Here is a 57,671-nt window from a genome sequence, read left to right as displayed (position 1 = left end):
CGCGGTCGAGGCGCACGGCACCGGCACCACCCTCGGCGACCCCATCGAGGCCCAGGCGCTGCTCGCCACCTACGGCCAGGACCGGCCGGCGGGCCGGCCACTGCTGCTCGGCTCGCTCAAGTCCAACCTCGGCCACAGCCAGGCCGCGGCCGGGGTGGGCGGCGTGATCAAGATGGTGATGGCGATGCGGCACGGGGTCGTGCCCGCCACCCTGCACGTCGACCGGCCCACCCCGCACGTCGACTGGTCGGCCGGCGACGTCGAACTGGTCACCGAGGCGCGGCCGTGGCCGGCCGTGGACCGGCCCCGCCGGGCGGGCGTCTCCTCGTTCGGCATGAGCGGCACCAACGCCCACCTGATCCTGGAGCAGGGCGGGACCGGCACGCCGGACGGGCCGGCCGCCGCGGCGCCCGCCACGGGTGCCGGCCTCCTGCCCACGGGCCCGCTGCTGTGGCCCGTCTCGGCGAAGTCCAGGGGCGCACTCGCCGGCCAGGCGGCCCGGCTGGCCGCGTTCCTGCGCGACCGCGCCGCCGACGCGGCCGTCGACCCGGCACAGGTGGCCTGGTCCCTCGCCACGACTCGATCGGTGCTCGACCACCGGGCGGCCGTGGTCGGCCGGGACGCCGAGGAACTGCTGTCCGGTCTGGACGCCCTCGCCGACGGATCTCCGGCGGTGAACACGGTCTCCGGGTTCACCGCCGACGGTGGTGCGGGTCCGGTGTTCGTGTTCCCGGGTCAGGGTGCGCAGTCGGCGCGGATGGCGGCGGGTCTGGTCGGCGCGTGCCCGGTGTTCGACGCGGCTCTCGCCGAGTGTCAGGTGGCGTTGGCGCCGTGGTTGGACGTGGACCTGGTGTCCGTGTTGACGGGTGGCGACGAGTCGTGGCTTGAGCGGGTGGAGGTCGTGCAGCCGGTGCTGTTCGCGGTCGGGATCGCGCTCGCGGCGGTGTGGAGGCACGTGGGTGTCATGCCGTCGGCGGTGGTCGGTCACAGCCAGGGTGAGATCGGTGCCGCGTGCGTGGCGGGCATCCTGAGCCTGGAGGACGCCGCGAAGACCGTCGCGTTGCGTTCCCGCGCGTTGGCGGTCCTCGCGGGCACGGGTGCGATGGCGTCGGTGGATCTGTCGGCCGAGCAGGTCACCGCCCGCCTGGATGCGTTCCCCGGTGTGGGTGTGGCGGCCGTCAACGGTCCGGCGACGGTGGTGGTGTCTGGTCCGCCGCAGCCGGTGGCGGATCTGGTGGCGGCGTGTCAGGCCGACGGTGTGCGGGCTCGGGTCATTCCGGTGGATTACGCGTCGCATTCGCCGGCGGTGCAGCAGGTCGCGGAGCAGTTGCGCACCGATCTGGCGGACGTCGCGCCTCGTATCGGTGAGGTGCGGTTGGTGTCGACGTTGACCGGTGACTGGGTGGACCCGCAGAGCATGGGTGCGCAGTACTGGTATGACAATCTGCGGCAGCCGGTGTTGTTCGACACGGCCGTCCGTGTCGCCATCGCTGCCGGGCATTCCACGTTCGTGGAGGTCAGTCCGCATCCGGTGTTGGGGATGCCGGTGACGGCGATCCTCGACGACACCGACACGAGCGGGCACGTGCTGGGCACGTTGCGGCGGGGTGAGGACGACCCGACCCGCCTGCTGACGACCCTGGCGACGGCGCACGCGGTCGGCCTGCCGGTGGACCTGACGGCGGTGCTCGCCCCGGCGGCGGTGACGGACCTGCCGACGTACGCGTTCGACCACCGTCGGTACTGGGTCGACGCGCCGGCGTACCAGCCGCAGGACGTGGGTGCCGCCGGGCTGCACGACCCCGGACACCCCCTGCTCAGCGCCGCCGTACGGGTGCCCGACGACGACACCGTCGTGCTCACCGGCCGGCTGTCGACCCGTACCCACCCGTGGCTGGCCGAGCACGTCGTCCGGGAGACGGCCGTCGTGCCGGGCACCGCACTGCTCGACATGGTCGTCCGCGCCGGGGACGAGGTCGACGCCGGACAGGTCGGCGAGCTGATCCTGCTCGCCCCGATGGCGCTCCCCGCCGACGGCGCCGCCATCCAGGTGCGGCTGCGCGTCGGCGCGCCCGACGACGACGGCAAGCGCGCCGTCACCATCCACTCCCGCCCCGAACAGTCCGAGGACGCCGAGTGGACCCGGCACGCCGAGGGGTCGCTGCATCCCCACCCGGCCACGTCCGGCCCCACCCTCGTCGACTGGCCGCCCGCCGGGGCGACCCCCGTCGACGCCGACCTGTCCGCCTGGTACGCGGGGATGGCCGACGGCGGGCTCGCGTACGGGCCCGCCTTCCAGGGGCTGCGCCGGGTCTGGCGCGACGGCGACGAGGTGCACGCCGAGGTGGCGCTGCCCGAGTCCGCCGCCCCCGCCGCGGCCCACTTCGGCCTGCACCCCGCGCTCCTCGACGCCGCCCTCCAGGCGTCCGGCGTGACCGCCCTCATCGGCGACCCGGCCAACCCCGAGGTGTGGATGCCCTTCGCCTTCGAGGCGGTCGCCCTGCACGCCCACGGCGCCACCCGGCTCCGGGTCCGGCTGCGGACGCTGAGCCGCGACACCGTCACGGTCACCGTCGCCGACGCCGCCGGCCAGCCCGTCGCCGAGATCGGGGCACTGACCTTCCGCCCCGCCTCCGCCGCCCCGGCGGCCCCCGCCGCGCACCGCGACGCCCTGCACCACCTCGACTGGCTGCCCGCCGGCCCGGTCACCACCGAGGAGACCGCCGCGCCCACCGTTTGCTGGGCGTTGCTCGGCGGCGGCGCGGCCGGCCTGTCCGAGGCGCTGGCGTCGGCCGGTCACCCGGTGCGGCGCCACGCCGACCTGGCCGCGCTGGTCGCCGCGATCGACGCCGACGGCGTCGTACCCGACGTGGTGGTGGACCTGCGCGACGACGACCCCGCGCGGGCCGCGCACGACGACGCCGACGACCCGGCCCGGGCCGCGCACGACGACGCCCGGGCGGCACTGGCGCTGCTGCGCGGCTGGCTCGCCGAGCCCCGCCTCAACGACGCCCGGCTGGTCTTCGGCACCCGCGGCGCGGTCGGCGCGGCACCCGGCGAGGCCCCCCGCCGCCCGGCGCAGGCCACCGTGTGGGGCCTGGTCCGCTCCGCGCAGTCCGAGCACCCCGGCCGCTTCCTGCTGCTGGACACCGACGACACGGCCGCCTCCGCCGAGGCGCTGGCCGCGGCCGTCGCCTCCGGCGAACCCCAGGTGGCGCTCCGCGACGGCACCCCGCTGGTGCCCCGGCTCACCCGGGCCCGCGACGCCGACGTGCTCGCGCTGCCCGACGGCGGCGTCCCGTGGCGACTCGACGTGGCCGGCAAGGGAACGCTGGAGAACCTGGTGGCGGTGCCCTGCCCGGAGATCGCCGCCGCCGGGCTCCCACCCGGCCAGGTACGCGTCGAGATGCGCGCCGCCGGGCTGAACTTCCGCGACGTCGTGCTGGCCCTCGGCATGGTGCCCGACCAGGAGGGGCTCGGCAACGAGGGCGCGGGCGTGGTGGTCGAGGTCGGCCCCGGGGTGACCGACCTGGCGCCCGGCGACCGGGTGATGGGCCTCTTCCCCAACTCGTTCTCGTCGGTCACGATCACCGACCACCGGGTGGTCACCAGGATCCCCGCCGGCTGGTCGTACGCGGACGCGGCAGCCGTGCCGGTGGCGTTCGTGACCGCCTGGTACGGCCTCGTCGAGTTGGCCCGGTTGCGCGCCGGTGAGTCCGTGCTGATCCACGCCGCCGCCGGCGGGGTCGGCATGGCGGCCGTCCAGATCGCCCGCCACCTCGGCGCGGAGGTCTTCGGCACCGCCAGCCCCGGCAAGTGGCCGGTGCTGCGCGCCACCGGCTTCGACGACGCCCACATCGCCTCATCCCGCACCCTCGACTTCGTCGACGAGTTCCGCGCGAGCACCGGCGGCCGGGGCGTCGACGTGGTGCTCAACGCGCTCAGCGGCGACTTCGTCGACGCCGCGCTGCGGCTGCTCGCGCCCGGCGGCAGGTTCGCCGAGATGGGCAAGACCGACAAGCGGGATCCGCAGCGGGTCGCGGCCGACCACCCCGGCGTCAGCTACCAGGTCTTCGACGTCATCGACGCCGGCCAGGACCGCATCGGGCAGATGCTCGGCGAGGTGATGGCGCTCTTCGCCGCCGGCGTCCTGCACCCCCTGCCGCGGCGGACCTTCGACATGCGGCGGGCCCCGGAGGCGTTCCGGTTCCTCAGCCAGGCCCGGCACGTCGGCAAGCTCGCCCTCACCATGCCCCGGCAGCCGCGTCCCGACGGGACGGTCCTGGTCTCCGGTGCCACCGGCACCCTCGGGGCGCTGGTCACCCGCCACCTGGTCACCGCACACGGCGTCCGGCACCTGCTGCTGGTCAGCCGGCGCGGCCCGGACGCGGAGGGCGCCGGCGACCTGCTGGCCCAACTCAAGGAACTCGGCGCGGAGGCCACCGTCGTCGCCGCGGACCTGGCCGACCCGGAGACGGTCGCCGACGTGCTGTCCATGGTGGATGCCGCGCACCCGCTGACGGCCGTCGTGCACGCCGCCGGCGTCCTCGACGACGGGACCGTCGACCAGCTCACCCCGGAGCGCCTCGACGCCGTGCTCCGGCCCAAGGTCGACGCGGCCTGGAACCTGCACCGCGCCACCCTCGACCGGGAGCTGGACGCCTTCGTGCTCTTCTCCGGCGCGGCCGGCGTGCTCGGCGCGGCGGGCCAGGGCAACTACGCCGCCGGCAACGCCTTCCTCGACGCGCTCGCCGCCCACCGGCGGGCCCTCGGGCTGCCCGCCGTCTCGCTGGCCTGGGGCCTCTGGGCGCAGGCCAGCGGCATGACCGGGCACCTCGACGCCGCCGACCGCCGCCGCCTCGACCGGGGCGGCGTGGTGGGGCTGGCCACGGGCGAGGCCCTGGAACTGTTCGACGTCGCGCGCGGATCCGAGCGGGCGCTGGTGGTGCCGGCCCGGTTCGGCACCGGCGGCGGCACGGGACCCGTGCACCCGCTGCTGTCCCAGCTCACCCGCCGCCGGGCGCGCCGCAGCGCGGCCGGCGGCGCCGAGGCCACCGACGGCGCCGCGTTCGCCGAGACGATGCGCGGGCTGCCGGAGGAGAAGCGGGTACGCGCCCTGACCGACCTGGTGCTGGCGCACGTGGCGACGGTGCTCGGCCACGCCGACCCGGGCGCCGTCGAGCCGACCCGCGCCTTCCGCGAACTCGGCTTCGACTCGCTCACCGCCGTGGAACTGCGCAACCGGCTCGGCGCCGCCACCGGACTGCGGCTGCCCGCGACCCTGATCTTCGACAACCCGGCGCCGAACGTGCTCGCCGCCTGGCTGGCCGCCCGGTTCGCCCCCGCCCCCGCCAGCGGCGGCGGGGAACGCTCCGGTGGCCTCGGGCAGGACCTCGACCGGCTGGAGGCGGCCCTCGCCGACCTCGACGCCGACGGCGACGAGTTCCGCCGGATCACCGACCGGCTGCACGGCCTGCTGGACCGGCTGACGGCACGGCAGTCCGACGGCGACGACGACCTCGAGTCGGCCACCGCCGAGAACATCTTCGACCTGATCGACCGCGAACTGGAGACGTCCTGATGGCCAGTCGCACCGACATCGGCATGCCAAGTGAGGTGGGTCCGCGATGAGCACCGAGGACGAGAAGTACGTCGAGTACCTCAAGCGGACCACCTCCGAGCTGCGGCGTACCCGCCGCCGGCTGCGCGAGCTGGAGGCCCGGGACACCGAGCCCATCGCCATCGTGTCGATGAGCTGCCGCTACCCGGGCGGCGTCGACAGCCCGGAGGCGCTGTGGGAGCTCGTCCGCGACGGCGTGGACGGGATCGGCCCGTTCCCCGCCGACCGGGGCTGGGACCTCGACCGGCTATTCCACCCGGATCCCGACCACCCGGGCACCAGCTACGTGCGTGAGGGCGGCTTCGTCCACGACGCGGGGGACTTCGACGCCGACCTGTTCGGTGTGTCGCCCCGCGAGGCGCTCGCCATGGACCCGCAGCAGCGGCTGCTGCTGGAGGCGTCCTGGGAGGCGTTCGAGCGGGCCGGGCTGCCCCTGCCGTCGGTGCGCGGCAGCCGCACGGGCGTGTTCGTCGGGGCGGCCTCGCACGGCTACGACGGGGTGGTCGCCCAGGCCGAGAACGGCGAGGGCCACCTGCTCACCGGCAGCGCCACCAGCGTCATCTCCGGGCGCGTCGCGTACACCCTCGGGCTGGAGGGGCCGGCGGTCACCGTCGACACGGCCTGCTCGTCGTCGCTTGTCGCGCTGCACCTGGCCGCCCAGGCGCTGCGCAACGGCGACTGCGAGCTGGCGCTGGCCGGCGGTGTCACGATCATGCCCACCCCGGGCGTCTTCATCGGCTTCTCCCGGCAGCGCGGCCTGGCCGCCGACGGCCGGTGCAAGGCCTTCGCCGCCGCCGGCGACGGCACGACCTGGTCCGAGGGCGTCGGCCTGCTGCTGCTCACCCGCCTCTCCGACGCCGTACGCCGGGGGCAGCCCGTGCTCGCGGTGATCCGGGGCAGCGCGGTGAACCAGGACGGCGCGTCGAACGGGCTCAGCGCCCCGCACGGGCCGTCCCAGGAACGGGTCATCCGGCAGGCCCTGGCCAACGCCCGGCTCGGCCCCGAGCAGGTCGACGTGGTGGAGGCGCACGGCACCGGCACCCGCCTCGGCGACCCGATCGAGGCGCAGGCGCTGCTCGCCACGTACGGGCAGGACCGGGGCGACGGCGAGCCGCTGCTGCTCGGCTCGATCAAGTCGAACATCGGCCACGCCCAGGCCGCCGCCGGCGTGGCCGGTGTGATCAAGATGGTGATGGCGATCCGGCACGCGGTGGTGCCGCCGACCCTGCACGTGGACGCGCCCACCCCCGAGGTCGACTGGTCGGCCGGCGCGGTGTCGCTGGTGACCGAGGCGACGCCCTGGCCGGCGGTGGACCGGCCCCGGCGGGCCGCCGTGTCGTCGTTCGGGGTGTCCGGCACCAACGCGCACACCATCGTGGAGCAGGCACCCGAGCCGTCCCCCGAAGCCGCCGACGAACCGAGCCCGTCGCCGATCGCCCGCCCGGTCGTGCCGGTGCTGCTGTCGGCCCGCGCCGAGGAGGCGCTCGCCGCCCAGGCCGGCCGGTGGGCCCGCTGGCTCGCCGCCGACGCGGGCGCGCGCCCGCTGGACGTCGGCTGGTCCTCGGTGGCCTCCCGCACCGTGCTCGACCACCGCGCGGTGCTGCTCGCGGAGGGCCGCGACGACCTGGTCGCCGGGCTGCGCGGCCTCGCCGCCGGTGAGCCGGCCGGCGCCGTCGTCACCGGTTCGGTGGTACGCCGGGGCGCGTTGGCGGTGCTGTTCTCCGGTCAGGGCGCGCAGCGCGCCGGCATGGGTCGTGAGCTGTACGGGTCGTTCCCGGTGTTCGCGTCGGCGTTGGACGAGGTGTGCGCGCAGCTCGACCCGCTGTTGCCGCGTCCGCTGCGGGAGGTGCTGTTCGCCCAGGCGGGCACGCCGGACGCGGACCTGCTGGACCAGACCGTGTTCACGCAGGCCGGTCTGTTCGCGGTCGAGGTGGCGCTGTTCCGGCTGGTGGAGTCGTTCGGGATCGTGCCCGACTTCGTGGGCGGTCACTCGATCGGCGAGGTGACGGCCGCGCACGTGGCCGGGGTGTTGTCGCTGGCGGACGCGTGCGCTCTGGTGGCGGCGCGGGGTCGCCTGATGCAGGCGCTTCCCGTCGGTGGCGGGATGCTCGCGGTGGCGGCCGACGAGGCGGCGGTGCGGGAGTCCCTTTCCGGGTTCGCCGACCGGGTCGGCATCGCGGCCGTCAACGGCCCGACGGCCGTGGTCGTCTCCGGTGACGTGACCGCGCTCGACGAGCTGGAAGCGTCCTGGGCCGGAAAGGGGGCGCGGACCCGCCGGTTGCGGGTGAGCCACGCGTTCCACAGCCCGCTCATGGAGCCGATGCTCGACGAGTTCCGGGCCGTACTCGCCCGGCTGACGTTCGCCGCGCCGTCCGTGCCGGTGGTCTCCAACCTCACCGGCAGCATCGACCCCGACGAGATGCGCACGCCCGACTACTGGGTGCGACACGTCCGCGAGGCCGTCCGGTACGCCGACGGCGTCGCCGTCCTGCGTACCGCCGGCGTCGGCACGTTCCTGGAGGTCGGCCCGCACAGCGTGCTGACCGCGATGCACACCGACCTGCCCACCGGCGACGCGCTGACCGTGCCCACGCAGCGCAGGGACCGCCCCGAGCCGCACGCCCTGCTGCACGCCCTGGCCGAGCTGCACGTCCACGGCGTCGGTGTGACCTGGCAGGCCTGGTACGCCGACACCGGCGCCGCCCGCGTCGACCTGCCCACCTACGCCTTCCAGCACCGCCGCTACTGGCCGGAGGGGACCGTCGCCGGCACCCCCGAGCGGCCCGCCGACACGGACACCGACTTCTGGACGGCGGTGGAACGCGAGGACCTCAGCGCGCTGGCCGCCCAGCTCGGCGCGGAGAACGCCGCCCTGGACGCCCTCGCCCCCGCCCTGCCGGTGCTGTCGACCTGGCGGCGGAGCCGGCAGCGCGACGCCCTCCTCGACGGCTGGTCCTACCGGGTGACGTGGGAGCCGCTGCGGCCGGCCCCGGTGCCCGGGCTGCCCGGCCGCTGGCTGGTCGTCGACACCGGCTCCGACGACGCGGGCGTCACGCAGGCCCTGACCGGGGCCGGCGCCAGCGTGGACACCCTGACCGTCGCGCCCACCGCCAGCCGTGCCGACCTGGCCGACCGGCTGCGCGAGACCAGCGAGCGGGGCTGGACGGGCGTGGTGTGCGTACTGCCCGAACGGGACGACCCACTGCCGGACGCGCCCGCCGTGTCGAACGGCGCGGCGGTGCTGCTGACGCTGGTGCAGGCCCTCACCGACGCCGGCCTCGCCGGCCGGGTGTGGTGCGTGTCCCGCAACGCGGTCGCCGCCACCGCCGGGGAGCGGATCGCCGACCCGTGGGCCGCGCTGGCCTGGGGCCTCGGCCGCGCGGTCGCCCTCGAACAGCCCGACCGCTGGGGCGGCCTGGTGGACGTGCCGGGCCGGGTGGACCGCACCGTCCGGGAGACGTTCCTCGCGCTGCTCGCCGACGGCGGGCAGGACCAGGTCGCGGTGCGCACCTCCGGGGCGTACGGCCGCCGGCTCGTCCCGGCCACCGCGCCGACGGCCGCCGGCTGGCGGCCCACCGGCACCGTCCTGGTCACCGGCGGCACCGGCGCCCTCGGCCGGCACGTCGCCCGCTGGCTGCTGGAACACGGCGCCGCCGAGGTGGTGCTGGCGTCGCGGCGCGGCCCCGACGCCCCCGGCGCGGCGGCCCTCGTCGACGAACTGGCGCCACTCGGCGCCGTCCGGACGGTCGCCTGCGACGTCACCGACGCCGACGCGGTCGCCGCCCTCGTCGCCGGCCTGCCCGCGCTGACCGCCGTCGTGCACACCGCCGGCGTCATCGCCGACGGCATGCTCGACGGGATGGACCTGGACCGGATGCGCGCCGTCCTGGACGTCAAGGTCCGTGCCACCCGGGTGCTGCACGACGCCACCGCCGGGCGGTCCCTCGACGCGTTCGTGCTCTTCTCCTCCCTTGCCGGCGTGATCGGCAGCGCCGGCCAGGCCAACTACGCCGCCGCCAACGCCTACCTCGACGCGTTCGCCGCCTGGCGTCGCGACCAGGGGTTGCCGGCCACCGCCCTGGCCTGGGGCGCCTGGGCCGAGCAGGGGATGGCCGCGACCGACAGCGCGCTGACCGCACGGCTGACCCGGGGCGGCCTCAACCCGCTGCCCGGCGCCGAGGCGGCCACCGCCCTGGGCCGGCTCGTCAACACCGGCGAGGCGGCCGTCGTGGTGGCCGACGTCGACTGGGGCCGGCTGGCCGCCTCGTGGAGCGCCACCCGCCCGAACCCGCTCATCGGCGGCCTGCCCGGCGTGCCGGCGGCACCGGCCGGCGCGGTGCGTTCCGTGGTGGTGGGCCGCTCCCTTCCGCAGCTCACCGAGCTGGTCCGCGTCCAGGCCGCCGTGGTGCTCGGCTACCCGGCCGGGCAGCCCCTGCCCGACCGCACCTTCCGCGACCTCGGCTTCGACTCGCTCACCGCCGTCGAACTGCGCAACCGGCTCACCGCCGAGACCGGCATGACGCTGCCCGCCACGCTCGTCTTCGACCACCCCACCGTCGGCGAACTCGCCGCCCACCTGCACCGGCTCAGCTCCGGCGACGGACCCGGGCAGCTCGCCGCCGACGGCGTCACCTACCACCACGAGCCCATCGCCATCGTCGCCATGAGCTGCCGCTTCCCCGGCGGGGTCAGCTCACCCGAGCAGCTCTGGCGGCTCGTCGAGTCCGGCACCGACGCGATGACCCTGATGCCCGGCGAGCGCGGCTGGGACCTGGCCGAGCTGTACCACCCGGATCCCGAGCACACCGGCACCAGCTACGTCCGCGAGGGCGGCTTCGTCGACGGCGCCGGCGAGTTCGACCCCGCGTTCTTCGGCATCAGCCCCCGCGAGGCCCTCGCCATGGACCCGCAGCAGCGGCTGCTGCTGGAGACCGCCTGGGAGGCGTTCGAACGGGCCCGGATCGACCCCACCAGCCTGCGCGGCAGCCGCACCGGCGTCTACGTCGGCACCAACGGGCAGGACTACGGCCAGCTGCTGATGGTCGCCGGGGGCGTCGACGAGAACTACCTCGCCACCGGCAACTCGGCAAGCGTCATCTCCGGCCGGCTCTCGTACACCTTCGGGCTGCACGGCCCGGCGGTCACCGTCGACACGGCCTGCTCGTCCTCGCTGGTCGCGATGCACCTCGCCGCGCAGGCCCTGCAGGCGGGGGAGTGCGACCTGGCGCTGGCCGGCGGCGCCACCGTGATGGCCACCCCCGGCATCTTCGTCGGCTTCTCCCGGCAGCGCGGTCTCGCCGCCGACGGCCGCTGCAAGCCCTTCGCCGCCGCCGCCGACGGCACCGGCTGGGGCGAGGGCACCGGCCTGCTGGTGCTCCAGCGGCTCTCCGACGCCCAGCGCGACGGCAACCCGATCCTCGCCGTGGTACGCGGCAGCGCGGTCAACCAGGACGGCGCGTCCAACGGGCTCACCGCGCCCAACGGCCCCGCCCAGCAGCGGGTGATCGGCCAGGCCCTCGCCAACGCCCGGCTCACCGCCGACCAGATCGACGCCGTCGAGGCGCACGGCACCGGCACCACCCTCGGCGACCCGATCGAGGCGCAGGCCCTGATCGCCACGTACGGGCAGGACCGGCCCGCCGACCGGCCGCTCTGGCTCGGCTCGATCAAGTCGAACATCGGGCACACCCAGGCCGCCGCCGGCGTTGCCGGTGTGATCAAGATGGTGATGGCGATGCGGCACGGGGTGCTGCCGCCGACCCTGCACGTCGACGAGCCGACCCCGCACGTCGACTGGTCGGCCGGCACCGTCGCGCTGCTCACCGAGGCCCGCCCCTGGGTGGCGCCGGACGGCCCCCGCCGGGTCGGCGTCTCCTCCTTCGGCATCAGCGGCACGAACGTGCACACGATCCTCGAACAGGCCCCGGAACCGGAGCGCGCCGACCCGGACCCCGAGGCGGCGCCGCCGGTCGCGGAGCTGCCCTGGGTGCTCGCCGCGCGTACCCCGGCCGCTCTGGCCGACCGGGCCCGGGACCTGCTCGGGCACCTCGACGGCGTACCGGACGCGGGGCTGGGCGACGTGGCGTGGTCGCTGGCCACGACCCGCGCCGCCCACGAGCACCGGGCGGTGCTGCTGGCCGGCGACCGGGACGACCTGACCGCCGCGCTCGGCCGGCTCGCCGACGGGCGGCCCGCCCCCGGCACGGTCACCGGTGCCGCCGGCACGCCCGGCGAGGTCGTCTTCGTCTTCCCCGGCCAGGGCTCGCAGTGGACCGGCATGGCCGCCCGCCTGCTCGACGCCGCCCCGGTCTTCGCGGAGACCCTGCACGCCTGCGCCGAGGCGCTGCGCCCGCACGTCGACTGGTCCCTGCTGGACGTCGTCCGGGGCGCCCCGGACGCGCCGTCGCTCGACCGGGTCGACGTCGTGCAGCCCACCCTCTTCGCGGTCGGCGTCTCGCTCGCCGCCCTCTGGCGCTCGTACGGCGTGCACCCGACCACCGTGGTCGGGCACTCGCAGGGCGAGATCGCCGCCGCGTGCGTCGCGGGGGCGCTCACCCTCGACGACGCCGCCGCCGTGGTGGCCCTGCGCAGCCAGGTCATCGCCGGCATCGCCGGCGACGGCGGGATGCTCTCCGTCGCCACCACCGCCGCCGAGGCCACCGAGACGATCGGCGGCTGGTCGGGGCGGCTCGCCCTGGCCGCCGTCAACGGGCCGCAGTCCGTGGTGGTCTCCGGCGACGGCACCGCGCTCGACGAACTCGCCGCCCACTACGAGGGCCGCCAGGTGCGCGTCCGGCGGGTACCGGTGGACTACGCCTCGCACTCGGCGCACGTCGAACCGCTGCGGGACCGGCTGCGGGAACTGCTGGCCGGGCTGCGGCCGGGCACCGCCGACGTGCGGTTCTGGTCCACCGTCGACAACGACTGGCTCGACACCACCGGTCTCGACGCCGACTACTGGTACCGCAACCTGCGGCAGACCGTGCGCTTCGACGAGGCCGTCCGGGCGCTGACCGCCGCCGGCCACCGGACCTTCATCGAGGTCAGCGCGCACCCCGTGCTCACCATGAGCGTGCAGGCCAGCGCCGAACTGGCCGCCGCCGAGGGTGTGCCGGTCACCGTGGCCGGCACGTTGCGCCGCGACGAGGGCGGCCTGGACCGCTTCCTCACCTCCGTCGCCGAGGTCTGGGCCGGCGGCGCGACCGTCGACTGGCGCCCCGCCTTCCACGGCCGTTCCGCCCATCGGCGGGACCTGCCCACGTACCCGTTCCAGCGGCAGCTCTACTGGCCGCAGGACATCACCGCGCCGACCGCCGCCGGCCCCGCGCCGAGCGTCGTCGACGACCCGGTGGACGCCCGGTTCTGGGCCGCCGTCGAGGCCGGCGACCCGGCCACGCTCACCGCGGAGCTGACCGCCGGCACCGGCGACGTACCCGAGCGGGCCGTCGCCGACCTGCTGCCCGTCCTCGCCGCCTGGCGTCGCCGGCACCGCGCCCAGGCCGAGATCGACTCGTGGCGCTACCGGGACACCTGGCTGCCCGTCGCCGACCTCGCCGACACCCCGCTGTCGGGCACCTGGTGGCTGCTCAGCGGCCCCGGCGACGCCGAGGTGGCCACGTTCTGCGCCGACGCCCTGCGTGGGCGGGGCGCCCAGGTGGTCCCCGTGCCGCTCGACACCGAGCGGGCCGACCGGGCGGCCCTCGCCGACCTGCTGCGCGCCCGGCTCGCCGAGGACGGCACCGCGCCGGCCGGCGTGCTCTCCCTGCTGGCGCTGGACGAGACGGCGCACCCGGCGTACCCGTCGGTGCCGGCCGGCTTCGGCGGCACCGTGACGCTCGTGCAGGCCCTCGGCGACGCGGGCCTGCGCTCCCCGCTGTGGTGCCTCACCCGGGGCGCGGTCTCCACCGCGCCCGGCGAGCCCCTGCCGCGCCCCCTCCAGCAGCTCGCCTGGGGCTTCGGCCGGGTCGCCGCCCTGGAACACCCCGACCGCTGGGGCGGCCTCGTCGACCTGCCGGAACACCTCGACGAGACCACCGCGCGCCGGCTCGCCGCCGTCCTCGGCGGCGAGCACGGCGAGGACCAGGTGGCGCTACGCCCGGCCGGCGCCGTCTCCCGCCGCCTGCTCCGCGCGCCCCTGGCCGACACCGATCCGGTACGCCCGTTCCGCCCCTCGGGCAGCGCACTCGTCACCGGCGGCACGGGCGCACTCGGCGGGCACATGGCCCGCTGGCTCGCCGCCAACGGAGCCCAGCACCTGGTGCTGCTCAGCCGGCGGGGCCGGCAGGCCGACGGGATCGACGACCTGGAGGCCGAGCTGAACGCGCTGGGTGCCCGGGTCACGGTCGCCGCCTGCGACGCCGCCGACCGGGACGCCCTCGCCGCGGTGATCGCCGACCTGCCGCCGGAGTACCCGCTCACCACGGTCGTGCACACCGCCGCGGTGCTGGACGACTCCGTGATCAACGCGCTGACGATGGAGCAGGTCGACTACTCCCTCAGCGCGAAGGCCACCGCCGCGATCAACCTGCACGAGCTGACCCGCGACCTCGACCTGTCCGCGTTCGTCCTGTTCTCCTCCATGTCCGGCACGGTCGGCAGCTCCGGCATCGGCAACTACGCCCCCGGCAACGCCTTCCTCAACGCGCTCGCCGAACACCGCCGGGACCTGGGGCTGCCCGCGACCTCCATCGCCTGGGGCGCCTGGGGCGGCGGCGGCATGGCCGAGGGCGACTTCGGCCGGATGCTGACCCGGCACGGGACGCCGGAGATGGATCCGCTGCTCGCGGTGACCGCGCTGCAGCAGGCCATCGAGCACGACGAGACGTTCCTGACCATCTCGAACATCGCGTGGGACCGGTTCCTCGTCGCCTTCACCGCCACCCGCCCCGGGCCGCTGGTCGCCGAGGTGCCCGAGGTGCAGCGGCTGCGGGCCAGCAAGGGCCTCGCCGAGCAGACCGAGACGGAGGACTCCGGCCCGGCCGGGGAGTTCGCCCGGATGACCGACGCCGAGCGGCTGCAGACGTTGCTCGACCTGGTCCGCGACCAGGCGGCCACGGTGCTCAAGTACGCGGGTGCGGAGGCGGTGGACCCGCACCACGCCTTCCGGGACCTCGGCTTCGACTCCGTCACCGCCGTCGAGCTGCGTAACCGGCTCGCCACCGCCACCGGGCTGCGGCTGCCGGTCACCCTCGTCTTCGACTACCCGACCCCGACCGGCCTGGCCCGGCACCTGCACCAGGAGCTGGGTGGTGCCGCCGGCACGCAGGCGCAGGCCGCGCCGGTGACCGTCGGCGACGACGAGCCGATCGCGATCGTCTCGATGGCCTGCCGCTTCCCCGGCGGCGCCGACGACCCCGAGCGGTTCTGGCAGATGCTGCGGGCCGGCCGGGACGCCGTCTCCGAAATACCCGGTGACCGGGGCTGGGACATCGACCGTTTGTATGACCCCGACCCCTACCGCTCCGGGACCTCCTACGTGCGTACCGGCGCGTTCCTCTACGACGTGGCCGACTTCGACGCCGCATTCTTCGGGATCTCGCCACGTGAGGCGCTCGCGATGGACCCCCAGCAGCGGTTGATGTTGGAGGTTTCGTGGGAGGCGGTGGAGGGGGCAGGGGTTGACCCCGGTTCGCTCCGAGGTTCGCGAACAGGGGTGTTCGTGGGCACGAATGGTCAGGACTATGGGGCCTTGTTGATCGGCTCCGCAGCCGAGTCGGAGGGCTTCGCGGGCACGGGTAACGCGGCCAGCGTGGTGTCGGGCCGGGTGTCGTACGCACTGGGGTTGGAGGGGCCGGCGGTGTCTGTGGACACGGCGTGTTCGTCGTCGCTCGTGGCGATGCACATGGCTGCCGCCTCGCTGCGTTCCGGCGAGTGCGACCTTGCCGTCGCCGGTGGCGTGACCGTGATGGCGACGCCCGGCCTGTTCGTGGAGTTCTCCCGGCAACAGGGACTGGCCCCGGACGGGCGCTGCAAGGCGTTCGCCGGTGGGGCGGACGGAACGGGCTGGGGCGAGGGCGCCGGAGTCGTACTCCTGGAGCGGCTGTCGGACGCCCGGCGCAACGGGCACCGGGTGCTGGCGGTGATGCGGGGCAGCGCGGTCAACCAGGACGGCGCGTCGAACGGCCTGACGGCGCCGAACGGTCCGGCGCAGCAGCGGGTGATCCGGCAGGCGTTGGCGTCGGCGCGGTTGGGTGTCACCGACGTGGACGTGGTGGAGGCGCACGGCACGGGTACGACGTTGGGCGATCCGATCGAGGCGCAGGCCCTGCTCGCCACCTACGGCCAGGCACGCCCGGCCGACCAGCCGCTCTGGCTCGGCTCGGTCAAGTCCAACATCGGCCACACCCAGGCGGCGGCCGGGGTGGCCGGCGTGATCAAGATGGTGCTCGCCATGCGGCACGGCGTGGTGCCCGCCACCCTGCACGTCGACGAGCCGTCGCCGCACATCGACTGGTCGGCCGGCGCGATCGCGCTCGCCACCGAGGCCCAGCCGTGGCCCGAGACCGGGCACCTCCGCCGGGCCGCGGTCTCCTCGTTCGGCATCTCCGGCACCAACGCGCACGTCATCCTCGAAGCGCCGGAGGAGTCCGCGGAGCCGTCCGGCGACGAGCCCACCGGCGACGGCCACCGCGACGGCGTGCTGACCGCACCCGTGGTGGTGTGGCCGCTGTCGGCGCGTTCCAAGGCCGCCCTGGCCGGGCAGGCCGCCCGGCTGGGCCGGTACCTGCGCGAGCGGGAGCTGGTCGACCCGGCCGGCGTGGCGTGGTCCCTCGCGACGACCCGGTCGGTGTTCGACCACCGGGCGGCGGTCGTCGGTCGGGACGCCGACGAGCTGGCGGCGGGCCTGCGGGCCCTGGCGGAGGGTTCCCCGGTGGGGAACGTGGTGTCGGGTGTGGCGGCCAGCCATGGTGCGGGTCCGGTGTTCGTGTTCCCGGGTCAGGGTGCGCAGTCGGCGCGGATGGCGGCGGGTCTGGTCGGCGCGTCCCCGGTGTTCGACGCGGCCCTCGCCGAGTGCCAGGTGGCGTTGGGGCCGTGGTTGGACGTGGACCTGGTTGCGGTGCTGACGGGTGACGACGAGTCCTGGCTCGACCGCGTCGAGGTCGTGCAGCCGGTCCTGTTCGCCGTCGGTATCGCGCTCGCGGCGGTGTGGAAGCACGTGGGTGTGACTCCGTCGGCGGTCGTCGGTCACAGCCAGGGTGAGATCGGTGCCGCGTGTGTGGCGGGCATCCTGAGCCTGGAGGACGCCGCGAAGACGGTCGCCCTGCGGTCGCGGGCTCTCGCGGTCCTCGCTGGCACGGGTGCGATGGCGTCGGTGGATCTGTCCGCCGAGCAGGTCACCGCGCGCCTGGACGCGTTCCCCGGCGTGGGTGTGGCGGCCGTCAACGGTCCTGCCACGGTGGTGGTGTCTGGTCCGCCGCAGCCGGTGGCGGATCTGGTGGCCGCGTGTCAGGCCGATGGGATTCGGGCGCGGGTCATTCCGGTGGACTACGCGTCGCATTCGCCGGCGGTGCAGCAGGTCGCCGAGCAACTCCGCACCGACCTGGCGGACGTCACGCCTCGCACCGGTGAGGTGCGGTTGGTGTCGACGTTGACCGGTGACTGGGTGGACCCGCAGAGCATGGGTGCGCAGTACTGGTATGACAATCTGCGGCAGCCGGTGTTGTTCGACACGGCCGTCCGTGTCGCCATTGCTGCCGGGCATTCCACGTTCGTGGAGGTCAGTCCGCATCCGGTGTTGGGGATGCCGGTGACGGCGATCCTGGACGACACGGACACGAGCGGGCATGTGCTGGGTACGTTGCGGCGGGGTGAGGACGATCCGACCCGGCTGCTGACGACCCTGGCGACGGCGCACGCGGTCGGCCTGCCGGTGGACCTGCGCAAGCTCGTCGCGCCGGCCGCCGTCACCGAACTGCCCACCTACGCGTTCCAGCGGGACCGGTACTGGCCCCCGACGGGCGGGCCGGTGCTCGGCGGTGACCCCGCGGCCAGCGACGTCGACACCGCGTTCTGGGCGGCCGTCGAGCAGCAGGACCTCGCCGCGCTGGCGGCCCTCACCGCCACCGACGGCACCCCCGGGTCGCTGGAGACCCTCGGTGCGGCGCTGCCGATGCTCGCCACCTGGCGACGCCAGCAACGCGAACGGTCCACCCTGGACGACCGGCGATACCGCGCCGTCTGGCAGCCGTACGCCGGGGTGCCGGTCGCCTTCCTCCCCGGCACCTGGTGGGTGGTGGCCGACGAGCGCGGCCGCGCTGACGCCGAGACGACCGTCACCGAGCTGAACCGCCGGGGCGCCGACGCCCACCTGGTCGTCCTGGCCGACGCCGACACCGACCGGGTCGCCGTCGCCGCCCGGCTCACCGCCGCCGGCATCCGGCCCGCCGACGACGCCGTACCCACGGCCGCCGGCATCGTGTCGCTGCTCGCCCTGACCGACCCGTCCGCACCCGACGACGTCGAGCCGGTGCCGCCGTTCCTCGCCCGGTCCCTCGCGCTGGTGCAGGCCCTCGGCGACCTCGACGTCGCCGCGCCGCTGTGGTGCCTCACCCGGGGCGTCGCCGGCCGGCACCTCCGGCCGGCGCAGTCCCTGCTGTGGGGGCTCGGCCGGGTCGTCGCCCTCGAACAGCCCGAACGCTGGGGCGGCCTGGTCGACGTGCCGGCCACCCTCGACGACCACGGCTGGGACCTGCTCTGCGCCGCGCTGACCGGTTCCGACGGGGAGGACCAGCTCGCCGTCGACGGCACCACCGTCCTGGTCCGCCGGCTCGTCCGCGCACCCGTCACCGGCCCGGCGACCGGGGAGCCGGTCGACCACTCCGGGACCACGCTGGTCACCGGCGGCACCGGGGCGCTCGGCGCCGAGGTGGCCCGCTGGCTGGCCGCCCGGGGCGCCGAACACCTGCTGCTGGTCGGCCGCCGGGGCGGCGACGCCCCGGGCGTTCCGGAGTTGGTGGCCGACCTGACCGCGACGGGCACCCGGGTGACCGTCGCCGCCTGCGACGTCGCCGACCGCGCCGCACTCGCGAAGCTGCTCGCCGAGATCCCCGCCGACGTCCCGCTGACCTCGGTGGTGCACGCCGCCGGGGCGCTCGACGACGGGGTGCTCGACGGTCTCGACCCCGAGCGGCTCGCCACCGTGCTGCGCCCCAAGGTCCTCGGCGCCAGCCACCTGCACGAGCTGACCGCGCACCACGACCTGCGGGCCTTCGTGCTCTTCTCCGCGATGGCCGGGCAGCTCGGCGCCGCCGGGCAGGGCAGCTACGCCGCCGCCAACGCGTACCTCGACGCGCTCGCCGAGCACCGGCGGGAACAGGGGCTCGCGGCGATTTCCGTCGCCTGGGGTCCGTGGGCCGCCGGTGGGATGGCCGCCGCCGACCCGGCCGTCGAGGAACGCCGCCGCCGCTCCGGGGTCGCCCGGCTGGACACCGCAGCCGCGCTGGCGGCGCTCGGCGAGTGCGTCGACCGGCGCGAACCGGTCACGCTCATCGCCGACATCGACTGGGGCCAGTTCGTCCCGGGCTTCGTCGCGGTGCGCCCCAGCCCGCTGGTCGAGGGCGTCGCCGAGGCGCGGCAGGCCGTCGCGCAGCGGGCCGAGCAGACCGACGCCGCACCGGAGGACCTCGCGGCGCTGCTCGCCGGGCAGACCGAGGCGGAACGGCGCAAGACCCTGCTCGACCTCGTACGCGGACAGGCCGCCGCCGTGCTCGGGCATCCCTCGGCGGAGTCGGTGGAACCGGACCGGGCGTTCCGCGAGCTGGGCTTCGACTCGCTGACCGCCGTCGAGCTGCGCAACCGGCTGGCCGCCGCCACCGGCGTACGGCTGCCCGCCACCGTCGTGTTCGACTACCCGACCGCCGAGGCGCTGGCCGAGTTCGTCCGGGCCGCGGTGGTCGACGGCGGGGCGGTCGGCGCGGCCCCGGTCTTCGGCGAGCTGGACAGGTTGGAAGCGGCGCTGCTCGGGTCCGCCCCGGAACGCAGCGCCCGGATCAGGATCACCGAACGGCTGCGGGCGCTGCTGTCCGCGCTCAACGAGACGGACGCGCCGGCCGGCGGCGAGACCGTCGCCGAGAAGCTCCAGGACGCGACGCCCGACGAGGTCTTCGACTTCATCGACCGGGAGCTGGGGGTTTCCTGACGTGAGCGCTGCCGGGTCGACAGGTCAAACGGAGGAGTGGACGGTCAATGGCTGACGAGGCGAAGCTTCTCGACTACCTGAAGCGGGTGACGGCCGACCTGCACCAGGTGCGCCAGCGGCTGCGCGAGGTGGAGGCGGGTGAACAGGAGCCGATCGCCATCGTCTCCATGAGCTGCCGCTTCCCCGGCGGGGTGCGTACCCCGGAGGACCTGTGGGACGTGGTCTCTGGCGGACGGGACGTGATGACCCCGTTCCCCGAGGACCGGGGCTGGGACCTCGACTCGCTCTACGACAGCGACCCCGACCAGCCCGGCACCTCGTACACCCGGCACGGCGGCTTCGTCCACGACCTGGCCGACTTCGACCCCGGCTTCTTCGCGATCTCGCCGCGCGAGGCCCTGGCGATGGACCCGCAGCAGCGGTGGCTGCTGGAGACCTCCTGGGAGGTGCTCGAACGCGCCGGCATCGACCCGCTGTCGCTGCGCGGCAGCCGGACCGGCGTGTTCGCCGGCAGCACCGGGCAGGACTACGCCGGCGTGCTGATGGGCGCCTCGCAGGGCCTCGAAGGGCACCTGATGACCGGCAACGCCGGCAGCGTCGTCTCCGGCCGGATCTCCTACACCTTCGGCCTGGAAGGCCCGGCGGTCACCGTCGACACCGCCTGCTCGTCGTCGCTGGTCGCGCTGCACCTGGCCGGGCAGGCGCTGCGGCAGCAGGAGTGCACCCTGGCGATCGTCGCCGGCGTCACCGCCATGTGCACCCCGGCGGCCTTCGTGGAGTTCGCCCGCCAGCGGGGCCTGGCCGGCGACGGCCGCTGCAAGGCGTTCGCCGCCGCGGCCGACGGCACCGGCTGGTCCGAGGGCGTGGGCGTCCTTCTGCTCGAACGGCTCTCCGACGCCCGCCGCAACGGCCACCCCGTGCTCGCGGTGGTGCGCGGTAGCGCGGTCAACCAGGACGGCGCATCCAACGGGCTCAGCGCCCCCAACGGCCCCTCCCAGCAGCGGGTCATCCAGCAGGCCCTGGCCGCCGCCGGTCTCGCCAGCGGCGGCGTCGACGTGGTGGAGGCGCACGGCACCGGCACCCGCCTCGGCGACCCGATCGAGGCCCAGGCGCTGCTCGCCACCTACGGCCAGGACCGGGGCGACTCGGCGCCGCTGCTGCTCGGCTCGGTGAAGTCGAACATCGGCCACGCCCAGGCCGCCGCCGGCGTGGCCGGCGTGATCAAGATGGTCATGGCCATGCGGCACGGCGTCGTGCCGCCGACCCTGCACGTGGACGAGCCGACCCCCGAGGTCGACTGGTCGGCGGGCGAGGTGTCGCTGGTGACCGAGGCGACCCCGTGGCCGGCCGTCGACCGGCCCCGCCGCGCCGGCGTGTCGTCCTTCGGGGTGTCCGGCACCAACGCGCACACCATCATCGAGCAGGCCCCCGAGGCGGAAACCGTCGCGCCCACCGGGACGCGGAACCGGCCGGCGGTCCTGCCGGTCCTGCTCTCCGCCCGCGACGCCGCCGCCCTGCCCGCCCAGGCGGAGCGGTGGGCCGCGTGGCTCGCCGGGGACGCCGACCCGAGCCCGCTGGACGCCGGCTGGTCGTCGGTGGCGACCCGTCCGGCGCTGGAGCACCGCGCCGTGGTCCTCGCCGAGGACCGCGCGGACCTGGTGAGCGGCCTTCGCGCGCTGGCGGCGGGCTCGCCGTCGGGCGCCGTGGTGACCGGTTCGGTGGTACGCCGGGGCGCGCTGGCGGTGCTATTCTCCGGTCAGGGCGCGCAGCGCGCCGGCATGGGTGCCGAGTTGTACGCATCGTTCCCGGTGTTCGCGTCCGCCCTGGACGAGGTGTGCGCGCAGCTCGATCCGCTGCTGTCGCGTCCGCTGCGGGAGGTGCTGTTCGCCCAGGCGGGCAGCCCCGAGGCGGAGCTGTTGGACCAGACGGTGTTCACGCAGGCCGGTCTGTTCGCGGTCGAGGTGGCGCTGTTCCGGCTGGTCGAGTCGTTCGGGATCGTGCCCGACTACGTGGGTGGTCACTCGATCGGTGAGGTGACCGCCGCGCACGTGGCCGGGGTGCTGTCCCTGGCCGACGCGTGCGCCCTTGTCGCGGCGCGCGGCCGGTTGATGCAGGCCCTGCCGTCCGGTGGCGGGATGCTCGCCGTCGCGGCCGACGAGGCGGCGGTGCGGGAGTCCCTTTCCGGGTCCGCCGACCGGGTCGGGATCGCGGCCGTCAACGGTCCGACGGCCGTGGTGGTCTCCGGCGCGGTCGAGGCTCTGAACGAGCTTGAGGCGCACTGGGCGGAGAAGGGGGCGCGCACCCGGCGGCTGCGGGTGAGCCACGCGTTCCACAGTCCGCTGATGGAGCCGATGCTCGCCGAGTTCCGCACGGTCCTGGACGGGCTGACGTTCGCCGCGCCGCTGCTGCCCGTGGTGTCGAACGTGACCGGTGCGCTCGCCGACGCCGACGAGATCCGTACGCCGGGTTACTGGGTACGGCACGTCCGGGAGGCGGTCCGCTACGCCGACGGGGTCGCGGCTCTGCGTGGCGCGGGCGTCGACACGTTCCTGGAGGTCGGCCCGCACAGTGTGCTGACGGCGATGAACGCCGACCTGCTGCCCGACGGGGACGCCGTGGCGGTGGCGACGCTGCGTAGGGACCGGCCGGAGGCGCACGCGCTGGCACAGGGTCTGGCCGAGTTGCACGTGCACGGCGTCGCCGTGACCTGGCAGTCCTGGTACGCCGAGACCGGCGCTGCCCGCGTCGACCTGCCCACCTACGCCTTCCAGCACCGTCGCTACTGGCCGGAGATCGGCGCCGGCTGGACCGGCGACGTCACCGCCGTCGGCCTCCGCCCCGCCCGGCACCCGCTGCTCGGCGCGGCCGTCGGCGTCGCCCACGCGGAAGGGTTCCTCTTCACCGGCCGGCTGGCCCGGCGTACCCACCCGTGGATCTCCGACCACGTCGTCTTCGACACCGTGCTGCTGCCCGGCACCGGCTTCGTGGAACTCGCCCTCCAGGCCGGTGCGCACGTCGGCGCCGAGCACGTCCGCGAGCTGACCCTGGAAGCTCCGCTGATCCTGCCCGAGGCCGGCGGCGTGGACATCCAGCTCTGGATCGGCCCGGCCGACGAGACCGGCTGCCGCTCCGTCTCGCTGCACTCCACCACCGACCCCGGCACCGACGACGCCGAGCAGACCTGGACCCGCAACGCCAGCGGCGTCCTGGCCAGCGCGCCCGCCACGCCGAGCGGCCCGTCCGGCTGGTCCGACCTGACCGCCTGGCCGCCGCCGAACGCGACGCCCGTCGACACCGGCGACCTCTACGAGAACCTCGCCGCCCAGGGCTACGACTACGGCTCCTCGTTCATCGCCCTGCGGGCCGCCTGGCGCCGGGGTGAGGACCTCTTCGCCGAACTGGCGCTGCCGGAGAGCCCCGCCGCCGAAGCGGGCGCGTACGGGCTGCACCCCGCGCTGCTGGACGCCGCCCTGCACACGCTCGGGCTCACCACCCCCGCCGCCACGCCGACCGCCGGGCCGATCCCCGCCGGCTACGGACGGCTGCCGTTCTCCTGGAACGACGTGGCGCTGCACGCCGCCGGTGCCGCCGCCGCCCGCGTGAAGGTCACCCACACCGGCACCGACAGCATCTCCCTGCTGCTCACCGACGTCGCCGGCAACCCGGTCATCTCGGTCGGCTCCCTCGTGCTGCGGCCCGTCTCCGCCGACCAGCTCCGGGTGGCCGGCGGCGGAGCCGACGAGTCCCTGTACCGGGTGGAGTGGGTGCCGCTGCCGGTACCGGCGGAGGTGCCCGGCGTGCTGTGGGCGGTGGTCGACGCCGCCGACAGCGGCCTGGCGGCGGCGGTCGGCGCGACCGGCGCGTACCCCGACCTGACGGCCCTGAGCCGGGCGATGGACGAGGGAACCGCGACGCCCGACGTGGTCGTGGCGTCCCTCGTGGGCGAGGCCGACGCGCCGGACGTACCCGCGGCGGTGACCGCGACCATCCACCGGGCGCTCGCGCTGCTCCAGCAGTTCCTCGCCGACGAGCGGTACGCCGGCTCCCGGCTGGTCCTCGTCACCCGTGGCGCCGTCGCCGCCGGCTCCGACACCGACGTGACCGACCTGGCCGGCGCCGCCGTCGTGGGCCTGGTCCGCTCCGCACAGTCGGAGAACCCCGACCGCTTCGTCCTCGTCGACATCGACGACCCGGCGGGCGCGGCGGACACGCTGCTGCGCGGCGTGCTGGGCGACGAGGCGCAGCTCGCCATCCGTGCCGGCGTCCCGTACGCCGCCCGGCTGACCCGGGTGCCGGCCCAGCCGGAACCGGCCGCGTCGCCGTTCGACGCCGACGGCAGCGTCCTGATCACCGGCGCCACCGGCACCCTCGGCAAACTGATGAGCCGGCACCTGGTCACCGACCACGGCGTCCGGCACCTGATCCTGACCAGCCGGCGCGGCGAGGCCGCCGAGGGCGTCGCCGAGCTGCGCGCGGAGCTGACCGACCTCGGCGCCACCGTCACCGTCGCGGCCTGCGACGTCGCCGACCGGGCGGCGGTGGTCGACCTGCTGGCCGGCATCCCCGCCGCGCACCCGCTGACCGTCGTCATCCACGCCGCCGGCATCCGCGACGACGGCACCATCCCCACGCTCACCCCGGAGCAGGTGGACGGCGTGCTGCGGCCGAAGGTCGACGCCGCCTGGAACCTGCACGAACTCACCGCCGACCTGGGTCTCAAGGCGTTCATCTCGTACTCCTCGATGGCCGCCACCGCCGGCGGCCCCGGGCAGGGCAACTACGCCGCCGCGAACGCGTTCCTCGACGGGCTGGCCCAGCACCGCGAGGCCCGCGGGCTGGCCGCGCTCAGCCTCGCCTGGGGGCTGTGGGCCGACCGCAGCGGCATGACCACCGAGCTGGACGACATCCACCTGAACCGGATCTCCCGCTCCGGCGTGGCCGCCATGGAGGCCGAGGAGGGCCTGGCCCTCTTCGACGCGGCCCTGCGCACCAGCCAGCCGGCGCTCGTGCCCGCGCGGCTCGACCTGGCCGCGATGCGGGCGCAGTTCACCGGCGGCGTGGTGCCGCCGCTGTACCGCAGCCTGATCCGGCTGCCGGCCCGCGCCGCCGCCGTGATCACCGGCGCGTCCCTCGTCCAGCAGCTCGCCGGACTCGGCGAGACCGAGCTGGCCAACGCGCTGCTGGAGATCGTCCGGGGTCAGGCGGCGGCCGTGCTGGGCTACCCCGACTCGGCGGCGATCGAGGCCCGCCGGGCGTTCAGCGAACTCGGCTTCGACTCGCTCACCGCCGTCGAGATGCGCAACCGGCTCAACGTGGCCTTCGGCATGCGCCTGCCGGCGACCCTGATCTTCGACTACCCGACCCCGCTGGCGCTCGCGACCTTCCTGGGCACCGAGGTCGCCGGCATCCCCACGCCGGCGCGCCCCACGACCACCACCGTCACCATCGACGACGACGAGCCCCTCGCCATCGTCGGCATGGCGTGCCGCCTGCCCGGTGGGGTCTGGTCGCCGGACGACCTGTGGCGGTTGGTGGCCGACGGCGTGGACGCCATCACCGACCTGCCGACCGACCGGGGCTGGGACCTCGACACGCTCTACAGCCCCGACCCCGACCAGAGCGGCACCTTCTACGCCCGGGGCGGTGGCTTCCTGACCGGGGTGGACCAGTTCGACCCCGACTTCTTCGGCATCTCGCCCCGCGAGGCCCTGGCCATGGACCCGCAGCAGCGGCTGCTGCTGGAGACCACCTGGGAGACCTTCGAGTCGGCCGGCCTCGATCCGGCGCGGATGGCCGGCAGCAGCACCGGTGTCTTCGTCGGCACCAGCGGCCAGGACTACGGCAACCTGCTCGCCTACTCGCCGGAGGCCGCCGAGGGCTACATGCTGACCGGGATGACCAGCAGCGTCATCTCCGGCCGGGTGGCGTACACCTTCGGGCTGGAGGGGCCGGCGGTGTCGCTGGACACCGCCTGCTCCTCGTCACTGGTGGCGCTGCACTGGGCCGGTCAGGCGCTGCGGCGCGGCGAGTGCGACCTCGCGCTGGCCGGCGGCGTGATGGTGATGGCCACGCCCACGGCGTTCGTCGAGTTCTCCCGGCAGCGCGGTCTGGCCGGCGACGGCCGGTGCAAGTCGTTCGCCGCGTCGGCGGACGGCACCGGCTGGTCCGAGGGCGTCGGCATGCTGCTGGTGGAGCGGCTGTCGGACGCGCGCCGCAACGGGCACCGGGTGTTCGCGGTGGTGCGGGGCAGCGCGGTCAACCAGGACGGCGCGTCGAACGGCCTCACCGCGCCGAACGGCCCGGCGCAGCAGCGGGTGATCCGGCAGGCCCTGGCGTCCGCCGGCCTGTCGCCCGCCGACGTGGACGCGGTCGAGGCACACGGCACCGGTACGACCCTCGGCGACCCGATCGAGGCACACGCCCTGCTCGCCACCTACGGCCAGGGCCGGGGCGACGCGGCACCGCTGCTGCTCGGGTCCATCAAGTCGAACATCGGGCACGCCCAGGCCGCCGCCGGTGTCGCCGGCGTGATCAAGATGGTGATGGCGATGCGGCACGGCGTCGTGCCGGCGTCGCTGCACGTGGACGAGCCGTCGCCGCACATCGACTGGTCGGCCGGTGACGTCGAGCTGGTGACCGAGGCGCGGGCGTGGCCGGCGGTGGACCGGCCGCGCCGGGCGGCGGTGTCGTCGTTCGGCATCTCCGGCACCAACGCCCACGTCATCATCGAGCAGGCCGACGAGCCGGCCCCGCAGACCGAGGAACGGCCCATTGCCGAGGCGGGTGCCGTGGCGGCCGGGCCGGTGGTGTGGCCGCTGTCGGCGCGCGCGAAGGCCGCGCTGCCCGGTCAGGCGGCCCGGCTGGCCGCGTTCCTGCGGGACCGCGAGCCGGTCGACCCGGCCCGCGTCGGCTGGTCCCTCGCCACCACCCGGTCGGTGTTCGACCACCGGGCCGCGGTGGTGGGTCGGGACGTCGAGGAGTTGCTGGCTGGTCTGGACGCCCTGGCGGAGGGTTCCCCGGTGGGGAACGTGGTGTCGGGTGTGGCGGCTGGTCATGGTGCGGGTCCGGTGTTCGTGTTTCCGGGTCAGGGTGCGCAGTCGGTGCGGATGGCGGCGGGTCTGGTCGGCGCGTCTCCGGTGTTCGACGCGGCTCTCGCCGAGTGTCAGGTGGCGTTGGGGCCGTGGTTGGACGTGGACCTGGTGTCCGTGTTGACGGGTGACGACGAGTCGTGGCTGGACCGGGTCGAGGTCGTGCAGCCGGTGCTGTTCGCCGTCGGTATCGCGCTCGCGGCGGTGTGGAAGCACGTCGGTGTCACCCCGTCGGCGGTGGTCGGCCACAGCCAGGGTGAGATCGGCGCCGCGTGTGTGGCGGGCATCCTGAGCCTGGAGGACGCCGCGAAGACGGTCGCCCTGCGGTCGCGGGCCCTCGCGGTCCTCGCTGGCACGGGTGCCATGGCGTCGGTGGATCTGTCCGCCGAGCAGGTCACCGCGCGCCTGGACGCGTTCCCCGGCGTGGGTGTGGCGGCCGTCAACGGTCCTGCCACGGTGGTGGTGTCTGGTCCGCCGCAGCCGGTGGCGGATCTGGTGGCGGCGTGTCAGGCCGACGGTGTGCGGGCGCGGGTCATTCCGGTGGATTACGCGTCGCATTCGCCGGCGGTGCAGCAGGTCGCCGAGCAACTCCGCACCGACCTGGCGGACGTCGCGCCTCGCATCGGTGAGGTGCGGTTGGTGTCGACGTTGACCGGTGACTGGGTGGACCCGCAGAGCATGGGTGCGCAGTACTGGTATGACAATCTGCGGCAGCCGGTGTTGTTCGACACGGCCGTCCGTGTCGCCATCGGGGCGGGGCATTCCACGTTCGTGGAGGTCAGTCCGCATCCGGTGCTGGGGATGCCGGTGACGGCGATCCTGGACGACACCGACACGAGCGGGCACGTGCTGGGTACGTTGCGGCGGGGTGAGGACGACCCGACCCGACTGCTGACGACCCTGGCGACGGCGCACGCGGTCGGCCTGCCGGTGGACCTGACGGCGGTGCTCGCCCCGGCGGCGGTGACGGACCTGCCGACGTACGCGTTCGACCACCGTCGGTACTGGGTCGACGCGCCGGCGTACCAGCCGCAGGACGTGGGTGCCGCCGGGCTGCACGACCCCGGGCACCCCCTGCTCAGCGCCGCGCTCACCTTCCCCGACAGCGAGCGGATGGTCTTCACCGGCCGGCTGTCGGTGCGTACCCACCCGTGGCTCGGCGAGCACCGGGTGATGGACATGATCCTGCTGCCCGGCACCGCCTTCGTGGAACTGGCCACGTACGCCGGCGAGCGGTCCGGCTGCCCCCGGCTCGACGAGCTCACCCTGCTCGCCCCGCTGGTCCTGCCCGAACTCGGCGCCCTCCAGATCCAGCTCACCGTCGGCGACCGCGACGACGACGGCCGCCGCACCGTGCAGCTGCACTCGCGGCCGGCCCGCGACGACGCCGACGAGAGCCTCACCGACATCGCCTGGACGTGCCACGCCACCGGCCTGGTCGCACCCACCGGCCCGGACCGGCCGGTGGCCACCTTCGACCTGGGGGTGTGGCCCCCGCCCGGCGCGGTCGCCGTCGAGAACGACGACTTCTACTCCGGCATCGAGGCGACCGTGTTCGGCTACGGCCCGGCGTTCCGCGGCCTGCGGGCCGCCTGGATCCGGGGCGACGAGGTGTTCGCCGAGGTGGAACTGCCCGGCGACTACCGCGCCGACGCGGGACGGTTCGGCGTGCACCCCGCGCTGCTCGACGGCGCGCTCCAGGCCATGTCCATCGGCGGCTTCCTCAGCCGGATGGGCGACGGCGGCGATCCCCACGCCCCCCGGCTGCCCTTCGCCTGGACGGGCGTGTCGCTGCACGCCGCCGGTGCCACCGCGCTGCGGGTCCGCGTCGCGGCGGCCGGCGACGTCGGCGTGTCCTTCCAGGTCGGCGACGCCACCGGCGCCCCCGTCCTGGAGGTCGACTCGCTGATCATGCGGCGGGTCGCCGGGGACGCCCTCGGCGCGGCCCGCGCCAACCGGCACGAGTCCCTGTTCCAGCTCGACTGGCCCGTGCTGCCCGTCCCCGTCGGCCCGGTGCCGGCCGCCAGCGGCTGGGTGGCGCTCGGCGCCGACGACCTCGCGCTCGGCGCCGCCTGCGAGGCCGCGGGCGTCCGGGTGCGTACCGACGTCGACCTGGACTCCCTCGCGGACCTGCTCGCCCACGGTGGGCAGGCACCCGACCTGGTGATCGTCCCGGTGGGCCCGGCGGAGACGGACCGGCCGGACGACGACGAGAACGTCGCCGAACAGGCCCGGGCCACCACCCACCGCACCCTGGCGGCGCTGAAGGCCTGGCTCGCCGACGAGCGGTTCGCCGCGTCCCGGCTCGCGCTGGTCACCCGGCACGCCGTGGCGGTGGCCGACCAGCAGACCGTCGACCTGCGCCAGGCGCCGGTGTGGGGCCTGCTGCGCAGCGCCGCACTCGAACACCCCGGCCGCTGCCAACTGCTCGACCTCGACGACCACCCGGACACGGCTGCGGTCGTGGCCGCCGCGCTCGCCTCCGGCGAACCGCAGCTCGCCGTACGCGCCGGACAGGTACACACCGCGCGACTCGTGCGGATGCCGGCCGACGTGGAGCCGCTGCCCGGCGGCATCGACCCGGACGGCACCGTGCTCGTCACCGGCGGCACCGGCACCCTCGGCCGCATCCTGGCCCGGCACCTGGTGAGCACCCACGGCGTACGCCACCTGGTGCTCGCCGGGCGGCGCGGCTCGGCGGCCGACGGGATGACCGACCTGGTCGCCGAGCTGACCGACGCGGGCGCCGAGGTGACCGTGGCGGCCTGCGACGCCGCCGACCCGGAGCAGCTCGCGGCGCTCCTGGCCGGCGTACCCGCCGCGCATCCGCTCACCGCGGTCGTGCACGCCGCCGGCGTGCTCGACGACGGCGTGCTGGAGGCGATGACGCCGGAACGGATCGACGCCGTGGCCCGGCCGAAGATCGACGCCGCCTGGCACCTGCACCGGCTCACCGCCGGCGCCAACCTCGCCGCGTTCGTGCTCTTCTCCTCCGCCGGAGCCACCCTCGGCAGCGCCGGCCAGGCCAACTACTCGGCGGCCAACGCCTTCCTCGACGCCCTCGCCGCGCGGCGGCGGGCCCACGGCCTCGCCGGCATCTCGCTCGCCTGGGGCCTCTGGGAGCAGGCCAGCGGCATGACCGGCCACCTCGCCGAGGCCGACGTGCGGCGGATGGCCGAACAGGGCGCCACCGGGCTCAGCACCGCCCAGGCGCTGCACCTCTTCGACGCGGCCTGGCGGCTCGACGCGGCCACCGCCGTGCCGATGCGGCTGGACGTCTCGGCGTTGCGGGCGCAGGCGGAGACCGGCACGCTCGCGCCGATGCTGCGGTCCCTGGTCCGGGTGCCGCTGCGCCGCTCCGTCGAGGCGGGCGGCGCCGGGACCGGTGGCGTGCAGCTCGCCCAGCGGCTCGCCGGCCTGGCCGGGCCGGAACGGATGCGGGTCGTGCTCGACGTGGTACGGGCCAACATCGCCGCCGTGCTGGGCCACGCCACCGCCGACGCGATCGACCCCGGCCGGCTCTTCACCGAACTGGGCTTCGACTCGCTCACCGCCGTCGACCTGCGCAACCGGCTCAACAGCCTCTCCGGGCTGCGGCTGCCGGCCACGCTGGTCTTCGACTACCCGACCCCGACGGCGCTGGCCGAGAAGCTGGCCTCGGAGATCGCCGCCGACGCGGCGCCGTCCACCCAGCCGATCTTCCAGGGCATCGACGCGGTGGAGAACCTGCTCGCCGCGATCCCGCTCGACGCCGAGGCCCGGGACCGGTTCACCGCGCGGGTACGCGACCTGCTGGCCAAGGCGTCCGACCTGGCCGACGGGCCGGGGCAGGAGCAGGACCGGCCCGACCTGGAGTCGGCCAGCGACGACGAGATCTTCGACTTCATCAGCAAAGAGTTTGGAATCTCCTGAGATGACCGTGCCCCGGATCGCGGAAGGTGCCACCCGATGAGCGACGACAAGCTGCGGTACTTCCTCAAGCGGGTGACCGCCGACCTGCACGACACCAAGCGCCGCCTGCAGACCGTCGAGGCCCGGGACGCGGAACCGCTCGCCATCGTGTCGATGAGCTGCCGCTTCCCGGGTGGGGTGCACTCGCCCGAGGACCTGTGGGAGCTGGTCGACGACAGCCGGGACGCGCTCGCCGAGTTCCCTGACGACCGGGGCTGGGACCTGGAGGCGCTCTACGACCCCGACCCCAACAAGCCGGGCAAGTCGTACACCCGGGTCGGCGGGTTCCTCGACGACGCCGGCGCCTTCGACCCGACCCTGTTCGGCATCTCGCCCCGCGAGGCGCTGGCCATGGACCCGCAGCAGCGGCTGCTGCTGGAGACCTCCTGGGAGGCCGTCGAGCGGGCCGGCATCGACCCGCTGTCGCTGCGCGGCAGCCAGACCGGCGTCTTCGTCGGGCTGAGCACCAGCAACTACGGCATGGGCGTGCCGAACGTGCCCGAGGGCGTCGACATGTACATCGGCACCGGCAACACCACGAGCGTGGCGTCGGGCCGGATCTCGTTCACCCTCGGGCTGAACGGCCCGGCGGTCACCGTCGACACCGCCTGCTCGTCGTCCCTGGTCGCCCTGCACCTCGCGGCGACCGCCCTGCGCCGCCGCGAGTGCGACCTGGCCATCGCCGGCGGCGTCACCGTCATGGTCACCCCCGGCGTGTTCGTGGTCTTCTCCCGGCAGCGCGGCATGTCCGTCGACGGCCGCTGCAAGGCGTTCGCCGCCGGCGCCGACGGCACCGGCTGGGGCGAGGGCGGCGGCGTGCTCGTCGTGGAACGGCTCGACGACGCCGTCCGCAACGGCCACCCGATCCTCGCCGTGATCCGGGGCAGCGCGCTGAACCAGGACGGCGCCTCCAACGGGCTGACCGCCCCCAACGGCCCCGCCCAGCAGCGGGTCATCCGGCAGGCCCTGGCCAACGCCCGGCTCTCCGCCGCCGACGTCGACATGGTCGAGGCGCACGGCACCGGCACCCGCCTCGGCGACCCGATCGAGGCGCAGGCGCTGCTCGCCACGTACGGGCAGGACCGGCCCTCCGACCGGCCGCTCTGGCTGGGCTCGGTCAAGTCGAACATCGGCCACACCCAGAGCGCCGCCGGGGTGGCCGGCCTGGTCAAGATGGTGATGGCGCTGCGGCACGGCGTGATGCCGGAGACCCTGCACGTCGACGAGCCGTCCCGGGAGGTCGACTGGTCCGCCGGGGCGGTGTCCCTGCTCACCGAGCGCCGGCCCTGGCCGGAGACGGGCCGCCCGCGCCGCGGCGGCGTGTCGTCGTTCGGGGTCAGCGGCACCAATGCCCACGTGATTCTGGAGGAGTACCGGCCGCAGCCGGCGGCCACCGACGCCCCGGCCGCCGCCGACGGCGACGAGTCGGTGACGGTCGCCGCCGCCGACACCACCCCGGAGGAGGCCCCGGGGCTGCTGCCGGCCGGGCCGGTGCTCTGGCCGCTGTCCGCCCGGTCGCGTGCCGCGCTCACCGCGCAGGCCGCCGAGCTGGCCCGGTACGTCCGCGAGCACGGGTCGGACCCGGCCCGGGTCGCCTGGTCGCTCGCCACCACCCGGTCCACCTTCGACCACCGCGCGGCGGTCGTCGGCGGCGGGACCGACGAGCTGCTGGCCGGGCTGGACGCGCTCGCCGAGGGTGTCCCCGCCGGCAACCTGCTGTCCGGTGTGGCCGGCACCGACGGCGCCGGCCCGGTGTTCGTCTTCCCCGGCCAGGGCGCCCAGTCCGCCCGGATGGCGGCCGGGCTCGTCGGCACGTGCCCCGTCTTCGACGACGCCCTCGCACGCTGCCAGGCGGCGCTCGCCCCGCACCTCGACGTCGACCTCGTCGCGGTCCTCACCGGCGACGACGAGTCGTGGCTGGACCGGGTCGAGGTCGTCCAGCCGGTGCTGTTCGCCGTCGGCGTCGCCCTCGCCGCCGTCTGGCGTGCGGCGGGCGTCGTCCCGCAGGCGGTGATCGGCCACTCGCAGGGTGAGATCGCCGCCGCCTGCGTCGCCGGCATCCTCACCCTGACCGACGCCGCGAAGACCGTCGCGCTGCGCTCCCGGGCGCTCGCCGCGCTCGCCGGCACCGGCACCATGGCCTCGATCGACCTCACCGCCGACCAGGTCACCGCCCGGCTGGACGCCTTCGGCGGCGTCGGGATCGCCGCCGTGAACGGCCCGGCGACAGTGGTGGTCTCGGGCCCGCCGCAGCCCGTGGCCGACCTCGTCGAGGCCTGCCAGGCCGACGGGCTGCGGGCCCGGCTGATCCCCGTCGACTACGCCTCGCACTCCCCGGCGGTCCAGGAGGTCGCCGAGCTGCTGCGCACCGAGCTGGCCGACGTCACCCCCCGCCAAGGCGAGATCCGGCTCGTGTCCACCCTGACGGGGGAGTGGGTCGACCCGTCGTCGATGGGCGCGGAGTACTGGTACGACAACCTGCGGCAGCCGGTGCTCTTCGACCCGGCCGTGCGGGTGGCGGTCGCGGCCGGACACACCACCTTCGTGGAGGTGTCGCCGCACCCGGCGCTCGGCATGCCGCTGACCGCGATCCTCGACGACGCCGGCGCCACCGGACACGTGCTGGGCACCCTGCGCCGGGGCGAGGACGACCGGGCCCGGCTGCTGACCAGCCTGGCCGGCGCGCACGTCGCCGGCCTCGGCGTCGACCTGCGCGCGGTGCTCACTCCCGCACCGGTCACCGAGCTGCCCACCTACGCCTTCGACCACCAGCGGTTCTGGCTCGACGGGCTCGGCGGGGCCGACCTGGAGCCCCTGACCCAGGGCGCCGCCGAGCCGTCCGAGGCGGCCTTCTGGAGCGCGGTGGAACGGGAGGACCTGACCGCGCTGGCCGACTCCGTCGCCACCGAGCAGCTGCCCAGCGCCGCGGTCACCGAGGCGCTGCGGCCCGCCCTGCCGGTGCTCGCCTCCTGGCGCCGGCAGCGCCGCCGCCAGTCGTCCATCGACAGCTGGCGCTACCAGGACACCTGGCGGCCGCTCACCGGCGTGCAGAACCGGGGGATGACCGGCCGCTGGGTCGTGGTCGTGCCCACCGGCGACATCGTCGAGCCGTGGCAGGACGCCTGCGTCGAGGCGATCACCGCCGCCGGCGCCACGGTCGTCCCGGTGCCGGTCGCCACCGAGGACGCCGACCGCGACCTGCTCGCCAAGCAGGTACGGGAGGCGCTCGGCACCGCGGGTGAGGCCGGCGACGAGCTGCCCGAGGTGACGGCCGTGGTCTCCCTGCTCGCCTTCGACGAGCTGGTCCACCCGCTGCACCCGTCCGTGCCCGGCGGCTTCGCGGCGACCGTCGCGCTGTTCCAGGCCCTCGGCGACCTGGGCCTGCGGGAGACCCCGATGTGGAGCGTCACCTCCGGCGCCGTGTCGGTCGGCCGGACCGACATGCTGCGTTCGCCGGTGCAGTCCATGGTCTGGGGCTTCGGGCGGGTCGCGGCGCTCGAACACCCGCAGCGCTGGGGCGGCCTGATCGACATGCCCGAACAGGTGGACGAGCGGGGCGCCGACCTGTTCGTCGCCGCGCTGACCACGGCCGGCGACGAGGACCAGGTGGCGGTACGCCCCACCGGCCTGCTCGGCCGCCGGCTCACCCGGGTGCCGCTCGGCGACAGCCAGCCCCTCGCCAAGTGGGAGCCGACCGGCACCGCGCTGATCACCGGCGGCACCGGCGCGCTGGGTGGGCACGCCGCCCGCTGGCTGGCCCGCAGCGGCATGCGGCACATCGTGATCGCCAGCCGGCGCGGCCCGGCCGCCCCGGGAGCCGACGAGCTGGTCGCGGAACTCGCCGAGCTGGGCGCCGAGGCCACCGTCGCCGCGTGCGACGCCGCCGACCAGGAGGCCCTCGCCAACCTGATCGACTCGATTCCGGCGGAGCACCCGCTCAAGGTCGTGGTGCACGCCTCGGCCGTGCTCGACGACGCCATGACCAACGACCTCCGCCTGGACCAGATCGAGCGGGTACTCAGGGGCAAGGTCGAGGTGGCGCACAACCTGCACGAGCTCACCCTCGACCTGGACCTGTCCGCGTTCATCCTCTTCTCGTCCTTCGCCGGCACCGTCGCCAGCTCCGGCGTCAGCAACTACGCCCCGAGCAACGCGTTCCTCGACGCGCTGGCCCAGCACCGGCGCGGCCTCGCGCTGCCGGGCACCTCGATCGCCTGGGGCGCCTGGGCGGGCGGCGGCATGGCCGAGGGACCGCTCGGCGACCTGCTGCACCGCCACGGCGTGCCGGAGATGGCCCCCGACGCGGCCATCTCGGCCCTCCAGCAGGCCGTGGAGCACGGCGAGGCAGCCCTCACCATCGCCGACATCGCCTGGGAACGGTTCTACGTCGCGTTCACCGCGACCCGGCCCGCCCCCCTCATCGCCGACCTGCCCGACGTGCGCCGGCTCCAGGCCTCCGAGCGGCAGGTCACCACCGACGGCGGCGACTCCCCGGACGGCCTCCTGGAGCGGCTCGCCGCCCTGCCCGCCGCGGACCGGCTCACCGCACTGCTGGACTTCGTCCGCGGTCAGGTGGCCTCGGTGCTCAACTACCCCTCCGCCGAGGCGGTCGACGAACACCGGGCGTTCCGGGAACTGGGCTTCGACTCGGTCACCGCCGTCGAGCTGCGCAACCGGCTCGGCACCGTCACCGGGGTGGCGCTGCCGGTGACGCTGGTCTTCGACTACCCGACGCCGACCACCCTGGCCGAGTACCTCTACGCCGAGGTGGCGCTGGGCGACGCGGTCAGCCCCACCGCCCTGCTCGACGACCTCGACCGGATCGCCGACGACCTCGACGTCATCGCCGCCGACGAGGGTGCCCGGATGCGCGCGGCCGTACGCCTGCAGGCCATGCTCTCCCGGCTCGGTCAGGACACCGGCAGCGACCTCGGCCGGCACCTCGACACCGCCAGTGACGACGAACTGTTCGCGATGGTGGACAGGGACCTCGGCATCTCCTGACCTCCCGATCCCGGACCCTCCCCGACACCTCCGCGAGGAAGCGGCAATTCGATGGCCAATGAAGACAAGCTCCGCGACTACCTCAAGCGGGTCATGGCTGATCTCCACGACACGCGCCGCCGGCTCAGCGAGGCACAGTCCCAGGAACTGGAGCCGGTCGCGATCGTCGCGATGAGTTGCCGCCTGCCGGGTGGGATCCGCAACCCGGACGAGCTGTGGGACGCGCTGCGGGACGACCGCGACGCCGTCACGCCGTTCCCCGACGACCGGGGTTGGGACCTCGACCGGCTCTACGACCCGGACCCGGACCAGCCGGGCACCTCGTACGCCCGGGAGGGCGGGTTCGTCGAGGGCGCCGGGGACTTCGACGCGGCCTTCTTCGGCATCTCGCCCCGCGAGGCGCTGAGCATGGACCCGCAGCAGCGGCTGCTGCTGGAGACGTCCTGGGAGGCGGTGGAGGCGGCCGGGATGGATCCGGCGTCGCTGCGCGGCAGCCGTACGGGGGTGTTCGTCGGCACCAACGGGCAGGACTACGGGACGCTGCTGATGATGTCGCCGGACGGCGACGACGGGCACTCGATGACGGGTGGCGCGGCAGCGGTCGCGTCGGGTCGGGTGTCGTACACGATGGGCCTGGAGGGGCCGGCGGTGTCGATCGACACGGCGTGCTCCTCGTCGCTGGTCGCCCTGCACCTGGCCGTGCAGGCGCTGCGGGCCGGCGAGTGCGACCTGGCGCTGGCCGGCGGGGTGACCCTGATGGCCACGCCGGGCCTGTTCGTCGGGTCCAGCCGGCAGCGCGCCCTCGCCCCGGACGGGCGGTGCAAGTCGTTCGCCGCGTCGGCGGACGGGGCCGGGTTCTCCGAGGGCGTCGGCATGCTGCTGGTGGAGCGGCTGTCGGACGCCCGGCGTAACGGGCACCGGGTGCTGGCGGTGGTGCGGGGCAGTGCGGTCAACCAGGACGGCGCGTCGAACGGCCTCACCGCGCCGAACGGTCCGGCGCAGCAGCGGGTGATCCGGCAGGCGTTGGCGTCGGCGCGGTTGGGTGTCACGGACGTGGACGTGGTGGAGGCGCACGGCACGGGTACGACGTTGGGCGATCCGATCGAGGCGCAGGCCCTGCTCGCCACCTACGGCCAGGACCGTGGCGCAGCAGGTCCGTTGCTGCTGGGGTCGGTGAAGTCGAACCTGGGCCACACCCAGGCGGCGGCCGGCGTGGCCGGCATCATCAAGATGGTGCTCGCCATGCGGCACGGCCTCGTGCCGGCGTCGCTGCACGTGGACGAGCCGTCGCCGCACATCGACTGGTCGGCCGGTGACGTCGAGCTGGTGACCGAGGCGCGGGCGTGGCCGGCGGTGGACCGGCCGCGCCGGGCGGCGGTGTCGTCGTTCGGCATCTCCGGCACCAACGCCCACGTGATCATCGAGGAACCGGTCGCCGAGGCGGACTCCGGCCAGCCCGGCGACGCCGCGCCGCGGCCGGAACCCGGGCTGGTCTCCGGCTCGCTGCTGTGGCCCGTCTCGGCGAAGTCCAGGGGCGCGCTCGCCGGCCAGGCGGCCCGGCTGGCCGCGTTCCTGCGCGACCGTGCCGCCGACGCGACCGTCGACCCGGCGCAGGTGGCCTGGTCCCTCGTCGCCACCCGGTCGGTGTTCGACCACCGGGCCGCGGTGGTGGGCCGGGACGTCGAGGAGTTGCTGGCCGGTCTGGACGCCCTTGCCGAGGGTTCCCCGGTGGGGAACGTGGTGTCGGGTGTGGCGGCCAGCCATGGTGCGGGTCCGGTGTTCGTGTTCCCGGGTCAGGGTGCGCAGTCGGCGCGGATGGCGGCGGGTCTGGTCGGCGCGTGCCCGGTGTTCGACGCGGCCCTCGCCGAGTGTCAGGTGGCGCTCGGGCCGTGGTTGGACGTGGACCTGGTTGCGGTGCTGACGGGTGACGACGAGTCGTGGCTGGACCGTGTCGAGGTCGTGCAGCCGGTCCTGTTCGCCGTCGGTATCGCGCTCGCGGCGGTGTGGAGGCACGTGGGTGTCATGCCGTCGGCGGTCGTCGGTCACAGCCAGGGTGAGATCGGTGCCGCGTGCGTGGCGGGCATCCTGAGCCTTGAGGACGCGGCGAAGACGGTCGCGTTGCGTTCCCGCGCGTTGGCGGTGCTCGCCGGCACGGGTGCGATGGCGTCGGTGGATCTGTCGGCCGAGCAGGTCACCGCCCGCCTGGATGCGTTCCCCGGTGTGGGTGTGGCGGCCGTGAACGGGCCCGCGACCGTCGTCGTGTCAGGCCCCCCGCAGCCGGTGGCGGATCTGGTGGCGGCGTGTCAGGCCGACGGTGTGCGGGCTCGGGTCATTCCGGTGGATTACGCGTCGCATTCGCCGGCGGTGCAGCAGGTCGCGGAGCAGTTGCGCACCGATCTGGCGGACGTCACGCCTCGCATCGGTGAGGTGCGGTTGGTGTCGACGTTGACCGGTGACTGGGTGGACCCGGAGTCGATGGGTGCGCAGTACTGGTATGACAATCTGCGGCAGCCGGTGTTGTTCGACACGGCCGTCCGTGTCGCCATTGCTGCCGGGCATTCCACGTTCGTGGAGGTCAGTCCGCATCCGGTGTTGGGGATGCCGGTGACGGCGATCCTGGACGACACGGACACGAGCGGGCACGTGCTGGGCACGTTGCGGCGGGGCGAGGACGACCCGACCCGCCTGCTGACCACCCTCGCCACGGCGCACGCGATCGGCCTGCCGGTGGACCTGCGTAGGCTCGTCGCCCCGGACGCCGTCACCGAACTGCCCACCTACGCCTTCGAACACCGCCGGTACTGGCCCGCGGCACCCGTCTTCTCCGCCGAGCAGTCCGGCGTGCCAGACGTGGACCGCTGGGCGTACCGGATCGCCTGGACGGCCCTGCCCGACCTGCCCCTGCCCCGGCCCGAGGGCACCTGGCTGGTGCCCCTGCCCGCCGGCCTGCGTGACGACCCGTTCGTCACCGGCGTGCTGCGGGCACTCGACACCGTCGGCGCCACCGTCGTACCCGTCGAGGTCGAGGCGACCGACGACGTGCCGGCGCTGGCCGACCTGCTCCGCGCCGCCCGCCCCGAGGGCGGCGCCGGCCTGGTGCTGTCCCTGCTCGCCCTGGACGACCGGGCACACCCCGGACACCCGGCGACCACCCTCGCCACCTGGGGCACCGCCGCGCTGGTGCAGGCACTCGGCCTGCTCGGCGAGGAGGCGCCGCTGTGGTGCGCCACCCGCCGCGCCGTCGCCGTCGACGCCGACGACGAGGCCAGCCCCACCCAGGCCGCCGTCTGGGGCCTCGGCCGCGCGGTCGCCCTGGAACACCCCGGACGCTGGGGCGGCCTGATCGACCTGCCCGCCGACCTCGACGACCGGACCGGCGCACGGCTCTGCGCCATCCTCGGCGGCACCGGCGAGGACCAGGTCGCCATCCGCGACCACGGCGTCCTCGTCCGACGCCTCACCCGCGTCCCCGCCCACGAGCTTCGTCTCGCCGACCGGCCCCGCCCCACCGACGAGTCAGCGGACGCGGACGCCGCCGCGACCGGAGGCTGGCGGATGCGCGGCACGGTGCTGGTCACCGGCGGCACCGGCGGGCTCGGCGGACACGTCGCGCGCTGGGCGGCCCGCCGCGGCGCGGCACACGTCGTCCTCGCCAGCCGGCGCGGGCCCGACGCCCCCGGCGCCGACGCGCTCGCCGCCGAACTGGGCGAGATCGGTGCCCGGGTCACCCTCGCCCGCTGCGACGTCACCGACCGCGACGAGGTGGCCCGGCTGCTCGCCGAGGTGCCCGCCGAGCACCCGCTGACCGCCGTGCTGCACACCGCCGCCGTCCTCGACGACGGCATCGTCGACACGCTCACCCCCGAGCGGCTGCACACCGTCGCCGCACCCAAGTCCGCCGCCGCGGCGCACCTGGACGAGCTGACCCGCGACCTCGACCTCGACGCGTTCGTGCTCTTCTCCTCCTTCGCCGGCACCTCCGGCAACGCCGGACAGGGCGCGTACGGGGCGGCGAACGCCTTCCTCGACGCGCTGGCCGAGCGGCGCCGCGCGGCGGGCCGGCCCGCACTGTCGGTGGCCTGGGGCGCGTGGAGCGGCGCCGGCCTGCCCGCCGACAACGAGCGCGCCCAGCAGCGGCTGCGCCGTGGCGGCATGGTCGGCATGGCGCCCGACCTGGCCGTGACCGCCCTCGAACGGGCCCTGCTGCGCGGCGACACCACCACCGTCGTCGCCGACGTCGACTGGCCCCGGTTCGCGGGCGCCTTCACGGTCGTACGGCCCAGCCCGCTCCTCGCCGACCTGGCCGAGGTCCGCGAGGCGGCGGCCCGGCAGCCGGCCGAGCCGGACGCCGGGGACGCCGCGCCGTCGGAGGCCGCCCGGCGGCTCACCGGGATGTCGCCCGCGGAACGCGCCTCGGCGCTGCTGGAACTGGTCCGGCAGAGCGCCGCGACCGCCCTCGGCTACGCCGGCGGCGACGACATCCCCGCCGACCGGCCGTTCCGCGAGCTCGGCCTGGACTCGCTGACCGCGGTCGACCTGCGCAACCTCCTTGCCGCCGCGACCGACCTGCGGCTGCCCGCCACCCTCGCGTTCGACTACCCGAACCCGGCCCTGCTCGCCGGCCACCTCGACGGGCTGCTCACCGGGGCGCAGACCGCACCGGCGCCCGAACCCGTCGCCCGGCCCGCCGGCGCGGCCGACGAGCCGCTCGCCATCGTCGCGATCGCCTGCCGGTTCCCCGGTGGCGCCGACACCCCCGAGCAGTTCTGGCAACTGCTCTCCGGCGGCGGCGACGCGATCGGGGAGTTCCCCACCGACCGGGGCTGGGACCTCGACCGGCTCTTCGACGCCGACCCGGAGAACGAGGGCACCAGCTACGCCCGGGAGGGCGGCTTCGTCCCCGGGGTCGCCGACTTCGACCCCGCCCTGTTCGGCATCAGCCCCCGCGAGGCCCTGGCCATGGACCCGCAGCAGCGGATCCTGCTGGAGGCCTCCTGGGAGGCGGTGGAGCGGGCCGGGATCAACCCGCTCGACCTGCGCGGCAGCGCCACCGGTGTCTTCATCGGCACCAACTACCAGGACTACCGCAACCTCATGTTCAGCGCCGAGGGCGCCGAGGGTCACCTGATGACCGGCAACGCGGCAAGCGTCCTGTCCGGACGGGTGTCGTACACGCTCGGGCTCGAAGGGCCGGCCGTGTCGGTGGACACCGCCTGCTCGTCGTCGCTGGTCGCCCTGCACTGGGCCGGCCAGGCGCTGCGCGCCGGCGAGTGCGACCTCGCCCTGGTCGGCGGGGTCACCGTGATGTCCACCCCCGGCGTGTTCGTCGGCTTCAGCCGGCAGCGCGGCCTGGCCCCGGACAGCCGGTGCAAGGCCTTCGCCTCGGCCGCCGACGGCACCAGTTGGGGCGAGGGACTGGGGCTGCTGCTCGTCGAGCGGCTCAGCGACGCCCGCCGCAACGGCCACCCGGTGCTCGCCGTGGTCCGGGGCAGCGCGGTCAACCAGGACGGCGCCAGCAACGGGCTGACCGCCCCCAACGGCCCCGCCCAGCAGCGGGTCATCCGGCACGCCCTGGCCAGCGCGGGACTGCGCCCGGCCGACGTGGACGCCGTCGAGGCGCACGGCACCGGCACCCGCCTCGGCGACCCGATCGAGGCGCAGGCGCTGCTCGCCACGTACGGGCAGGACCGGCCGGCAGACCAGCCGCTGCTGCTCGGCTCGGTGAAGTCGAACATCGGCCACACCCAGGCCGCCGCCGGGGTCGCCGGCGTGATCAAGATGGTGCTGGCGCTGCGGTACGGATACCTGCCGGAGACCCTGCACGTCGACGAGCCCAGCCGCGAGATCGACTGGTCCGCCGGGGCCGTGGAACTGCTGCGTGAGGGCCGGCCCTGGCCGGCGACCGACCGGCCCCGCCGGGCCGCCGTGTCGTCCTTCGGGATCAGCGGCACCAACGCGCACACCATCCTGGAGCAGGCGCCCGAACCGTCCGGCCCGGCCGCGTCCGACGCCCGCGTCGCGCCGCCCGTGGTGCCGGTGCTGCTCTCCGCCCGCAGCGGCCCCGCGCTGGCCGCCCAGGCCGCCCGCTGGGCCGACGAGCTGACCGGCCCCGACGCCCCGCCGCTGGTCGACGCCGGCTGGTCGTCCGTGGCCACCCGCGCCGCCCTGGAACACCGGGCCGTGGTGCTCGCCGCCGACCCGGCGACCCTGCGCGCCGGACTGGCCGCGCTCGCCGCCGGCGAGACCTCACCGCACCTGGTCACCGGCACCGTGGCGCCCCGGTCCCGGACCGCGTTCCTCTTCTCCGGGCAGGGCGCGCAGCGCGCCGGCATGGGACGCGAGCTGTACGCGGCCTTCCCGGCGTTCGCCGAGGCGCTCGACGAGGTCTGTGTCCACCTCGACGCGCACCTGCCGCAGCCGCTGCGGCCGGTGCTGTTCGCCGACCCCGGCACGCCCGAGGCGGAGCTGCTCGACCAGACCCTGTTCACCCAGACCGGCCTCTTCGCCGTCGAGGTGGCGCTGTACCGCCTGGTGGAGAGCTGGGGGGTCCGTCCGGACCTGGTGGCCGGGCACTCCATCGGCGAACTGGCCGCCGCGCACGTCGCCGGGGTGTTCGACCTCGCCGACGCCGCCGAGCTGGTCGCCGCCCGGGGGCGGCTCATGCAGGACCTCCCGGCCGGGGGCGCCATGCTCGCCGTCGCCGCCGGCGAGGCCGACGTCGAGGCGTCGCTGGCCGGCCGGACCGGGCAGGTCGCCGTCGCCGCCGTGAACGGACCCGCCGCGACCGTCGTCTCCGGCATCGCCGAGGTCGTCGACCAGGTCGCCGACGAGTGGCGGGCCCGTGGCGTACGCGTGAAGCGGCTGCCCGTCAGCCACGCCTTCCACAGCCCGCTGATGGACCCGATGCTGGACGCGTTCGCCGCCGTCGCCGCCGGCCTCGCCTACCAGGCGCCGCGGATCCCCGTCGTCTCCACCCTCACCGGGGCGCTCGCCGGGGCGGAACTGGGCACCCCCGGCTACTGGGTCCGGCACGTCCGTGACGCCGTCCGGTTCGCCGACGGCGTACGGACCCTGCGCGCCCAGGGCGTCACCGGGTTCGTCGAGATCGGCCCCGACGGCGCGCTCACCGCGCTCACCCAGGCCGTCCTCGACGCCGAGGGCACGGGCACGCCGGCCCGCGCTCCGCTGACCGTGCCGGCGCTGCGCAAGGAACGCCCCGAGGCGGCCACCCTGCTGCGGGCGCTCGCCACGCTGCACACCCACGGCGTCGCCCCGGACTGGGCGCGGTTCTTCGCCGGCACGGGCGCCCAGCGGATCGACCTGCCGACGTACGCCTTCGACCGGCAGCGGTTCTGGCCGCAGCCCGTCTCCTGGGACCGCCCGGAGGCCACGGAGACCACCGAGGTCGACCGGCGGTTCTGGGCGGCGGTGGAGGCCGAGGACCTGGACTCCCTCGCCCGGGAACTCGACGTCGACCGGGACCAGCCCTTCGCGGCCGTGCTGCCCGCGCTGTCGGCCTGGCGGCGGCGGGGCCGGCAGCGCGAGCTGGTCGACGGCGCCCGCTACCGGGTGACGTGGGAGCCCGTCGCCGAGCAGCCGCCCGGCGGGTCGCCAGGACGGTGGCTGGTCGCCCTGCCCGCCGCGCGGGCCGACGACCCGGAGCTGCTCGCCTGCGCCCTGGCCCTCGGCGCGGACGTCGTCGCCCTGCCCGTGGACACCGACGGCGACCCGGACCAGCTCGTCGAGGCGCTGCGCAACGCGGTGACCGACGTGCCCCACGGCGGGCCGGTGTCGGTGCTCTCCCTCCTGGGGCTGGACGACGCCCCGCACGAGGAGTACCCGGCTTTGACCCGTGGCGTGGCCGCCACCGTGCTGCTGCTCCAGCTCCTCAGCGACCTGGACGTGCCGGCCCGGTTCTGGGCCGTGACCCGGGGCGCGGTGTCGACCGGCGCCGGCGACGTGCCGGCCGCGCCCCGCCAGGCGATGCTCTGGGGGCTCGGCCGGGTGGCCGCACTGGAGCAGCCCGCCCGCTGGGGTGGCCTGGTCGACCTGCCGGCGACCCTCGACGATGCGGCCCTGGCCCGGCTGGCCGGCGTCCTCACCGGGGGCGTCGGCGAGGACCAGCTCGCCATCCGCGAGGGCGGCCTCCTGGCCCGCCGGCTCGCGCCGGCCGCGTCGAGCGCCGGCGGGCGGCCGTGGCAGCCGCGCGGCACGGTGCTGATCACCGGCGGCACCGGTGCGCTCGGCGGCCATGTGGCCCGCTGGGTCGCCACCGGCGGAGCCGAACGGGTGGTGCTGACCAGCCGCCGGGGCCTCGACACCCCCGGCGCCGCCGAGCTGCGGGCCGAGATCGAGGCGCTGGGCGTGCCGTGCCTCGTCGCCCCCTGCGACGCCGCCGACCGCGACGCCGTGGCCCGCGTCCTCGACGACATCCGCCGGGAGGGCCCCCCGCTGCGCGCCGTGGTGCACGCCGCCGGGGTCAGCGAGGTGGTGCCGCTGGCCGAGTCCACGCTGGAGGACCTGGCGTACGTCATCGCGCCGAAGACGGCCGGCGCCGAACACCTGGACGAGCTGCTCGACGGGGTCGACCTGGACGCGTTCGTGCTCTTCTCGTCGATCGCCGCGAGCTGGGGCAGCGGCGGTCAGGGCGCGTACGCCGCCGGCAACGCCTTCCTCGACGCCCTCGCCGAGCAGCGGCGCGGCCGGGGCCTGCCGGCCACCTCCGTGGCCTGGGGGCCGTGGACCGAGTCCGGCATGTTCACCGACGACGCCCCCGAGCAGCTGCGCCGCCGCGGACTGCGGGTGATGCCGCCGGACGTGGCGATCGCCGCACTCGACCGGGCCCTGGCTCTCGACGACACCTGCGTCACCGTCGCCGACGTCGACTGGCCGACGTTCCACCCGCTGTTCAGCGCCCTGCGGCCCAGCCCGCTGCTGGCGGGGCTGCCCGCCGTACGCGAGCTGACCGCCGGGCCCGAGACGGCGCCGGACGTGCCGGCGGCGCGGGACCTGCTCGCCGGCCTGCGCGCCCTGACCCCCGACGAGCGGGCCGCGGCGCTGCTGGAGATGGTCCGGGTGGACGCCGCCAAGGTGCTCGGCCACGCCAGCACCGACGTCATCGAGACCGACCGGGGCTTCCTGGACCTCGGCTTCGACTCGCTGACCGCCGTGGAGCTGCGCAACCTGCTCATCGCCGCCACCGGCCACGAGCTGCCCACCACCGTGGTCTTCGACCACCCGACCCCGGCGGCGCTGGCCGAACACCTGGACCGGGAGATCTTCGGCGACGCGCCGACCGACGACCGGGACGACCTGCCGGCCGACGAGGACTCGGTCCGCGCCATGCTGGCCGCCATCCCGCTCGACGAGCTGCGCCGGGCCGGACTGCTGGACCCGCTGCTGCGGCTCGCCGCGCCGGCGCCCGCCGCCGCCCCGGTGACCGCACCGGACGCGGCGGCGGAGACGGAGATCCGCGAACTCGACGTGGCCGGCCTGGTCCGGATGGCACTGGAAGGGTCGGACTCGTGACCCGGCCCGCCCCGATGAGGAGCCCCCGATGAGCGTCTCGCTGGACGAGGTCGTCGGCGCCCTGCGCGCCTCCCTCCTCGACAACCAGAAGCTGAAGCAGCAGAACCAGAAGCTCACCGCGGCGCTCAGCGAACCGGTCGCCATCATCGGCATGAGCTGCCGGTTGCCCGGCGACGTCGGCTCGCCCGAGCAGCTGTGGGACCTGGTCGCCGCCGGCACCGACGCGATGGCGCCGTTCCCCGCCGACCGGGGTTGGGAGCTCGACGCGCTCTACGACCCGGACCCGGACCGGCGGGGCGCCTCGTACGTGCGCGAGGGCGGCTTCCTCTACCCGGCCGGCGACTTCGACCCGGCGTTCTTCGGCATCTCGCCCCGCGAGGCCCTCGCCATGGACCCGCAGCAGCGGCTGCTGCTGGAGGCGTCCTGGGAGGCGTTCGAGCGGGCCGGGATCGACCCGACCACCCTGCGCGGGGCACCGACCGGGGTGTTCGCGGCGACGAGCAGTCAGGGCGACTACGCGGCCCTGCTCACCGGGGTCGGCGGCGGGGTCGAGGGCTACGTCGGCACCGGCAACGCCGCGGCGGTCGCCAGCGGCCGGATCGCGTACACGCTGGGCCTGGAAGGGCCGGCCGTCACCGTCGACACCGCGTGCAGTTCGTCGCTGGTCGCCCTGCACCTGGCCTGCCAGTCGCTGCGGCTGGGGGAGTGCTCGCTCGCCCTGGCCGGCGGCGTGTCGGTGATGGCCACCCCGACGGTGTTCGTGGAGTTCAGCCGGCAGCGGGGCCTGTCCCGGGACGGCCGCTGCAAGTCCTTCGCGGCGGCGGCGGACGGCACCGGCTGGTCCGAGGGCGTCGGCATGCTGCTGGTCGAGCGGCTCAGTGACGCCCGCCGCAACGGCCACCGGGTGCTCGCCGTGGTCCGGGGCAGCGCGGTCAACCAGGACGGGGCGAGCAGCGGCCTCACCGCGCCCAACGGCCCCGCCCAGCGCCGGGTGATCCGGGCCGCGCTGGCCAGCGCCGGGCTGACCGCCGCCGACGTCGACGTGGTCGAGGCGCACGGCACCGGCACGACCCTCGGCGACCCGATCGAGGCGCAGGCGCTGCTGGCCACGTACGGGCAGGGCCGGCCGGCCGACCGGCCGCTGCTGCTGGGCTCGGTGAAGTCGAACATCGGGCACACCCAGGCGGCGGCGGGCGTGGCCGGGGTGATCAAGATGGTGATGGCGATGCGGCACGGCGTGCTGCCGGCGACCCTGCACGTCGACACGCCCACCCCGCACGTCGACTGGTCGGCGGGGGCGGTGTCGCTGCTCACCGAGGCCGTGCCGTGGCCGGAGACCGGCGCGCCCCGGCGGGCCGGCGTCTCCGCGTTCGGCATCAGCGGCACCAACGTGCACACCATCATCGAACAGGCGCCCCCGGTCGACGAGCCGGGTGAGGACGCCGCCGGCCCCGCGTCGGGAGCGCGGGCGGTCGTCCACGGCCCTGACGTCCCGATCCCGTGGCTCGTCTCGGCGCGGTCGGCGCCGGCGCTGGCCGGGCAGGCCCGCCGGCTGCTGTCCCTGCTCGACGAGCGGCCCGAGCTGTCCCCGGTGGACGTCGGCTGGTCGCTGGTCACCACCCGGGCCGCGCTGCCGCACCGGGCGGTGCTGCTGGGCACCGACCGGGAGGAGCTGCGCGACGGCCTGCGGGCGGTCGCGGAGGAGCGCACCGCACCCAGGGTGGTCCGGGGCGTGGCCCGTGCCGGCGGGCGGCTCGCGTTCCTGTTCACCGGCCAGGGCGCGCAGCGCGCGGGGATGGGCGCCGGGCTGTACCGGGCCTTCCCGGCGTTCGCCGCCGCCTTCGACGAGGTGGCCGACGAACTCGACCGGCACCTGCGCCGGCCGCTGCGCGAGATCGTCTTCGCCGCGCCGGAGCACCCCGACGCCGCGCTGCTGGACCGCACCGAGTTCACCCAGGCGGCGCTGTTCGCGTACGAGGTGGCGGCCTTCCGCCTGGTGACCGGCTGGGGGCTGCGCCCGTACCAGCTTCTCGGCCACTCCGTCGGGGAACTCGCCGCCGCGCACGTGGCCGGGGTGCTGTCGGTGGCCGACGCCGCCGCCCTTGTCGCCGCCCGGGGCCGGCTCATGCAGGCGCTGCCCGACGGCGGGGCGATGCTCGCCGTACGCGCCTCCGAGGCCGACGTGACGCCCCTGCTCGACGACGACCTGGCGCTGGCCGCGGTCAACGGCCCCGGGTCGGTGGTGCTCTCCGGCAGCGAGGCGGCCGTCGACCGGGCCCGGGAACAGCTCGCGGGGCAGGGCCGGCGCGGCCGGCGGCTGCGGGTCAGCCACGCCTTCCACTCCGCCCTGATGGACCCGATGCTGGACGACTTCCGGGTGGTCGCGGAGAAGCTGACGTTCCACCCGCCGACCCTGCCGATCGTCTCCGACCGCACCGGCGAGGTGCTCACCGCGCAGGAGGCCACCGACCCGGAGTACTGGGTCCGGCACGTCCGCGACACCGTGCGGTTCCACGACGGCGTACGCACCCTCGCCTCGGCAGGGGTGGGCACGTTCCTGGAACTCGGGCCGGACGGCGCGCTGACCGCCCTCGGCCGCGAGTGCCTGCCCGACGCGGGCAACGCCGCGTTCGTCGCGGTCAGCCGGCGCGACCAGCCCGAACCGGCCACCCTGCTGGCCGCGCTGGCCACCGTGGACATGCGCGGTGCCGCCGTGGACTGGCCGGCGCTCTTCGCCGGCACCGGGGCCGCCCGGGTCGACCTGCCCACCTACGCCTTCGCCCACGAGCGGTTCTGGCCGGAGCCGATCCGGATCGAGCTGGTGCCGCGCACCGACGCGACGCCGGAGTTGGCCGCCGCGCCGGGCGGCACGCCGGAGCCGGCCGGAACGGCCCGTGCCGAGGGCGGCGGGGACCTGGCCGGGGCGCTCGCCGCGCGGCTGGCCGCCAGCGCCCCGGACGACCGGTACCAGATCCTGCTCGACCTGGTCCGGGCCCTGGTCGCCACGGTGCTCGGGCACACCTCGCCCGGTGCCGTCGACCCGGACGAGGACTTCCTGGCGATCGGGTTCGACTCGCTGACCGCGCTGGAGCTGCGCGACGCGCTGCGCGTCGAGACCGGCGCGGAGCTCTCCGCCACCCTGCTCTTCGACCACCCCACCCCGGCGGCGCTGGCCCGCCACCTGGCCGGCCACGTCGGCCCGACGGCGTCGCCGACGGCCGACCCGGCCAGTGCCGGGGGCATCCTCGGCGGCCTGTTCCGGCAGCCGGCCGCCCGCGAGGACGCCGCCGGGTACGCCGACGTGCTGCTCAAGCTGTCCCGGTTCCGGCCGACCTTCACCGAGCCGGCGGAACTCACCCGCCCGGCGGGCGTCCTCCGGCTCGCCCAGGGCGACGGTACGGGGGCGCCGCTGGTGCTGTGCTGCACCATGTCGCTGCTCTCCGGCCCGCACGAGTACGCCCGGATCGCCGCCGGCTTCCGGGGCGTGCGGGACGTGTACGCGCTGCCCAACCCGGGCTTCGGGGCGGAGGAGGAACTCCCCGCCGACCTCGACGCGCTGCTGCGGGTGCACGCCGCGACCGTGCTCGACACGGTCGGCGCCGGGCCGTACCTGCTGGGCGGCCACTCCGGCGGCGCGATGGTGGCCAACGTGCTGGCCCGCGAGCTGGAACGGCAGGGCCGTCCCCCCGCGGCCGTGGTGCTGATGGACACCTACCCGGCCGACAGCGAGGTGCTGGGCCGGTGGCTGCCGCAGCTGCTCGGCGGGATGACCGACCGGGACAGCGCGTACACCCCGATGGACGACTGGCGCACCACCGCGTGGGCGGGCTACATCCCGCTGTTCCACAACTGGCGGCCCGGGCAGCTGGAGAGCCCGACGCTGCTGGTCCGGGCCACCCTGCCGTTGGGGGAGTGGGGCGAGGACGAGGGGGACTGGCGGTCGACCTGGCCGTACCCGCACGAGGCCATCGACGCCGACGGGGACCACTTCACCATGGTCGGCGAGAACGGCCCCGACGTCGCGGGGAACGTCCAGCGGTGGCTGGTGTCCCACGGGTTCTGACCCGTGTCCCCTAGCAGGCGCGCGGCGACCCCTAACCGCGCACACACATCTATCCGACAAGTCACCCGGACGGGAGCATGACGGCGTGGACGAGGCAGTGGTGGTCACGGAGCTGGTCAAGAAGTACCGGCCCGACATGCCGCCGGCGGTGGACGGACTGAGCTTCTCCGTCGCGGCCGGCGAGGTCTTCGGGCTGCTCGGGCCGAACGGCGCGGGCAAGACCACGACGATCGGGGTGCTCACGACGCGGGTGCGCGCCACCTCCGGCAGGGCGACGGTCTGCGGCGCCGACGTGGACCGGTCCCCGGCCGTCGCGCGGCAGCTGCTCGCGGTCGTGCCGCAGCGGGTGAACCTGGACCGGGCGCTGACGGTACGGCAGAACCTGCTGTTCCACTCGGCGTACCACCGGATGCCCCGGCGCGACCGGATCCGCCGGGCCGACGAGCTGCTGGAGCAGATGGGGCTGGCGGACCACGCCAAGTCCCGCACCGACTTCCTCTCCGGCGGCCTGGCGCAGCGGGCGATGATCGCCCGGGCGCTGATGCACCGTCCCCGGGTGCTCTTCCTCGACGAGCCCGCCGGCGGCCTCGACCCGCAGTCGCGGCTGTTCGTCCACGACCGGATCGCCGAGCTGCGCGCGGCGGGCGTGACCGTGGTGGTCACCACGCACGACATGGACGAGGCCGAGAAGCTGTGCGACCGGGTCGGCATCGTCGACCACGGTCGCCTGCTGGCCCTCGACACGCCGGCCGCGCTGACCCGGACCCTGCCGGGCAGCAGCACGCTCAGCATCGGGATCAGCGGCGGCCCCGGCGCCGAGGAGGTGCAGGCCGCGCTCGGCAACCTCCCGGAGGTGGAACGGGTCGAGCGGGTCCGGGCCGGCGCGCGGGCCAGCGCCAACCCGACGCCGCCCATGTTCCCGGGCATGCCGCCCATGCCGGCGCCGCCCGCCCCGGAGACCGAGGACCCCGACGCCACCCTCACCTTCCGGGTCTACACCAGCACCCAGCCGGCCAACGCGATCCCGATGGCGCTGAAGATCCTCGGTGATCTGCGCTGCGAGGTACGCGAGCTCGGCATCGGGCAGCCCAGCCTCGAGGACGTCTTCATCCACCTGACCGGAAGGGAACTTCGGTGAGCGTCACCGCCCCCGCCATGCCGGCCGCACCGTCGACGGGCGCCCGACCGCCCGCCGCGGTGAGCCTGCTGGAGCAGTTCGCCACGTTCCGCGCCGTGCTCTGGCGGGACCTCTTCGTCACCAGCAAGGAGTTCGTGGGCTTCCTCGCCCAGGTGTTCCTCCAGCCCCTGTTCATGCTGCTGATCTTCGGCAAGGTGCTGGCCGACCTCGGCTACGCCAGCAACGACTTCGCCAACGTGCTGCTGCCGGGCGTCATCGCGCTGAACGCGTTCCTGATCGGCCTGGAGAACACCGCGCTGCCGATGGTGATGGACTTCTCCTTCACCCGGGAGATCGAGGACCGCCTGCTCTCGCCGATGTCGATCCCGCTGGTGGCGCTGGAGAAGATCGTCTTCGGCGCGATCCGGGGGCTGATCGCCGGGCTCGTGCTGATCCCGGTCGGCATGATGATGCTCGGCGTCAGCTGGCCCATGAGCACGATCCTGCCGGTGATCGGCATCCTGCTGGTCGGCGCCATGGTCGGCGCGGCGATGGGGCTGACCTTCGGCACGCTGGTGCCGCCGCACCTCATCCAGATCATGTTCACCGTCATCATGACCCCGCTGATGTTCACCGGCGCCAGCCAGTTCCCGCTGCGGGCGATCGACGGCCTGCCCTGGTTCCAGGTGATCTGCGCGCTCAACCCGCTGACCTACGTCAGCGAGGGCATCCGGGCGGTGGTCGCGCCGACCGGGGTGCAGTCGGTGCCGCTCTGGATCGACCTGAGCGTCCTCGCCGGGGTCTTCGTCTTCTTCACCGCCGTCGGGGTGCGCGGGTTCATGCGCCGCGCGATGGACTGACGGACCCAGGTTCCACCGGATGGCCGAAGGGGGGCGGACGCTCGCGTCCGCCCCCCTTCGGGTTCGCTCAGGAGGCCTCGACCCGCGCCTGCTCGGCGAGCGGCTCGGCGTACGCGATGAGCCGGGCCGGGAGGTCCGTGCGGCGCTTGACGTCCAGCTTCCGGTAGACCCGGGTGAGGTGCTGCTCCACGGTGCTGACCGTGATGTAGAGCTTGCTGGAGATCTGCCGGTTGGTGTGCCCCTGGGCCGCGAGAGCGGCGACGCGGCGCTCCGCCTCGCTCAGGCCGTCCTCCGGCTCCGCCGTCTCCGTGCCCGCCGGGTAGGCCGGTGCCGGCGCACCCGGCTCGCGGCGGATCAGGCGCTGGGCCAGCACGGACGCCCCGCAGTCCTGGGCGAGCTGGTACGCGCGCCGCACCAGCACCCGCGCCCGCGCCGAGTCGCCGGCCCGTTGCAGCGACTGGCCGGTGTCGCCCAGCGCCCGCACCAGCTCCAGCCGGTCGCCGCTGATGTGCAGCAGGTGGACGGCCTCGGAGAGCAGCTTGCGGCGCTGCTCCTGGGTGGCGGTGGTGGCGAGCAGCCGCAGGGCGCGGCCCTTGGTGCGGTTGTCGACGCCGTGCGGGGAGCGCAGCTCCTCCTGGAGCAGCTGGGTGGCGCTGGCCTTGTTTCCGACGGCGAACTGGACCCGGGCCAGCTCCAACCGCCAGGGCACCAGAGCGGCCCCGTCGATGCCCCAGGCCGTCATCAGCTCACCGCACCGGCGAAGATCGTTGGTGGCGGCGTGCGGACGCCCGGCGGCCAGGTGGTGCCGGGCCCGGGCGGCGAGGTAGTGCAGGCCGAGCGGGGTGCGGAAGGCGCCCGGCGGCAGGGTGAGCGCGAGCCAGCGGTCTGCCTCGTGGAACCGGCCGGCCTCGGTGGCGCAGGAGACGAGGGTGGCCAGCGGCCCGGCGACGGCGGCGCCCCACGCCGCCGGGGGCAGGTCCTCCAGCGCGGCGCGGGCGTGGTGCTCGGCCCCCGGCAGGTCGCCGAGTCGCAGCGCCGCCTCGGCGCGTACGGCGCGCAGCACGGCCCGCCAGACCGGGGCGTGCCGCGTCGCGGGCCGGTCGAGCAGGAGGTCACCCCAGAACGCGACCCGGTCGGAGTGGCCCTTCCAGAGCAGCGCGAGCAGGGCGCCGGTCAGTACGCCGAGGGCGCCGTCGTCGGTGTGGTGGCGCTGGACGAACTGCTCGGCCGCGCCGACGATGTCCGTCTCGGCGGTCGGCATCAGGGCCGCGGCCAGCAGCGTCACCGCCTGCGACGACGGGCTGGTGGCGGCGGAGGCCGTGCCGACGCGGGCCCACGTGTGCGCGGTCTCCCGCACGTCGCGCAACTGGTCGGGGTACGCCAGCGAGACGAGCAACTGCCACAACCGGCGCTGGCCGCCGGCGACCGCGGCGCCCACGCCGTCGTCCTCGGTCGGCAGGGCGGTCACCGCCTCGACCGCCTCCTCCACCCGCCCCTGCCAGAGCAGGTACGGCACCGCCGACAGCGCCGAGCGGGTGGACCATCCGCCGGCCCGGGCCGTCTCGACGAGGTCGGTGAGGTGGCTGCTGGCGGTGAGCGGGTTGACCTGCCACCGTGCGCTCACCAGCATCGCGTTGAGGGCGTCGCGCTGGTCGTCGCTCATCGGGGCGCGTCCCACCAGCCGCAGGCAGGAGGCCGCGACGTCGGGCCGGCCGATCGCCAGCGCGTGCCCGGCCGCCTCCTGGAGCACGGGTACGGCCCAGGTGGCGTCCGCCCATCCGGCGGCGACCAGGTGTTCGGCCACCGCGCTCGGCTCGGCACCGTGGTCGTGCAGCACCTCGGCCGCCCGCTGGTGCAGGGTGTGCCGCTCCTCGGGCGGCATGTCGGCGAGGATCGACCGCAGGACGCGCGGGTGGCGCAACTGGTCGACGTCGACGAGCCCCGACATCCGCAGCACCCGCATGGCCGGGTCGACGGCCTCGGGGACCACGTCGAGCAGTTGTCCCAGCAGTTCGGTCCCGGCCGGGCGGTTGAGTACGGCCAGCGCCTGCGCCACCCGACGGACCGCGGGCTCGTGGCGGTACAGGCAGGCGACCACGGCCTGTTCGAAGGCGTCCCCGCCGGAGGCGTCCGCCTCGGCATCGTGGCTGAACCGCCCCGCCTGCTGCTCGATCAGCGCCCGCGTGAGCAGGGGATTGCCGCCGGTGACGGCCAGGCACCGCTCGGCGGCACGCCGGGCCTCGGCCTCCCCGTCGGCGCCGTCGACCATCCGCTCGACCGCCTCCACGGCCAGCGGTGGGAGCGTGATCCGGGAGAGGTAGGGCTGGCTGAGCAGTTCCGCGCGGAAGTGCGGGTGTGCCGGACGCAGCGTCACGGCCTCGGCCAGCACGATCATGATCTGTGCGTGCCGGAGGCGTCGCGCGACGTAGAGCAGGCAGTGCAGGGACGCCGGATCGGCGTGGTGCACGTCGTCGACCGCGAGGATCAGCGGGCCCTGCTCCGTCAGCTCGGTCAGCGCGGTGAAGACGCCGTGCAGCAGTGGCGCCCACACCTGGTCGGTGGTCCGCGAGTCGCCGCCCTCGCGGCCGGGTTCCGGCAGGGGTGCGGCCGTGGCGGCGTCGCGTAGCAGCCGGCTCACGGGACCCGCCGCCGCCGCGTCCGACCGGGCACTGTGGAACAGCTGGCTGAGGATGCCGAGGTTCAGGTGCCGTTCGGCCCGGGAACCGGCGGCGGCCAGGACCCGGCCGTCGACAGTGGTGGCCCACCCGCCGAAGGCGTCCAGGACGCTGGTCTTGCCGCTGCCGACGGCGCCGGTGAGCAGGGCGACGTGACCCCGCCGCTGCTCCCGACAGGACAGGAAGGTGTTACGGAGGCGGGCGAGTTGTTCCTCCCGCTGCACCAGAATCACGTACGTGTGCCTCTCTCATCCACAGTGCCGGACCGGGTCGTCAAGGCCGACGGGCACTACCCCTAGACGGAAGCCGCACCGTCGCGGGGCGTCGCGTACGCGGTGACCGTGCGTCGGAATCCGCGGACGTCGCCATGAGACAGTGGGCCTGACCTGGTCCGCCGTTTCGCGCCGCTGCGCGTGCGGGCCAATCGCTGTGGGGAGTCTGGCACCGGTGCGCCGACCCGACAACGGGCTCCAGACCCCACGGTTTGCCGGCCGATCCTCGGGATCTGAGCGGTTGTTAGGGGTTGCGCGACCGGCCGACAGGGGGGTGGTCGATCGGCGGTGCCCGGACGCGTGTCGGGCAGGTTGCCGGTGGATGAACGGCCGACGGTCGTACGGGTGGCCTGGGCCGCCAAACGGCTGGTCAGACCCCATGCCGGGAGCGGACGGGGGTGACGCCAGGGCGCTGCCGGACCGGGGGGACGGGCGACGGTCCGACCCCTATCCGGGCGGGGCGTGCCGGTCGGGTCGCCGTGACCGGGCGGCGCCGCGGTCAGCGGGACTGCGGTCCGCGTGGGGTCGACGGCTGGCTGTAAGGACCGGCCGGCCGGCGGTTGTTGCCACTTCCGGCGGCTGTACCCCGGCCAGCCGTCATCGCCCCCGGCTGGGTCGACCGCAGCCGTGCGGCCAGCTCGCTGCGCGAGTTCACGTGCAGCTTGCGGTAGATCCGGGTCAGCCGCTGTTCGATGGTGCTGACCGTGAGGAAGAGCTTCGCGGCGATCTCGCGGTTGGTGTGTCCCTGCGCGGCCAGCGTCGCGACCTTGCTCTCGGCGTCGCTCAGCCCTTCGACGAGCGCCTCCACACCCCGGGGCTCCGGCGCACCCCCGCCGGCGGGCGCCGGGCCGGGCGCGACGAGTGTGATGCCGCACTCCTCGGCGAGCATCCGCGCCGCACGGGACGCGCTGCGGGCCTGCCGGTGGTCGCCGAGGACCTGGTAGGCGTGCCCGAGGTCGGTGAGGCTGTGGACCAGTTCGATCCGGTCGCCGGTCTGTTGCAGCAGCCGCACGGACGTGCGCAGGTGCTGTAGCCGGGCCGGCGGGTCGTGCATGGCCGCGAGCACCCGCAGTGCCGCGCCGCGGTGCCGGACGTGCCCCGGCTGGAGCCGGGACAGCTCCTCGCGGACCAGCGCCTCGGCCTGCTGGCAGTTGCCCTGCCGCAGCAGGGCCCGGGCCGCGTCCGTGCGCCACGGCACGAGCGCCGGCAGGTCGAGCCGCCACTGCGTCATCAGCCGCCCGCAGAGCTGGAAGTCGGCCAGCGCCGCATCCGGATTGTCCGCGGCGAGCGCATAGACGCCGCGGGCGTGCAGGTAGTGCAGGCCGAAGGGCGTCTCGAAGAGGGCGGCCGGCACGGGCACCCGCAGACACGCCGCCGCCCTGTCGAGATCGCCCACCATGGCCAGCGCGCGTAGCCGGGCGGCCAGCGGGATGCCGATGGCGATGCCCCAGCTCTTGGCGGGCAGTTGCGTGAGCGCGCTGTCGGTGAGCGCCTGGGCGGCGGGCAGGTCGCCGCGGCGGACCGCGATCACCGCCTCCAGCGCGTCGAGCAGCGCGGCGGGGGCCGGGTACAGGTGGGTCCGGGAGGCGTTCCGCAGCCGGGTGCACCAACTGCCCGCCAGGTCCAGCCGGTCCGCGTAGATCATCGCGATCAGCGCGCAGACCGCCGTCCAGTACGCCGTGTCCGAGTCCGGCCCGGCGGTGCGCAGCGCCCGCTCGGCGTCGTCGACCGCGCCGACGTCGCCCCGCTCCAGGACGGCGCCCAGCAGGTTGGCGCCCAGGAGCCGCTGCTTGATCCGGGAGAGGGTGAGCGGGTCCCGTGCCGGCACGGGCGGGGCCGGGTCGTTGTCCAGGGCCCCCGGGTAGAGCATCGTCAGCCATCCGCTGGCGACGAAGAGGTCGGCGACCGACTGCGGGTCGCCGGTGTCCGTGCGGTCGCGCAGGTGCTGGACGAGTTCGACGGCCTTGTCGACCAGACCGTGCCAGAGCAGGTAGTGGATGGGCAGTGCCGCGCGCGGGGTCCCCAGGTGTCCCGCCTGCACCGCGTCGGCAAGGCCCTGCAGGTGGGGCACGGCGGCCTGCGGGTCGAGCTGCCACTCGGCGCGGACCAGTGCCGACCGTACGCGGGCCCGCTGGCAGTCGTCGTCGGCGCAGTCCCGGTTGGCCCGCCGCAGGTAGCGCAGCGAGGTGTGCACGTCGCCCTCGCTCAGCGCCTGCTCGCCGGCTTCCACCAGAGCCTGCGTCATCCAGGGTTCGGCGGGCTCGCCGGTCTGCACCAGGTGCCGTGCCACCTCGACGGCCGGTGCCCCGTCGTGGTGCAGCAGGCTCGCGGCCTGCCCGTGCAGGCGTGCGCGTTCCTCCGCCGTCGTCGCGTCGAGGACCGCCTGCTCGACGGCCGGGTGCCGCAGCCGGCCGTCGACGACGAGACCCGCGCTGTTGTTCACGTCGATCGACTCGAGCGCCGTGCCCGTGTGCCCTTCCACCAGGCGGGCGGGCAGGCTGCCGCAGAGCGACTGCCCGCTCACGGCGAGCGCCCGGGCCGCTTTGAGCAGGAGGTGCTCGCAGCGGTAGAGGCAGCTCAGCACCGCCTCGCGGAACGCCTCGCCGGTCACCGGCTGGTCGCCGCGTCCGGCCGTGCCGGCGAGGTGGTCGTCGGCCAGCGCGTGTACGAGCAGGGGGCTGCCGCCGCTGATCCGGTGGCACTCGTCGCCGACGCTCCGGGCGGCCGGCATGCCGAGCCGCGCCACGAGCAGGGCGAACGTGCCGTCCGGGGAGAGCAGCGGCACCCGGATCCGGTGCAGCCGGGCGGGCTGGAGCAACCCCTCGTAGAGCTCGGGGTGCCAGGGGGCCGTCCGGGGGGATTCCGCGAGCACGATCATCAGGGAGGTCGCGGCACTGCGTCGGGCGAGGTAGTCGAGGCACTGCAGGGACGGCAGGTCGGCGTGGTGCACGTCGTCCACCGCGATCACCAGGGGGGTGCCCGTGGCGAGGTCCAGCAACACGCTGCCGAGCGCCGCGGTGAGTCGGGCGAGGCGACCGTGGTCCACGCCGTGGAGGTCACCGTGGACGAGGATGGCCTCGTCCAGCAGCCGGCTCACCCGGTGTCGGGCCTCGACGCCGAGCGGGGCCATCCGGACCAGTTGGCGGAACACCTCGAACGGTACGGCGCGTTCGGCGCGCGAGGCGCTGGCGGCGAGGAACCGGGCGCCGGTCTCGGTCGCCCGCGCGGCGAACGCCTGCAACAGCGCGGTCTTGCCGGAACCGACCGGTCCGGTCAGCGCGACCACGGGCCGGTGGCCGAGGGCGGGCGCGGGGCTGTGGCCGAGGGCCTCCAGGCGTCCCACCAACTGGCAGAGC

The 57,671-nt window shown here is 75.4% G+C and carries 10 protein-coding genes (2 of these 10 only partly in view); 8 read left to right on the top strand and 2 right to left on the bottom strand.

Features of this window, described 5'->3' with window-relative positions:
* From ABZ809_RS15310 to ABZ809_RS15275, 8 genes are all read left to right on the top strand, one after another.
* Positions 1 to 5,581: the 3' portion of an SDR family NAD(P)-dependent oxidoreductase gene (locus ABZ809_RS15310; protein ID WP_357563123.1), read on the top strand. 1,004 nt of this gene lie to the left of the window's left edge; 5,581 of the gene's 6,585 nt are visible here — the last part of the coding sequence; its start codon lies off the left edge, out of view; it ends in the stop codon at positions 5,579 to 5,581.
* A gap of 46 nt (positions 5,582 to 5,627) precedes the next feature.
* A complete protein-coding gene (locus ABZ809_RS15305) occupies positions 5,628 to 19,757 on the top strand; it encodes a type I polyketide synthase (RefSeq protein ID WP_357563122.1) in 14,130 nt (4,709 codons plus the stop codon).
* Between the two features lie 47 nt (positions 19,758 to 19,804).
* Complete coding sequence (locus ABZ809_RS15300; RefSeq protein WP_357563121.1) at positions 19,805 to 30,757, top strand: type I polyketide synthase; 10,953 nt, start codon at positions 19,805 to 19,807, stop codon at positions 30,755 to 30,757.
* Positions 30,758 to 30,793: 36 nt separating this feature from the next.
* A complete protein-coding gene (locus ABZ809_RS15295) occupies positions 30,794 to 35,800 on the top strand; it encodes a type I polyketide synthase (protein ID WP_357563120.1) in 5,007 nt (1,668 codons plus the stop codon).
* 51 nt (positions 35,801 to 35,851) lie between these two features.
* Positions 35,852 to 45,328, top strand: a complete 9,477-nt coding sequence (locus tag ABZ809_RS15290) for a type I polyketide synthase (protein WP_357563119.1) — start codon at positions 35,852 to 35,854, stop codon at positions 45,326 to 45,328.
* 28 nt (positions 45,329 to 45,356) lie between these two features.
* Positions 45,357 to 49,391 (top strand): beta-ketoacyl synthase N-terminal-like domain-containing protein, encoded by a 4,035-nt coding sequence (locus ABZ809_RS15285; protein ID WP_357563118.1) that lies wholly within the window; start codon positions 45,357 to 45,359, stop codon positions 49,389 to 49,391.
* Between the two features lie 85 nt (positions 49,392 to 49,476).
* Complete coding sequence (locus ABZ809_RS15280) at positions 49,477 to 50,529, top strand: ABC transporter ATP-binding protein (protein WP_357563117.1); 1,053 nt, start codon at positions 49,477 to 49,479, stop codon at positions 50,527 to 50,529.
* Positions 50,526 to 51,368, top strand: a complete 843-nt coding sequence (locus ABZ809_RS15275; RefSeq protein WP_357563116.1) for an ABC transporter permease — start codon at positions 50,526 to 50,528, stop codon at positions 51,366 to 51,368. The genes ABZ809_RS15280 and ABZ809_RS15275 overlap by 4 nt, the downstream gene beginning before the upstream one ends.
* 67 nt (positions 51,369 to 51,435) lie before the next feature.
* Here ABZ809_RS15275 and ABZ809_RS15270 read toward each other — a convergent pair whose 3' ends face one another.
* Both ABZ809_RS15270 and ABZ809_RS15265 read right to left on the bottom strand, forming a co-directional pair.
* Entirely contained in the window at positions 51,436 to 54,276 is a 2,841-nt protein-coding gene (locus ABZ809_RS15270) for an AAA family ATPase (RefSeq protein WP_357563115.1), read from the bottom strand.
* A 538-nt stretch (positions 54,277 to 54,814) separates the two neighbouring features.
* Positions 54,815 to 57,671, bottom strand: partial view of an AAA family ATPase gene (locus tag ABZ809_RS15265; RefSeq protein ID WP_357563114.1) — the 3' portion only. It continues 23 nt past the right edge of the window; the window shows 2,857 of its 2,880 coding nt (coding positions 24-2,880); its start codon lies off the right edge, out of view — the gene reads right to left on this strand; its stop codon occupies positions 54,815 to 54,817.

Source organism: Micromonospora sp. NPDC047074 (assembly GCF_040643815.1).
In the GTDB taxonomy this organism is placed as follows: domain Bacteria; phylum Actinomycetota; class Actinomycetes; order Mycobacteriales; family Micromonosporaceae; genus Micromonospora.
The sequence above is the reverse complement of the archived record's forward strand: the minus strand, read 5'-3'. Positions and strand labels throughout refer to the sequence as shown.

What these genes read in the sequence shown, in the direction of transcription:
- ABZ809_RS15305 (WP_357563122.1), top strand. Translation starts at nt 5,628, where the DNA reads ATGAGCACCGAGGACGAGAAGTACGTCGAGTACCTCAAGCGGACCACC.
- ABZ809_RS15300 (WP_357563121.1), top strand. Translation starts at nt 19,805, where the DNA reads ATGGCTGACGAGGCGAAGCTTCTCGACTACCTGAAGCGGGTGACGGCC.
- ABZ809_RS15295 (WP_357563120.1), top strand. Translation starts at nt 30,794, where the DNA reads ATGAGCGACGACAAGCTGCGGTACTTCCTCAAGCGGGTGACCGCCGAC.
- ABZ809_RS15290 (WP_357563119.1), top strand. Translation starts at nt 35,852, where the DNA reads ATGGCCAATGAAGACAAGCTCCGCGACTACCTCAAGCGGGTCATGGCT.
- ABZ809_RS15285 (WP_357563118.1), top strand. Translation starts at nt 45,357, where the DNA reads ATGAGCGTCTCGCTGGACGAGGTCGTCGGCGCCCTGCGCGCCTCCCTC.